The organism is Paenibacillus sp. R-74696, from assembly GCF_055814915.1.
Genome location: NZ_JBPULM010000045.1, coordinates 691,133 through 748,803, shown reverse-complemented (window position 1 = coordinate 748,803; position 57,671 = coordinate 691,133). Strand labels below are relative to the sequence as shown.

General features: G+C 44.1%; 47 protein-coding genes and 1 tRNA gene (2 of these 48 running past the window's edge). 34 read left to right on the top strand and 14 right to left on the bottom strand.

Features of this window, described 5'->3' with window-relative positions:
- From opp1B to ACSR9A_RS23500, 6 genes are all read left to right on the top strand, one after another.
- Positions 1 to 837: the 3' portion of a nickel/cobalt ABC transporter permease gene (opp1B, locus tag ACSR9A_RS23525; RefSeq protein WP_473759861.1), read on the top strand. It extends 96 nt beyond the left edge of the window; only the last 837 of its 933 coding nucleotides appear in the window; its start codon lies off the left edge, out of view; the stop codon is at positions 835 to 837.
- Entirely contained in the window at positions 838 to 1,731 is an 894-nt protein-coding gene (cntC, locus tag ACSR9A_RS23520; protein ID WP_473759859.1) for a staphylopine uptake ABC transporter permease subunit CntC, read from the top strand.
- Positions 1,732 to 1,735: 4 nt separating this feature from the next.
- Entirely contained in the window at positions 1,736 to 2,560 is an 825-nt protein-coding gene (cntD, locus tag ACSR9A_RS23515) for a staphylopine uptake ABC transporter ATP-binding protein CntD (RefSeq protein ID WP_473759858.1), read from the top strand.
- Entirely contained in the window at positions 2,547 to 3,290 is a 744-nt protein-coding gene (locus ACSR9A_RS23510) for an ABC transporter ATP-binding protein (RefSeq protein ID WP_473759856.1), read from the top strand. The genes cntD and ACSR9A_RS23510 overlap by 14 nt, the downstream gene beginning before the upstream one ends.
- Positions 3,291 to 3,352: 62 nt before the next feature.
- Entirely contained in the window at positions 3,353 to 4,546 is a 1,194-nt protein-coding gene (gene cntE, locus ACSR9A_RS23505; RefSeq protein WP_473759855.1) for a staphylopine family metallophore export MFS transporter CntE, read from the top strand.
- 148 nt (positions 4,547 to 4,694) lie between these two features.
- On the top strand, positions 4,695 to 5,003 hold the full coding sequence (locus ACSR9A_RS23500; protein ID WP_473759854.1) for a hypothetical protein: 309 nt from the start codon (positions 4,695 to 4,697) through the stop codon (positions 5,001 to 5,003).
- Positions 5,004 to 5,107: 104 nt separating this feature from the next.
- Here the strand turns inward: ACSR9A_RS23500 and ACSR9A_RS23495 are convergent, their stop codons facing one another.
- Entirely contained in the window at positions 5,108 to 5,770 is a 663-nt protein-coding gene (locus ACSR9A_RS23495) for a helix-turn-helix transcriptional regulator (RefSeq protein WP_473759853.1), read from the bottom strand.
- Between the two features lie 166 nt (positions 5,771 to 5,936).
- Here ACSR9A_RS23495 and ACSR9A_RS23490 point away from each other — a divergent pair, with 166 nt between their 5' ends.
- From ACSR9A_RS23490 to ACSR9A_RS23445, 10 genes are all read left to right on the top strand, one after another.
- Positions 5,937 to 7,337, top strand: coding sequence for an MFS transporter (locus ACSR9A_RS23490; protein WP_473759851.1), 1,401 nt, complete (start codon positions 5,937 to 5,939; stop codon positions 7,335 to 7,337).
- Between the two features lie 19 nt (positions 7,338 to 7,356).
- Positions 7,357 to 8,721, top strand: coding sequence for an FAD-binding oxidoreductase (locus tag ACSR9A_RS23485; RefSeq protein WP_473759850.1), 1,365 nt, complete (start codon positions 7,357 to 7,359; stop codon positions 8,719 to 8,721).
- A gap of 54 nt (positions 8,722 to 8,775) precedes the next feature.
- Positions 8,776 to 9,708: a transposase gene (locus tag ACSR9A_RS23480; protein ID WP_473759848.1), complete on the top strand. Its 933-nt coding sequence runs from the start codon at positions 8,776 to 8,778 to the stop codon at positions 9,706 to 9,708.
- Position 9,709: 1 nt separating this feature from the next.
- Positions 9,710 to 10,066, top strand: coding sequence for a HesB/IscA family protein (locus ACSR9A_RS23475; protein ID WP_473759846.1), 357 nt, complete (start codon positions 9,710 to 9,712; stop codon positions 10,064 to 10,066).
- Positions 10,067 to 10,107: 41 nt separating this feature from the next.
- A complete protein-coding gene (locus ACSR9A_RS23470; RefSeq protein ID WP_473759844.1) occupies positions 10,108 to 10,347 on the top strand; it encodes a ferredoxin family protein in 240 nt (79 codons plus the stop codon).
- Positions 10,348 to 10,610: 263 nt separating this feature from the next.
- Positions 10,611 to 11,429 (top strand): hypothetical protein, encoded by an 819-nt coding sequence (locus tag ACSR9A_RS23465; protein ID WP_473759842.1) that lies wholly within the window; start codon positions 10,611 to 10,613, stop codon positions 11,427 to 11,429.
- 179 nt (positions 11,430 to 11,608) lie between these two features.
- Positions 11,609 to 13,261: a spore germination protein gene (locus ACSR9A_RS23460; RefSeq protein WP_473759840.1), complete on the top strand. Its 1,653-nt coding sequence runs from the start codon at positions 11,609 to 11,611 to the stop codon at positions 13,259 to 13,261.
- Between the two features lie 26 nt (positions 13,262 to 13,287).
- On the top strand, positions 13,288 to 14,391 hold the full coding sequence (locus ACSR9A_RS23455; protein ID WP_473759838.1) for a GerAB/ArcD/ProY family transporter: 1,104 nt from the start codon (positions 13,288 to 13,290) through the stop codon (positions 14,389 to 14,391).
- A complete protein-coding gene (locus ACSR9A_RS23450; protein ID WP_473759836.1) occupies positions 14,384 to 15,574 on the top strand; it encodes a Ger(x)C family spore germination protein in 1,191 nt (396 codons plus the stop codon). Before ACSR9A_RS23455 ends, ACSR9A_RS23450 begins: the two co-directional genes overlap by 8 nt.
- 366 nt (positions 15,575 to 15,940) lie before the next feature.
- Positions 15,941 to 16,258 (top strand): WGxxGxxG family protein, encoded by a 318-nt coding sequence (locus tag ACSR9A_RS23445; RefSeq protein WP_473759834.1) that lies wholly within the window; start codon positions 15,941 to 15,943, stop codon positions 16,256 to 16,258.
- Positions 16,259 to 16,471: 213 nt separating this feature from the next.
- Here the strand turns inward: ACSR9A_RS23445 and ACSR9A_RS23440 are convergent.
- The 3 genes from ACSR9A_RS23440 to ACSR9A_RS23430 all read right to left on the bottom strand — a co-directional run bounded on the left by ACSR9A_RS23440 (position 16,472) and on the right by ACSR9A_RS23430 (position 18,297).
- Positions 16,472 to 16,555 (bottom strand) — tRNA-Leu (locus ACSR9A_RS23440).
- An 80-nt stretch (positions 16,556 to 16,635) separates the two neighbouring features.
- Positions 16,636 to 17,235: a hypothetical protein gene (locus ACSR9A_RS23435; protein WP_473759832.1), complete on the bottom strand. Its 600-nt coding sequence runs from the start codon at positions 17,233 to 17,235 to the stop codon at positions 16,636 to 16,638.
- A 231-nt stretch (positions 17,236 to 17,466) separates the two neighbouring features.
- Entirely contained in the window at positions 17,467 to 18,297 is an 831-nt protein-coding gene (locus ACSR9A_RS23430; protein ID WP_473759830.1) for a hypothetical protein, read from the bottom strand.
- A 260-nt stretch (positions 18,298 to 18,557) separates the two neighbouring features.
- Between ACSR9A_RS23430 and ACSR9A_RS23425 the strand changes: the two genes are divergently transcribed.
- Positions 18,558 to 19,334 carry a divergent polysaccharide deacetylase family protein gene (locus ACSR9A_RS23425; protein WP_473760239.1) on the top strand — a complete coding sequence of 259 codons (777 nt, stop codon included), beginning with the start codon at positions 18,558 to 18,560 and terminating at the stop codon, positions 19,332 to 19,334.
- On the opposite strand, the gene ACSR9A_RS23420 is transcribed toward ACSR9A_RS23425, so the two are convergent.
- Positions 19,299 to 20,036 carry an N-acetylmuramoyl-L-alanine amidase family protein gene (locus ACSR9A_RS23420; protein WP_473759828.1) on the bottom strand — a complete coding sequence of 246 codons (738 nt, stop codon included), beginning with the start codon at positions 20,034 to 20,036 and terminating at the stop codon, positions 19,299 to 19,301. The genes ACSR9A_RS23425 and ACSR9A_RS23420 overlap by 36 nt on opposite strands.
- Before the next feature lie 179 nt (positions 20,037 to 20,215).
- Here ACSR9A_RS23420 and ACSR9A_RS23415 point away from each other — a divergent pair, with 179 nt between their 5' ends.
- Positions 20,216 to 20,410 carry a YqzE family protein gene (locus ACSR9A_RS23415; protein WP_341282066.1) on the top strand — a complete coding sequence of 65 codons (195 nt, stop codon included), beginning with the start codon at positions 20,216 to 20,218 and terminating at the stop codon, positions 20,408 to 20,410.
- On the opposite strand, the gene ACSR9A_RS23410 is transcribed toward ACSR9A_RS23415, so the two are convergent.
- The 3 genes from ACSR9A_RS23410 to ACSR9A_RS23400 form a co-directional block, all read right to left on the bottom strand.
- A complete protein-coding gene (locus ACSR9A_RS23410; protein WP_473759826.1) occupies positions 20,401 to 21,318 on the bottom strand; it encodes a hypothetical protein in 918 nt (305 codons plus the stop codon). The two genes, ACSR9A_RS23415 and ACSR9A_RS23410, sit on opposite strands and share 10 nt — an antisense overlap.
- 256 nt (positions 21,319 to 21,574) lie before the next feature.
- Positions 21,575 to 22,774 carry a YqhG family protein gene (locus ACSR9A_RS23405; RefSeq protein WP_473759824.1) on the bottom strand — a complete coding sequence of 400 codons (1,200 nt, stop codon included), beginning with the start codon at positions 22,772 to 22,774 and terminating at the stop codon, positions 21,575 to 21,577.
- Positions 22,767 to 24,599: a DEAD/DEAH box helicase gene (locus tag ACSR9A_RS23400; RefSeq protein WP_473759822.1), complete on the bottom strand. Its 1,833-nt coding sequence runs from the start codon at positions 24,597 to 24,599 to the stop codon at positions 22,767 to 22,769. The genes ACSR9A_RS23405 and ACSR9A_RS23400 overlap by 8 nt, the downstream gene beginning before the upstream one ends.
- Before the next feature lie 328 nt (positions 24,600 to 24,927).
- Between ACSR9A_RS23400 and ACSR9A_RS23395 the strand changes: the two genes are divergently transcribed.
- From ACSR9A_RS23395 to ACSR9A_RS23375, 5 genes are all read left to right on the top strand, one after another.
- On the top strand, positions 24,928 to 28,806 hold the full coding sequence (locus ACSR9A_RS23395) for an LAGLIDADG family homing endonuclease (protein ID WP_473759820.1): 3,879 nt from the start codon (positions 24,928 to 24,930) through the stop codon (positions 28,804 to 28,806).
- A 1,152-nt stretch (positions 28,807 to 29,958) separates the two neighbouring features.
- Entirely contained in the window at positions 29,959 to 33,543 is a 3,585-nt protein-coding gene (locus ACSR9A_RS23390; protein WP_473759819.1) for a hypothetical protein, read from the top strand.
- Positions 33,524 to 33,967: a hypothetical protein gene (locus ACSR9A_RS23385; protein ID WP_473759817.1), complete on the top strand. Its 444-nt coding sequence runs from the start codon at positions 33,524 to 33,526 to the stop codon at positions 33,965 to 33,967. The genes ACSR9A_RS23390 and ACSR9A_RS23385 overlap by 20 nt, the downstream gene beginning before the upstream one ends.
- 14 nt (positions 33,968 to 33,981) lie before the next feature.
- On the top strand, positions 33,982 to 35,208 hold the full coding sequence (locus ACSR9A_RS23380; RefSeq protein WP_473759815.1) for a phosphorylase family protein: 1,227 nt from the start codon (positions 33,982 to 33,984) through the stop codon (positions 35,206 to 35,208).
- 700 nt (positions 35,209 to 35,908) lie between these two features.
- The gene (locus ACSR9A_RS23375; RefSeq protein ID WP_473759813.1) at positions 35,909 to 36,097 is read left to right on the top strand and encodes a hypothetical protein; all 189 of its coding nucleotides are present in this window, start codon (positions 35,909 to 35,911) and stop codon (positions 36,095 to 36,097) included.
- A 116-nt stretch (positions 36,098 to 36,213) separates the two neighbouring features.
- Here ACSR9A_RS23375 and ACSR9A_RS23370 read toward each other — a convergent pair whose 3' ends face one another.
- Positions 36,214 to 37,701, bottom strand: coding sequence for an alpha-N-arabinofuranosidase (locus ACSR9A_RS23370; RefSeq protein ID WP_473759812.1), 1,488 nt, complete (start codon positions 37,699 to 37,701; stop codon positions 36,214 to 36,216).
- A gap of 393 nt (positions 37,702 to 38,094) precedes the next feature.
- On the opposite strand from ACSR9A_RS23370, the gene ACSR9A_RS23365 reads away from it, so the two are divergent.
- The 5 genes from ACSR9A_RS23365 (at position 38,095) to ACSR9A_RS23345 (ending at position 45,063) form a co-directional block, all read left to right on the top strand.
- Positions 38,095 to 39,681 carry an extracellular solute-binding protein gene (locus ACSR9A_RS23365; RefSeq protein WP_473759811.1) on the top strand — a complete coding sequence of 529 codons (1,587 nt, stop codon included), beginning with the start codon at positions 38,095 to 38,097 and terminating at the stop codon, positions 39,679 to 39,681.
- 95 nt (positions 39,682 to 39,776) lie between these two features.
- The gene (locus tag ACSR9A_RS23360; protein ID WP_341282098.1) at positions 39,777 to 40,679 is read left to right on the top strand and encodes an ABC transporter permease; all 903 of its coding nucleotides are present in this window, start codon (positions 39,777 to 39,779) and stop codon (positions 40,677 to 40,679) included.
- An 11-nt stretch (positions 40,680 to 40,690) separates the two neighbouring features.
- Positions 40,691 to 41,569, top strand: a complete 879-nt coding sequence (locus ACSR9A_RS23355) for a carbohydrate ABC transporter permease (RefSeq protein ID WP_473759809.1) — start codon at positions 40,691 to 40,693, stop codon at positions 41,567 to 41,569.
- A 102-nt stretch (positions 41,570 to 41,671) separates the two neighbouring features.
- Positions 41,672 to 43,342 (top strand): sensor histidine kinase, encoded by a 1,671-nt coding sequence (locus ACSR9A_RS23350; RefSeq protein ID WP_473759807.1) that lies wholly within the window; start codon positions 41,672 to 41,674, stop codon positions 43,340 to 43,342.
- A gap of 2 nt (positions 43,343 to 43,344) precedes the next feature.
- Entirely contained in the window at positions 43,345 to 45,063 is a 1,719-nt protein-coding gene (locus ACSR9A_RS23345) for a response regulator transcription factor (RefSeq protein WP_473759805.1), read from the top strand.
- A 90-nt stretch (positions 45,064 to 45,153) separates the two neighbouring features.
- On the opposite strand, the gene ACSR9A_RS23340 is transcribed toward ACSR9A_RS23345, so the two are convergent.
- Together ACSR9A_RS23340 and ACSR9A_RS23335 are read right to left on the bottom strand one after the other, a co-directional pair.
- Entirely contained in the window at positions 45,154 to 46,758 is a 1,605-nt protein-coding gene (locus tag ACSR9A_RS23340) for a response regulator transcription factor (RefSeq protein ID WP_473759804.1), read from the bottom strand.
- Positions 46,751 to 48,556, bottom strand: coding sequence for a sensor histidine kinase (locus ACSR9A_RS23335; protein WP_473759802.1), 1,806 nt, complete (start codon positions 48,554 to 48,556; stop codon positions 46,751 to 46,753). The genes ACSR9A_RS23340 and ACSR9A_RS23335 overlap by 8 nt, the downstream gene beginning before the upstream one ends.
- A gap of 189 nt (positions 48,557 to 48,745) precedes the next feature.
- Here ACSR9A_RS23335 and ACSR9A_RS23330 point away from each other — a divergent pair, with 189 nt between their 5' ends.
- From ACSR9A_RS23330 to uidA, 4 genes are all read left to right on the top strand, one after another.
- Positions 48,746 to 49,699, top strand: a complete 954-nt coding sequence (locus tag ACSR9A_RS23330) for a carbohydrate ABC transporter permease (RefSeq protein WP_473759801.1) — start codon at positions 48,746 to 48,748, stop codon at positions 49,697 to 49,699.
- 13 nt (positions 49,700 to 49,712) lie between these two features.
- Entirely contained in the window at positions 49,713 to 50,543 is an 831-nt protein-coding gene (locus tag ACSR9A_RS23325) for a carbohydrate ABC transporter permease (protein ID WP_046229276.1), read from the top strand.
- 27 nt (positions 50,544 to 50,570) lie between these two features.
- Positions 50,571 to 51,923, top strand: a complete 1,353-nt coding sequence (locus ACSR9A_RS23320) for an ABC transporter substrate-binding protein (RefSeq protein WP_473759800.1) — start codon at positions 50,571 to 50,573, stop codon at positions 51,921 to 51,923.
- Between the two features lie 68 nt (positions 51,924 to 51,991).
- Complete coding sequence (gene uidA / locus ACSR9A_RS23315; protein WP_473759799.1) at positions 51,992 to 53,791, top strand: beta-glucuronidase; 1,800 nt, start codon at positions 51,992 to 51,994, stop codon at positions 53,789 to 53,791.
- 406 nt (positions 53,792 to 54,197) lie between these two features.
- On the opposite strand, the gene ACSR9A_RS23310 is transcribed toward uidA, so the two are convergent.
- The gene (locus ACSR9A_RS23310) at positions 54,198 to 54,368 is read right to left on the bottom strand and encodes a hypothetical protein (RefSeq protein ID WP_473759798.1); all 171 of its coding nucleotides are present in this window, start codon (positions 54,366 to 54,368) and stop codon (positions 54,198 to 54,200) included.
- A gap of 26 nt (positions 54,369 to 54,394) precedes the next feature.
- Positions 54,395 to 54,703 (bottom strand): hypothetical protein, encoded by a 309-nt coding sequence (locus ACSR9A_RS23305; RefSeq protein ID WP_473759797.1) that lies wholly within the window; start codon positions 54,701 to 54,703, stop codon positions 54,395 to 54,397.
- A gap of 481 nt (positions 54,704 to 55,184) precedes the next feature.
- Here ACSR9A_RS23305 and ACSR9A_RS23300 point away from each other — a divergent pair, with 481 nt between their 5' ends.
- The gene (locus ACSR9A_RS23300; RefSeq protein ID WP_473759795.1) at positions 55,185 to 56,816 is read left to right on the top strand and encodes a hypothetical protein; all 1,632 of its coding nucleotides are present in this window, start codon (positions 55,185 to 55,187) and stop codon (positions 56,814 to 56,816) included.
- Between the two features lie 2 nt (positions 56,817 to 56,818).
- On the opposite strand, the gene ACSR9A_RS23295 is transcribed toward ACSR9A_RS23300, so the two are convergent.
- Complete coding sequence (locus ACSR9A_RS23295) at positions 56,819 to 57,208, bottom strand: VOC family protein (protein WP_473759793.1); 390 nt, start codon at positions 57,206 to 57,208, stop codon at positions 56,819 to 56,821.
- A gap of 297 nt (positions 57,209 to 57,505) precedes the next feature.
- On the opposite strand from ACSR9A_RS23295, the gene ACSR9A_RS23290 reads away from it, so the two are divergent.
- A protein-coding gene (locus ACSR9A_RS23290; protein WP_473760237.1) for an HAD-IIIC family phosphatase crosses the window boundary here: on the top strand, positions 57,506 to 57,671 show its start. It continues 2,000 nt past the right edge of the window; the window shows 166 of its 2,166 coding nt (coding positions 1-166); its start codon is at positions 57,506 to 57,508; its stop codon lies beyond the right edge, outside the window.

Below are 57,671 nucleotides of genomic sequence, written 5' to 3'. Positions count from 1 at the left end.
GATCCGGCCGAGGTTATATTACATGCGCAGGGCGTGCCGACCATTACAGATGAATTAATAGCAGAAACGAAGGCCGCGCTTGGTATGGATAGGCCCTTTCTCATTCGTTATCTGCATTGGCTCGTATCATGCCTGCAGCTCGATTTCGGGAACTCTTATGTGACTGGCAAAACCGTATGGTCCTTGCTGGCTCCCGCTTTTCTAAATACGTTAAAGCTGACGTTGGTTTCAGCGGCTGCCATTATTGTGCTGTCCATTGGCTTAGGAGTAATTAGTGCACGTAGAGAAGGGAAAATGACGGACAAATCAATTAGAGGCGTCTCCTTTTTTCTGACCTCTATGCCACCTTATTGGCTAGCGGCGCTTATGGTTTGGTATTTTTCCGTGCAATTGGATTTGCTGCCGACAAGTGGGATGGACTCGTACGAAAGCTATATTTTGCCGGTCATTGTCATCACGATCAGTTATACCGGCATTTATTTTCGAATGGTTAGAAGCTCCATGTTAAGCAATATGAATGAAGACTACGTGCTGTATGGCAGGGCGAGCGGCTTGCCAGAGCAGAAAATAACGCTGCATATATTGAGAAATTCATTACAGGTGGCTATTTCTGTATTTTGCATGGCGATCCCGATTATTTTAGGCAGTACGGTCGTCGTGGAAAATATATTTGCCTGGCCGGGTTTAGGAACGCTGAGTGTTAAATCTATTCTTAGCAGGGACTTTCCGATCATTCAGGCGTATGTCCTTGTACTCGCAATCGCTTTTGTTCTGTTCAACACCGTTTCTGACATTATGAATGCGGCGATGAACCCTAAATTAAGGAAGGGCCACTAAATGAAGAGATTACAATTTCTATGGAGTGATAAGCTGGCCGCTGCATCTTTAGCTACTCTTGTCGTTACCATTGTTGCTGGAGTATTCGCCCCTTTATTTGCGCCCCATGATCCCGAAGAAGTGCATATGGAGCTGCGATATGCTGCTTCCTCGTGGGAGTATTTGTTAGGAAACGACCATCTGGGGCGCTGCATTTTATCGAGATTAATTTTTGGAATCCGTCCCAGCGTCCTTTGGGTGCTTGCTGCACTTGCCGTATCTGTAGGCATTGGGTCGATTCTTGGCTTTATAGCAGGCTACTTTAGAGGGATAACCGATACGATTGTGATGAGAATTTGTGATGTCATGCTCTCTTTCCCGGGATATGTCATGACACTGGCTGTGATCGGCATTTTGGGGGTAGGTCTTGAAAATATTTTGATCGCTTTCGTATTGATGAAATGGGCCTGGTTTGCTCGAATCATTAGAACGTCTGTGATGCAATATGCCGAATCCGACTATGTGAAGTTTTCCAAGGTGCTCGGTATCAGCGATATCAAAATTATAGCGAAGCATATGGTTCCTGTAGCTCTTCCGGATATTGCGGTCATAGCAAGCAGCTCCTTCGGTTCAATGATACTGCAATTATCAGGATTTTCGTTTCTCGGTTTAGGCATTCAAGCTCCGAACGCGGAGTGGGGCATGATGTTGAATGAGGCAAGGGAAGTCATGTTCTCAAAGCCGGAGTTTATGCTCGCGCCCGGTTTAACCATTATTGTTGTCGTATCGGCGATCAACTTTTTGTCAGATGCGCTCCAGGTTGCTTTAGATCCTAAATTATTGGCCTCCAAATATAAGCTGCAAGGACAGGGACCCGCTGCCGCTGCGAGGCTTCAAGGGAAGGAGGTGGCTTGATTTTATGGCTATTTTGGAAGTGGCGAATTTAAAAATTTGGGACAGTCAGACGGGTCAAGTCCTTGTACCGGGTAGTTCCTTTCACGTCAAGCAGGGCAGCTGCCTCGCCATAGTCGGAGAAAGCGGAAGCGGGAAGTCGCTGACATGCAGAGCCATCATGAGATTAAACAAGCCTGGTATCCGCCAATCGGGGGACATTTTGTTTAACGGAGTCAATCTAAGCGAGCTTCCGGAAAAAGAAATGAGGAAAAAACGAGGAAAGCAGCTAGGCATGATTTTGCAAAATGGCATGCGCGCCTTTGATCCTTCTTGCGTGGTCGGCGTTCATTTAAGGGAAACGCTGGCCTGTCATTTCGGTTGGGGCCGCGAAGAAATAACGGCTAACATGAAACGCGCTATGGAAAGCGTAATGCTTAAAGACCCGGTCGCGGTTATGAATATGTATCCGCACCAGCTGTCTGGCGGCATGCTGCAGCGGATTATGATTGCGCTCACTCTGGTGCTAGAACCAGCTATTGTTATCGCTGATGAGCCGACGACGGCACTAGATACCATCTCGCAATATGAGGTCGTTGAGCAATTTATGCAATTGCGGGAGAACATGGGCTGCTCGATGATTTTTATTTCTCATGATTTGGGCATCGTTCGAAAAATAGCGGATGACGTTCTGGTCATGAAAGAAGGGGAAATAGTGGACCAAGGGACGAAGCAGGCTATTTTCTCGGAATCTGCGCATGAATATACCCGATATTTAGTATCCTCGAAGCAAGCGCTGAATGATCATTTCAAGCGATTAATGATGGGAGGCGTAAGCCTTGCTCAGCGTTGACCGTGTTTATAAATCCTACATAAAAGGCGGATTGTTTTCTAGAGAAACACAGCAGGTGCTGACAAACATGAGCTTTGAATGCGGGCAGGGCGAATGCTTGGGCATAATCGGGGAAAGCGGGAGCGGCAAATCGACATTGGGGCGATTATTATTGGGGCTTGAAAAGCCCGATAGCGGAAGTGTTTTATTTGAGGGAAACAAAGTAGAGGATCGAAAAGCAAGACAAGGGCAGATTAGCGCTGTATTTCAGGACTATTCCTCCTCTATTAATCCCTTTTATACAGTAGAGCAGGCGCTGATGGAGCCTTTGAAGCAGCAAAGCAGAGATCATCAGGAGGCTCAAGGCAAGATTGATTTGCTCTTGCATCAGGTGGGCCTCAGTCCATCCTATCGAAAAAAATATCCGCATGAGTTATCGGGCGGGGAGGCTCAACGAGTGTGCATCGCAAGAGCTGTTGCAATAGAGCCGAAATGTATTTTATTAGACGAAGCGATCAGCTCTTTGGATGGTTCCGTGCAAATGCAGGTGCTGGAATTGTTAAAAAGCTTGAGGGAAATTTACAATATGGCCTATATTTTCATCACCCATGATATTCAGGCTGCCGCTTACATTTGCGATAGAGTATTGATTATTAAAAACGGCGAAATCGAAGAAATGGTCAAAATCGAGCATTTAAAAGACGTCCAGTCTGCTTATGCAAGGAAATTGCTGCAGATGATCATTACGTAACGCTAGCAGCAGGGTGAGTCCCGGAGACGGTCACAAGGAGAATAAAGGAAGGAGCAGGAGAGGTGAGAGGAGCTCTATCATGGCCTTTTATGCGTTTATATATGTTGACCCTGTTGTATTTCAGCGCTAACTCCATACTTAATGTCATTATTCCTTTAAAGGGTGAAGCGCTTGGCGCCACCAATACAACGATCGGTATCATTATGGGGGCGTATTTATTTACAACGATGTTTTTTCGGCCATGGGCGGGCAAAATGATTCAAAAGTACGGCCCTATCCGTGTGCTGCGCACGATTCTTATCATAAATGGCTTTGCTTTAATTCTATACACGTTTACGGGATTAGAGGGTTATTTCGTAGCTCGTATGCTGCAAGGCGTATGTACAGCCTTTTTCTCCATGGCTTTGCAATTGGGCATTATTGATGCACTGCCAGAAAAGGACCGTTCACAGGGGATTTCCATGTATTCCTTATGTGCTTCTATGCCGGGTATAATCGGTCCCTTATTGGCTTTAGGCATTTGGCAAGCAGGAAATATGAACCATTTCACAGTGGCTATGATCGCGATTGCTATCCTTACTGGGATTGTAGGCTATAGCGCCAAAATGGACAAACAAGCGGCCGAGGCTGAGCCTGATACGGGTCAGAAAGGGCAGGGCAGTACGATGTCCGAGTCGTTTGGCCAGTTATTCAAAAACCCGCATTTGTTCAAATGCAGTGTGCTGATGCTGATTGCTTCCCTTGTATTTGGGGCGGTGACCACCTTCATACCGCTATATGCTGCACAAATCGAAGGAGGAAATGCGGCGTTTTATCTCATGCTGCAGGCGGGAGCCGTAGTAGTGGCCCGCTTTGCATTACGAAAAAAAATTCCTTCGGATGGCAAATGGCATTCTGCTTTTGTCATGGTCATTATGCTGATGCTAGCTGCAGCAGCGTTATGTGTCAGCTTTTCTGCAATGGGTGGAGCCGTCTTTTTCTATGCTGGCGCAGGTTTGATGGGAATCGCTCAAGCACTGCTCTATCCAACATTAACGACGTATTTAACTTTTGTTTTGCCGCAATTGAATCGCAATGTACTAATTGGTTTATTTATTGCTACGGCAGATTTGGGCGTTTCGCTCGGTGGTGTCATTATGGGGCCAGTAGCGGATATTTTCTCTTATTCCTTTATGTATATGCTTTGCGCGATTTTAGGCGTGTCGATGATTGTTTTTTCTTATGAGCGCCGTGAAATTTTTGTTAAATTAAAATAAAGCTGCCTCGTAAGGTTTGGGCTGTTCCCCCGCCTTCCAAAGCGCGCTAACTGTGGGGGCCATCGCCTTCCATGTCAAACATACAGGCCACAATTCCTTTCTGCGAATACAATAACGTGTATTCCAAAACCGAAAGGGGATAATTATTTTGAACAGAAATAATTACTATAATATGGGTACTATAGGCAATATGGGTAATGTAGGCGGTATGAATGACATGAACTTTTGTCCCGATTGTCCAACGCAGACGATCTATGATCCTCCGATTGTACAATACGAGAACTACTATCACCCACAGCTCGTGAATGTCGTTCAAAATATTGAAACAGTGAAGCAGCACCATTGTTGTCCAGTTTATAAGCAGCATTTCACTCATACGGAGAAAAATGTTATGGTTTCGAGTGCGAGACGCGCGAAACAAGCTAAAGCAGCTTCCAAGAAACGTTCAAAAAAATAGCTTGAATATGAAATAAAGACCCTTAAGAACGGTCGCTTGGTGAGTGAAGCGGCCCTCTTTAAGGGTCTTATTTTTTTTAGGGATCTAAATGGCAATAGGCAGAACTAGGCTTGTACGCCTTCCCTCACCCTGTAAACACAGTTTCTGCCTCCCACCAAAATATGCTCCACCCGTTCGATGGAAACATGACTCCCGAGAATGGATTGAAATAAATTCAGCTCATACTTACATAACCCAGTACAGACAACAGCAGCCTCACAAATCGGACAATGCTTCTCAATGAACAGGTAGCTTCCATCGTCTTGATCCTGAATCTCAGCCATGTAACCTTCATTTGTTCGAATCTCGGCCATTTTCTCTAGTTTTCCCCGTATGCTTGATGCGTCACCAATGTGCTGAAGATATTGCACTTGCATCTTCTTATCCCGGACAGCAAGCAGCTTGTCTAACCCCTCGTTTCCGAAGGCTTCTCTCATCGAATGGATCAAACTGACGGACAACTCCGAATAACCGCTTGGAAAAAATGTATTAGCTTCGGGAGTTAATCTCCATAGCTTGGTCGGCCGGCCCATGGGGCGGGCTTCTTCTTCATGAGTAACAAATCCTTCTTCTTTCAGGGCATTTAAGTGCTGGCGAATCGCCATTCCAGAGAGCGAAAATTCGGAGGCTAGCGCCATCACGTCCATCCCGCCCTGCTGCTTTAGCAGATCAATGATCGCTCTTCGGGTTCTGGTTGAGGAATCTTTATTGGTTTGATTTCGGCTCATGATGCCCTCCTTATTAAGCAACGGAATCTACATCGCTCCTTACATTTTAAATATAAATGTTGACAAAGTCAAAGGTGAACTGTACCGTAGAGTTTGTAAAGAAAAATGTTTACTAAGTATCCGGATACGGTGTATACATAACAATCTTATTTGGAGGTTCATTTTAATGTCTAATCATCAAAGCATTTTCAGCCCGCGTTATTTTGCATTGTCTATAGGAATTATCCTGTCTGTGATGGCGGTTGGATTCGAAGGCCTTTCGGTAACGACGATTGCTCCTTCCATCGCTGGCGACTTGAATGGCATTGACCTTTTTGGCTGGATATTCAGTACGTATCTGCTTGCGCAGATTATTGGCACCTTGGTCGTTGGTCGTATCATTGATAGAAAAGGGCCGGCAGCACCGTTCACTTACGCCCTTATTTTATTTATCGTCGGGCTGATCGCTGCCGCGACAGCAAGCGATATGTATATGATGATTTTGGCGCGAGCCATGCAGGGCCTAGGTGCCGGTGCAATGATGACTTGTGTTTACACGGCAATATCTTTAAGTTACCCCGATGAATTACGTGCGAAAATACTCGGAGCATTCGGTACTGCCTATGTACTTCCATCTATGCTCGGTCCATACGTTGCAGGCCTTATCGCAGACCAGTGGTCATGGCGGTTTGTTTTCTGGGGTATATTACCGATCCTGATCGTTTCAGCACTGCTTAGCCTGCCTGCTTTTAGGAAGCTAAAGACACAGGGAACACAAGGGGAAAACGGAGCTGCAGCTACATGGATGGCGCTGCTATTGACGGTCGGTACGGGGATTTTATTAGTAGGTCTTAGCAAGCTGCCGACCATTACAGGATTTGTTTTAGCCATTATCGGCTTAGTGCTAATGGTATATCCGCTGCGCAAACTGCTCCCCAAGGGAACGCTTGCTATGAGAAGAGGTATGCCGGCTATTCTCGCAACACGGGGGCTGTTCTTCGCTGCCTATACCAGTACACAGAATTTCTTGGTATTGGCTTTAATAGATGTGAAGGGTATTACGCCTTCTCAGGCTGGATTAATTGTAGCGAGCGCCGCACTGAGTTGGTGCGTCATTGCTTATCTGCAAGGACGTTGGGACTCGGCAGACCAGGGGCGTGGACGTCATACAAGAATTATTCTAGGTGTGCTGCTGCTTGCAATTGGGATTGCCTTCGTATTTTGGGTGCCAGTTGTAACAGTTACCGTAGCGGTTATTGGACAAATCATAGCGGGAATCGGAATTGGATTGGCACATCCGATTAGCGGTGTTGTGGCCTTTTCCCAAACAGGCGCAGAAGGGGTTGGAAAAACCTCGGCCAATCTACAATTTGCGGATTCCTTTACACCGGGCGTCGTTATCGGGATAGGCGGCTCCATCCTTGTCGTGTGTCAAGCTGCCGGGATGTCGATGCAAGCTGCATTAACGGTAACAATGGGTTTTCATCTCTTGTTAATCGTCATGAGTTTATTGGCGAGCACGCGGATTACACCAGCAACTGAAGCAAACAGAGCAAGTCTTCAAACTTTAGGCTTGAAAAACAAATAAACGGTAGGAGAGATGTACAATGTTTAACACCTTAAAAGCTAATATTGATGGACATCTCATTTTACCAGGAGAGCAAGGGTACGACGAAAGAAGAAAGGTATGGAATATGGCCTTTGATAAATATCCGGCAGCCATCTTAGTTTGCAAGACTTCAACCGATGTTGTCGCTGCCGTTCAATTTGCCAAGGAGAAAGACATCCCCGTTTCCATTCGGGGTGGTGGTCATCATGTTGCTGGAACAGCCGTTTGCGATAAAGGTATCATGATTGATTTATCCGATATGCGTAAGGTTACCGTAGACACTGTAAGGCGTATAGCTGTTGTAGAACCAGGGGCAACTTTAGGGGATGTCGATGCGGAGACGCAGAAATACGGTCTAGCTACTCCGACAGGAACGGTTTCAGAAACGGGCATTGCGGGACTCGCTTTATGCGGTGGTCTCGGTTATCTAAAAGGGATGTACGGCATAACAAGCGACAATATGATTTCAGCGCGTATCGTTACTGCTAACGGGGAAGAGATTCAAGTAAGCGAACAGGAAAATCCCGATTTGTATTGGGCCCTTCGCGGTGGCGGAGGCAACTTCGGAGTCGTCACTTCCTTCGAATTTCAGCTTTACCCTATAGGTCCTGAAGTTTTGGCCGTCGATGTCATGTATGACTATAAAGATGCGAAGCAGATTTTGCAAAAAGCGCAGGCTTTCCTGCAACAGGCGCCGGATGAAGTGTCCTTTAATATGGTGGCCTTCCAGCTGCCTTCGCTGCCTAGTGTGCCTGAAGCAATGCATAACAAACGCGTTATAGTGATTGCCGGGTTATATGCAGGTGATAAGGCAGATGGGGAAAAGGCCATTCAACCACTGCGTGAATTGGCTATCCCGATTGCCGATCAAACGGGTATCGTCCTATATACTGAATTACAGAGTAGGTTTGACCTAGCAGCTCCGAAAAATGTTCCCGTTTATGGAACATCACTTTTTGTTAAAGAATTGAACGATGAAATCATTGATACGCTGCTCAGCAAACTAGAGAATCCTCCAAGACCATCTTTACTGGTACAATTCTGGAGCTGTCACGGCCGGATGAATCGCATACCTTCCGATGCTACCGCATTTGCTGTTCGTGATGCATCGTTTCTTCTCAGTTTGGATGTCGACTTTCCCATGGAGGAAGCGGAGAAGTGTACCGATTGGATAGAAGCCGTTTATGAGGCGTTATTGCCCTATTCGCTTCGTAAGTCGTCTTATCTGAATACCGTTCGAGCTGATGACCAAATAACGAAAGATGCCTATGCGGCTAATTACCATAGGCTGCTTGCCATCAAGAAGCAATACGATCCGACAAACCTTTTCCGCAAAAACCATAATATTGACCCGGGAATTTAGATTTCTTTTAGCAGGATTAAAACTGCTGAGCAGTGGGGGTAGAGCTTTTGAGGAGTGTTCGCCTTGCTTTCGAAAAATTGGCATGGAGAAAATCGCAAAATATATTTTCGATCCGAATTTACTTTTTGCCCGCATTGTGAGAAGAAATTACAGCGTGCCCATACGGCTTGGCACAAAGAAATTACGACGTTAATCGGTGTCATTGAAGTATGGAGTATAGCCTACACTTGCAAAAATAGGATTTGCTCACACAAAGGCATCTTCTACAAATCAGCGGAAGCTGAAATGCTCGGTATGAAACAGTCATCCTATGGTGGGGATGCGCTAAGCCTTGCAGGAGAGTTGTGCTTTACGCCACATATGACGGTAATCGAACTCACTGCAGCTCTTCATGTGACAACTGAGCTCAATGGCGGCATTGTTTTGTCGATGCACGGTGTGCAGCAAAAAAAGGGGAACGAAACGCTCTACATCTTATATGAAGTATTTAGCGGCACGGTAATTGCTGCGAAAAATATGGAAAGTGGAACGGTTCTGGAACTTCAAGCTCTCATTTTGCCCATCATTAAACTAGGATTTCCTATTGTAGGTATCGTGTTTGATGGCCAGTATAGTATACGCTTGGCCTTTGAAGGCTTGCTTCCCGGTTTACCTTACCAATACTGCTATTACCGCTATATCTCTACAGCAATAACGGGCGCTGATCGCAAACTAAAAAAGCGACTGAAAAAGAATATGCGAGCTATAAGAGATTTTGAAAGAAAAATCGGGCAAATGGAAAAAAACATCAGCAAGCAATCAGATGAAGCCGCCACTTCAATTGGTGGAATGACTGAAATTAAAATGGCCAAGAAATATATCGCAGCTGGTCGGGCTTTATTGTTGGAAGGCGGGGATCCTCCGCCTAACCTCCCGGGTATGTTGATCTATGAACGAGCGCAAACCATTCAAGCTTCGTTATCGCGATACTTAGTGAGGAGTGACTGAGATGATAGAAATCAGTGAAAAGGCCAAATCGGCTATCCATCAAATGATCTTGGACAAAAATATGGCTGATCTGTTTCTTCGAGTAGGAATTGAAGACGGCGGATGCAGCGGATTATCTTACAATATCAAACTAGACGACCTGTTGACGAAAGAAGATGAGGTATTGCCGACTGAAACCTTCAACATCGTATGGGATAAACGGAGCATCGAATTTTTGGAAGGGATCAAAATTGACTACCAAAATCAAGGTATGACTGGCGGATTTACGATCGACAACCCTAATGCGAAAGCCTCCTGCAGCTGCGGCGCGAGCTTCAGAACAGCAACCTACAAAGGAAGCCGTAAAAAGTGTGACTGAACTGATAATTGAAATTTAGGAATAGAGGGATGTGAAACCGAGTGCCATTTGTAATAACAGAAGCTTGTATTTTTGAAAAAGCAGCTGATTGTGTAGACGTTTGTCCTGTCGATTGCATTGTGGAAGGAGACGATCAGTATTTTATAAATCCTGATATATGTATTGACTGTGGTGCTTGCGAAGCGGCTTGTCCGGTTGGGGCGGTCTACTACGATGAAGACTTGCCTGAGCAACAAATTAAATATGCAGCTAAGGCAAGAGAATTTTTCAAAACGCAATAATTTGCATAATGCATCTATTACAAAAGGTCGAGGCATCACGCCCCGACCTTTCATTTTTTTATTACAGTATTATACATCATTTACTTCAAGACGATTCACTTGCGGATAAGTCGCTCGTTGCATGACTAATAGCAACACTTTAGTTCCTATCCTTTTTTTTACCAACTTTAATGTATACTTGTTACTATCAAACCAATTATTTTTTGTAGGAATGTCTTATTTCTTTATGTTGCATTACAATATGACTTTCGGAGTGAAGGCAAATGAACAAAAAGATGCCGATTATCAGCTTAATAGCAGGGTTGATCCTGCTTATTTGTTCCTGTTCCGCACAGACGGAACAAGTGAAAGGAAATTTAGAGACAAAACTGCCAGCCAACTTTACGATTTCTAATGTTAAAAGCGCGTTGGAACAATACGCGAACTATCGTTTGTGGTTTTATCCTGAGAATGTTTCAGGGAAATTGGCGGATACCAACTTTGATCCTTACATTGGGCAGATGATTGATGTTGAGGTTCGTTTATATACGGACAGCGCTAGTAACAAGAAAGTGTATACGAAAACGAGCATTGGTGAGTGGCTGGCCGTATTTGAAGTGAAAAATGGCATTGTGTATTGTAATGGACAGGTTGGTAAAGATGAATCAATATGGCCACAGGATAATTATGAAGTCATGGGGGAATTTCAAATAAAAGTCCCTCAGCCTCACAAACCAGATTTTGGGTCATCACCTCGTAAAGATAAAATGATTGCAGCTGCGGAGTCTTACATGAAATCATTTTGCGAGGATTTACTCAGTGGTACCGAGCGTGAGAAGTGGGTAGATGCTAAGGTATATATTGCGGACTTTTATGAATATGAAAGCGGGGTTTCAGCATGGCTTGTAAGAGAGGATGGGTATGTATGGAATTCGCCCATGTATTTTGTAGAGGAAAACGATGAATTTAAAGCAGTTGGTGAAAAAGGATTTGGGATAGACAACATTGAGTCTCTGGACAAGCTTGATTTTGGGCGATATATGTTTGAGAAACAAACGGATGATGCTGTATTGCAATTTACATGCAGCAGTAGTGACATGTAGCATTCAAAAGTCTGATTCTTCATTTTTAGCTAAACTTATATTGAATATTAACTCTAGCCCTATTCAGATCGTCAACTGCGATCTAAATCGGGCTTTTTGATTTTCTGATAAATGGTGCATGAAAAGAAAATATTGGGACAAGTTAAAATTGAGCTTTATTGAAGAAAGGATGGACTAGCGTGTGGTCTGTTATAATTTCGCACCTCCCTGATTGGAAAGTTTGTGCACAGGCTATTCTAAGCCTGATTATTGCTCTTGTTCTTTATTATTTGAATAAATATTTTCGGTCATTAGTTGAGAAGAAGAATGCTCCTGCCCAGAAAGCAAGGAAGGGCGAGCATCTTGCCGCTCAATCGAATCTATCTGACGATTATGAAGAAAATTTGCATGCAATCAAACAAGCCATTAGCAGCAATAGCGATGTCCATTTTCGTGAATTTCAAATAACGGAGCTTCATGCTCGGGCAACGCTCATTTATGTAGATGGGATGCAGAATGAGGAAATGATCAGTAAGTATGTAATGAAAATTTTGATGGAAGATGTTAGGCAGGATATGACTGACAGAAGTTTTTTATTTAATCCAGTGGAGTTCTCCTCTTATTTTCAAAATAAAGTACTACCGATTTGCGAGGCCTATGAAGCTGCAGAGCTTCATGGTTTAAATCAATCCATCTTGATAGGTTTTACGGCCTTGCTTATTGAAGGCATGCCTCACGCCCTGCTTATTGGCACGTCAGGCATGAAGACCAGAGCAATTAATGAACCAAGCTCTGAAGCTTTGCTTCGAGGTCCGCGTATCGGATTTACCGAGGTGCTAAGTGAGAATACATCGATGCTGCGCAGACAAGGCTACAGTGAAGATCTGGAAATAAATATGTATGAGGTAGGAACGCGAATTAAAAGGAAACTGGTCATTGCTTACATGAAGGAGATTGTTAATCCAGATCTGCTTCAGGAGGTAAGAGATCGAGTTGCAAAAATCAATATGGATTTCATTGCGGAATCCGGTTATGTGGAGCAGCTCATTGAAGATGATTACCTAAGCCCTTTTCAGCAAGCTCATAATACAGAGCGTCCGGATCGGGTCATTAGCGGATTATTGGAAGGAAGGATAGCCATTCTATTGGATGGCACTCCTTTCGCTCTAATTGTTCCGGTAACGTTCGGCATGCTGCTGCAATCGCCTGAGGATTATTACGATCGCTGGCTGCCAGGAACCCTATTGCGTTTGCTGCGATTTTTCGCCGCGTTCTTGGCCCTTATGGCACCGGCTTTGTATATTTCGTTTATTTCCTTTCATCCGGGCTTAATCCCGACAGAGCTTGCCGTTACGATCATTGAAACCAGGCAGGGTGTCCCCTTTCCTTCATTAATAGAAGTAATGATTCTGGAAATTTCGATTGAAATATTGCGTGAGGCCGGCATTCGATTGCCCAAGCCTATTGGACCGGCAATGGGCATTGTGGGCGGTTTAATTATTGGCGAGGCCGCTGTGCAGGCAGGAATTGTCAGTCCATTTTTGGTAATCGTAGTAGCAGTGACGGCTATATCTTCTTTCTCGATACCCGTATACAGCGCAGGCATTACACTGCGTATATTACGTTTCGCTGGCATGTTATGTGCGGCAGTGCTAGGGATGTTTGGAACCATTTTGTTCATATTGTTAATTTGCGGTCATTTAAGCAAGCTGAAAAGCTTTGGAGTTCCTTATGTGACACCAATCTCGCCGTTTCGCTTCAACGACTGGAAGGATTTATTTCTGCGTGCGCCGCTGCCCTTTATGACTAAACGACCGGACATGATGAAGACGCAAGACAAGAAGCGAAGATAGTAAAGGAATAGAGAGGAGGCGCAAATGTGTTTCTACGCAGCGACGATAAAATCACCACAACCCAAACCTCAATCTTCATAACAGACTCAGTATTGGGGGCCGGTATTTTGACCTTGCCCCGAGGTGTGATCGAAGCTGCAAAAACGCCGGATGTCTGGCTATCTGTGCTATTAGGCGGCTTTCTCGTCATTTTGTTAACGATGGTCATGGTGAAATTAAGCCAGCAATTTCCTAATCATACGGTGTATCAATACGCTAAACGAATTGTCGGCACTATACCTGGTGGAATTTTAGGTGTTTGCTTGATTGGTTATTACATCATTATTGCCGGTTTCGAGGTAAGGATATTTGCAGAGATCACAATGTACTATTTGCTGGAAGGAACCCCTATTTGGGCTATTGTCATTCCCTTTATTTGGGTGGGCACCTATATTTGCTTTGGAGGAATTAATTCCATCGCACGGGTTTTTCAAATTATTTTCCCGATCAGTATTCTGATACTGGTGCTTTCGTATTTCCTGAGTATTCGATTGTTTGATATCAACAATTTACGTCCTGTTTTGGGTGAAGGTGTTCTACCCGTATTTAAGGGGTTGAAATCAACTGTGCTTATATTTACAGGATGTGAAGTGATCATGACTCTCGTTGCACATATGCAGCACCCAGAGCGGGCAGTCAAAGCGACATTTGCAGGAATAGGCGTTCCTTTTGTGCTATATCTGATGACTGTAATCGTCGTTATAGGAGGCATGTCGATGGATTCGGTGATGAATAGTACCTGGCCTACAATCGACCTTCTGCGAAGCTTTGAAATTACGGGATTAATATTTGAGCGTTTTGAGTTTCCGTTTTTGGTCATTTGGATGATGCAGTTGTTTTGCAATTTCACCAGTTTTTACTTCAATGCTTCTTTAGGAATTTCACAGGTTTTTCATCTAAAGATTCACCCGGTGATCTTTGGATTAATCCCCGTTATCTTTATCACTACGATGCTTCCCGAGCGAATAAATGAAGTTTTTAAGCTAGGGGATACGATAGGCAAAATGGGGATCTTTTTATTTTTTCTCGTGCCTGTCCTGCTTACTGTCATATTGCTCTTTAGAAAGAAGGTGTTGAATCATCATGTATAGATTTAAAAACTTGCTTGCCTTACTTCTCTTATCCTCCATTTTCTTAACACAAGGCTGCTGGAGCAGTAAAGAAATTGAGGATTTAAGTGTTTATGCAGGTCTGGCACTAGATGTAGGTGAACGGCCTGAGCTTGAACGCAATCTGGAAAGAGAAGGCGCAACGTACGATAAAAAAAATCTATTGACAGCTACGATACAAATTGTTCCGATAAAATCGTTCGAACGGCAAGAAAAGTCGAGCGAGAAGCAATTGTTGAAGTATTCAAATTTGCGCCTAACAGGGGATTCTGTATTTGAAATTATGCGCCAATACTCAACTAGAAGGGAGCGCCCAGTCATTGGGCATCATCTTAAAGTCATTGTAGTAGCTACAAAATTGGCCGGGCAGCATCAGATGGACCAATTAATGGACTTTGTGCTGCGTGATAATGATATACGTCCAAGCTGTCGGGTGTTTTTTAGCAAGGGGAGGGCTTACGATACCTTTATCAGTAGTCAACCAGAAGAGGTTCCTGCTTTTCGGATAAACTCGATGATCAATAATAGCTTCAGAACCAATAAGGTCATGAAAGAGGTCAATCTAACTCGGATCGATGGATTGCTTCATTCGAAACAAAGCTTTTTGCTGCAAAATATCGTCTCTTCAAAAGGGGAAATAGAATTTTCAGGTGCTGGAATTGTTAAGGGGGCTACTAGCAAGTGGATTGGCGATTTGAATCAAGAAAATGTGGAAAGCCTATCCTGGATTCAAGGGACAGGTCAAGGTGGCGTAATCAAAAGTTATGATTGGAGAAATAAAAGCATTACCTATGAGATTAAATCCATGCACAGTAAAACGACTGCCAAATTACAAGGTGACGCGATTTCCTTTCACGTTGCGATTGAATCAACCGGGAGATTAATTGAAAATTGGGATACGCAAGAAAACCCATCCAAACTTGAATATTTAGAGGGAGCAGAGAAGGTTTTTGAAAAAAGATTAACAACAATGATTGATCATGTCATGCGGAAAATGCAATCGAAATACAAAGTGGATGTAGCTGGATTCGGGAAAGTGCTCTCTATAAAGTATCCCGATAAATGGAAAATGGTGAAGGATAATTGGGATGAAGTGTTTAGCCGGGTTCCCGTAACCTTTGAGGTCAAGTTGACGATTACTGATTTTGGTTCTTCTACGGAATAATCAACTTAGTACCTATAGCAATTCCTAATTTGTGTATATGAACAGGATGTATGGACATCATATTTTTAGCTAACTGTTAAATGCTAAAAAGATTATGTCAGGAGCAACAATCTATCTATAAAATAGGGGAGGCGCTAAATGAATGTCGAATAAAAAAAGTTACTATGCATTTGAGGATCCGTCTGGGACCACGCCAGAGCGCATAGCCTGGCTTTCTATAAACTACCTTACCAGGCAATGATTTATAAAGCTTTTTAGTCGTAGCAGAAATGTTATATTATTGTCTCTACGCTTTCTGTGAATAATCGGTGCGTTCTTGTTAGAAAATAAGCGAGCTAGCATTCTAACTTGAAGAGAGGTATGAAGATGAAGAAGTGGTTAGCGATTTTTAGCCTTGCAGCATGCTTAATGATGTTCTTCACTGTTCCTGCTTTTGCAGACAATATCACAAGGATGGACAATACGCCGGGCGATGAAATGCGTCACGAAGTCAATAAAGGAATTAACGCAACAAACCGCTCGTTAGGTACGGACATGAATCGCATCGACAACGGGAATACAGTAAGCACAAATAATTATCGAGCCAATGCCGCAGACGATGATGGTTTCGATTGGGGATGGCTTGGTCTGCTTGGCTTACTTGGACTTGCAGGCATGAGAAACCGCGGCCGCGATCGCGCATAACCTTATTATTTCAAGGAACAGCACAAATAACTTCCCTTGTTAGAGGAAGGTTACTAAAAAATGAAAAAAGGTACTGCTTCCCGAAATTACGGGAACAGTACCTTTTTATTGGTATAATGAAAAGAATCGCGACGAAAGTTAGCTGTTTCATTATAAACAGGTTCGTTAAATTCTTTGTGAGCAATTCAACGAACCTGTTAGTTGGAAAATTGATGCGGTCGAGAGGACTCGAACCTCCACGGCTGTTACACCACTAGAACCTGAATCTAGCGCGTCTGCCAATTCCGCCACGACCGCACATGCAAAATTTACATTTATAATTTAGCATGTTGTCATGGGGGAAGTCAAGCTGGCTATAAGAAGTTGAAATTATCAGATTAATCGTATGCATCAGGATAGTAGTAGTAGCGTTCATAATCACTAATCTCAATCTCAAACCAAATTCCAGTGTCGGGGTAACTGGCGATGGAGTAGTCTATTCCGGCTTCCTCAATGTTGTTAATTATGTTATACAGATCAACATTAGAATCATCCCATAACAGGGCGTTCATAATATCATTGGCATTCGTATCGATTCTGGATACCGGATTTGCGGCAGCAATTGCCGTATGAATAGATCCCAATAGGTTATCTAAAGTTTCTGGCGTTTCATCGTTTTCTACGGATATCATCAGACCTTGGATGCTAGCGTCTTTTGGATTAATGATGCCGCTCAGCTTATGATTTTCTGAGAATTCATAATTGAAAAAATAAACGCCATCTTTACCCGCTGTTAAAGTCGCTTCCCCCATTTGTAAGGGATACTCCAGTAGTACGGCGGCCTCATTAAACCTTGTTTTCAAGTCCTCCAAGCTATCCCAGATGATAAAAGGAGCGGTCTCTGTTTCTTCTGATAGTAGCAGTTCCTTCTCTTCTGAAGGGGGGGTTGCCGTCTCCTCCTCGTCAAATACATACTCATCATCCAGTTCCTCTTCCATTGTAAAAGCAGGCTCCTCCTCCATAATGGTTGGAGTTGCTTCCGTATTAGCGGTTAGTCCAACCGAAAAAGACCGGCTCGGGTTGAGTGTCTTATTAATGAAATAGCCTAGCGTTATGGAGCCAATTAATAAAAGCATTACCGTCCAAATAATATAAAATGATTTATGCAAATAATCACGCTGCCTTTATGTAGAATGAGGTTGAAGAATGAAGCAAAATAAGCTTTATTTTTAACTATAGAGTGCCAGCAGTTGTTGCCAAATAGGAAATTTCTCGCCGCAGGCAAGGCAATTCGTGTGTCCAGCCAAATAAGGCAGCTGTGCCGAAAGCTGCTCGTCCCCCAAACGCTCAGCCCGGCTATGTACATAACGAAGACTGACTTCCGCTGAGCTTGCAGGATCAGCAGGGGTAATGGTACCAGGCGAATCCTTGTCGTTAAAAACGGGATCTGCCTTGTACGCGACAAGCTTCTCCTCGCTTTCATCCGGCCAAATGAAGGTTTCATGCTCGCAAGCAGGACATGCCGCGACATATTCATCACCGATGCTGTGGGTTTGCAGCATGCTCGCAGCCGCTCGTTCACCGTAAAAAGCAGCATCGGCGATTGCTATATAACGTTTCTCGGAGTCATCTTTATTAGGCTGGGCGTAGTCGGCGATCTGGTCGGACATTTCACGAAACTTTTTAATGGCATCGTAATAAGAAAGATAAATATCAGCCCGTGCCTTTGCATCAATATCAGGTACTAATTCCTCAAATACTGCGGGCATTTCCGACGTTAACTCACAAGTATTGTTTGCTTCAAATAAGCCGCAGGTGATGTAAATATCCAGCTTCACTTCCGGGTCGTTCGAGTGCAAGGCGATTTCCGCCAAATAAGGCACCGCGGCGTAGGTACAAGCGTAAATCGTATTCTGATGATAAAGCTGTTCCCAGTAAAGCTCATCTTTGACCTCTGAATCATAATTTTGGGCTAACTGCTGCAGCATTTCCGGTACGGAATCGGCGATGCCATACGGTCCTTCCAGTTCCGACCAAATCGTGCTATTTAAAGCGAGCATAATGAATCGCCTCCTCATGAATGAATAGTGAACGTCCTTCCTAGCTATTTTACTATGGAATTGGTGATTTTGGCGATATGTGACAAAGGAAGCAGATTAACGGCGAATGAATTTCCAGCATGCAGCATATTTTGCTGCAAGTTCACAAACAATGAAAGGGAATGAGTGATGACGCGTTGATAGCGAATGAGGAGTGTGGAAGTGTGAACGCGAATAGAAGCGATTTATGGAAAAAGAGGATGGTCAGGCTGCTTGGACTAATGCTGCTGGTTTTGTGCACGAGCAATGAAGCAGGAGCAGCTTCTTTATTTGCAGAACCCCAGGCACAGGAGCAGCGCCATATTGCCATCGTCATTGACGATTTCGGCAATGATATGGATGGTACGGAGGAAATGCTGAAGCTGCCGATCAAGTTTACAGCGGCGGTTATGCCATTTATGCCGTCTACGCAAAAAGATGCAGAGGAGGCTCATCGTCTCGGGCACGATGTCATCGTGCATATGCCAATGGAGCCCAACAAGGGATTGAAAAAATGGCTCGGTCCCGGCGCTATTACGGCAGATCTAAGCGACGCCGAAGTCCGTAAGCGGATTAATGCGGCCATTGACAATGTGCCTCATGCGATTGGCATGAACAATCATATGGGGTCCAAGGTGACTGCGGATGAGCGGATTATGCGTATCGTGCTTGACGTATGCAAGCAGCGAGGGTTGTTTTTCCTCGATAGCCGGACGACCTATAGGACTGTTGTGCCGAAGGTATCCAAGGAGGTTGGCGTACCGCTGCTATCCAACGATGTTTTTCTCGATGATGTGTATACGATTCAGCATATTAGCAAGCAAATGAATGAAGTGCAGAAGCATCTGGCTACGCATGTTACCTGCGTTGTGATCGGTCATGTCGGGCCTCCGGGCAAAAAAACAGCGGCTGTTCTAAGACAGTCGATTCTGTCCATGAACGCCGCTGTTTCCTTCGTCAAGCTGTCGGATATGGTGCTGCAATCATTTGGTGATCAGCTTGTATTGCCGAATCCCTGAAGCGATGGCGGATGCAATGTGCAGCTGCTCGCGGGGGTCTGTCAGCATCGTTCGATCATCGCTATTGCTGACGAAGCCCATTTCTACAATAACGGCTGGCTGATATACGCGTCTAAGCAGATAGAAGGGCTTCCCTTCCCTAGGCAAAAACGAGGTGCGCTGCTGGCGATTAAGCGTGTCCTGAATGCAGAAAGCAAGCAGGGCGCTTTCTCCGCTGCTTTGATGCAGCACCAGCGGCCCGCGCTCCGAGCGGTCGGGTGTCGAATTGACATGCAGGCTGACGAGCAGCTGCGTAGGAATTTCCTCGGTGAGCTGCCGCCTTTGGGAAAGGTCACGCCGATGACGGGAGCCGCTAATATGCCAGCGATTATCGTCGCTAAGCGCATAATCGTCGGTGCGATTCAGCACGGCGGTAATGCCTTGGCTATTCAGCAGCAAATACAGCTTTTTGGCGACAGCGAGGTTAATATCTTTTTCCAAAATGCCCCCGGCCGATGCGCCGCCATCAATACCGCCATGACCCGCATCAATGAGTACAACGGATGAAGGCATCGTCCAATGTCCAGCATGGGGGTCGGAATGATGAGAGGGTACGGCGGGTTCATTTGCAGAAGCTTTGCTATTTCCTGTTGCCATAGCTGTAGAATGGGCGGGAAGGCAGAAGAGCAGCGTAATGATCAAACAACGAAAGCAAGCAAGCACATGCCATCCTCCTTTTGAAAGGCTTTTGTCTTAGCTATAGCGTGGCTCACCGGAGGAAATCTCATGCATGTTTATGATTGGAGATGGCAGGGCAAACTGATATCATCAATGGTTGTGAGAGGCAACTGTCCTTAAGAAGCGACTGCTTAGATACTCAAGCAAAAAGGGGAGCGACAGAAATGGCCAGCGGGGATGATTTAATCAAATATGTGACCGTACAGGTTGTGGAGTATATGGAGAAGCCAAAAGGGGAACGCAAGCAAATAAAAGCGTCAGCGAAGGCGATAAGGGAGCCATGGCTGACGCGCTGGTTCGGCTGGGGGCCTGTCAGTCTTATGATGTGGTGGCGGGGAAAAAGCGGGCGTCAGCGATAAAAATCACCCAGCTCTGCAAGCAGCGAAAGTGGAACATAACGCCGGCTTTCGCCCAGCTCGTCTGTTTCAAGAGCGACGTACACAGCGCCGTTGTTCCAGCTGTGATAGCCAGTTGCCGACCACACATAAAGCATGTCGCCATTAAACCTTGCCGCTGTATAGGTAAGGTGTTTCTTTTTGTCCAAAATAAGCAGCGCCTTTAAGGAGCCTTTAGATTCCGCCTTGCCTACAGGTGCATCTGTCAGCCATTGCAGCTTCTCATAAGGGCTGAATGAAGGATTGGAAACGGCTTTGGCAATGCTCGCGGTGGCTGCCATAGGCCCTTCATTATGAATAAGCTTTAGCTCCTGACTTGCCTCGGCGTCCCAGAGCGGAGCAGTCAGCGGCAGCGCTTCACCGCTCATGGCATCGGTATATGCCGTAGCCTTGCCGGTAATTTTCCAGACGGACAGCAGTGGATGGATATATAGCGGCGTACTCGTAATGGCAGAGGGGATAAGTTCAAGCCGCTGGAGCGATTGCTGCAGCGTTGTTAAGCTATATAGGTAGTCGCCAAGCCCGTATTCGCCTAAAATATACCCGCCGCTCTCCGTTGCATGGACAACGAGGTACCCGACGGTTTTTTTGTGCTGAATAACGCTGGCCATCCAGCTGTGTGTGCCGGGGCCGAGTGCGGAAATATTAAGCGTTGCGCCTTGCCAGCTCTTGAAAGCAGGCTGTGCTGCGAGCTGCGCTGTCCATGCTTCTACATGGGCGAGAAGGGATGCATGGTCTGCTTGTTCCAGCTCGGGCATGGCGGCAGCTTGCGGGAGCTGGAGGCTGCTTGTCCATAATATAGCGCTTAACAATAATGCGCCGATCATTAGCTTGCGAATGTGGCTCAGCAATAAATTCACCCTTTTCTTCATGAGGCAGCTCGCTAAAGTGGCGAATGCTGCCTATTATTAAAATATAAGAATTTATAGGTTTCACACTATAAATACGCTTATATTTCTCGGACTGAAACGCGCCGCGCCAACAGAGGATGGCGACAGCTGTTTCACCTTGACTCACAGCTTCATTATAAAAGGCTGAGCGGGAGAAGGCTGTTGGAATGTGTAGGCACTCGGCAGCCTGTCCCGTTCTTTTTTTGCCGCAATGGTGCGGATCGGGTCTGATCTTAGACTATTCAATACCTTCCAGATGGAAAATACCGCAGTTAATGGCGGAAGCCGTCACGCGGGGCTCATATTGCCAGCGGATTTCCGCTTGGCGCTGTTCATACTGCACGCGTACGCTTTGCTTCAGCTCGTCGTCAGCCGCATGCTCGATTAGCGGCTCATAATACAGCCGAATGCGCTCCAGCTCCTCCTCCAGCCGCTCGGTTGCGGCACCTGCCCATTCATAATCGTAGCTTTTCAGCTTGCGCTCCAGCGCTTGCTCCATAATAGACAGCGCCTTGTTGAAAGAAAGGCCGTTTTTCGCCAAATGAATGTTCGCGGGCAGGCGCGGCGTGAGCCTGAGGCGCTGAACTCGATCATGGAAATGCTCGGTGCAATGCCCCGTAGCCAGCGAAATCCCGAAGCTGTGTATTTCCTCGCGCTTGCGGTCGCAGGCGAACTCCACGCGCATATTGATGCCAAGCCAAGCAGTGTAAGGCGTAGAGCTATAAGGCGAGGCGGCACCACGCTCCGGTTCTTGAAAAAGAAAGACGTAGCTGCCCTTTGATTTTGCCGCACCAAACAGCTGATCGAGCTTGCGCGAGCCGAAATACATTTCCTCGCGCGGAATGCGCAGCCCCGTCTGATTGAGGCTGCCGTGTACAAAGCCGAGCGAGCGGCCAAGCGCAGCATCAGCCGCCGCTGCTTGGCTCGTGCCGGCTGCCGCTGCGCCCCCGCTGCTATTGGCGCCTTCTGCCGCAGCGCCAGTTGCCGAACTCGCTGGCGCGGCCGAAGCGGCACCAGCCGCGTTAACTGGCGCGGCTGGACTTGCATTTGCCGCTGCACTTGCTATGCCCGCATCAGGCCTCACGCTGCTTGCGGCACCGTTAAATGCAGCGGCATCTGTGCTTCCTGCAGCCCCGGCTGCGTTTCCTGCCACACCTGCTCCGCCCGAGCCCGATAAGGGTACGCGCTGCTGCGCGGGCAGCGTCCCAGCTTGCCCCGCGTCATACTTTTCACGGTCGGTTACGAGCAGATAGGTCATCGTCTCGGGAGCAGCGTTCGTGCGATCGACAAAGCTCCAGTAGTAGGGACGGTTCGTCAGCTCCCGGTCTGCATCAGGCGACAGCTTAACCGTGAAATGACAGGGCGATTTCTCCAAAACCTGGCACTCGGTCGCCTCCAAATAACGCTGCACAAACTTGTGTACCTGCTTCTCATTCATGTCGTATCTCCACCGTCTGCCCAAGGGCTGTCATTTGTGACACAATTTGCGCACCTGCCTGCAGTTCAGGAGCAAGCTGTACCTCTTCGCGGATTTGCGTAATCGAGGAGGCGAGATCGCTGATCTTATCGCGCAGCTCCGTTTCGCTGCCGCCTGATTCGAGCAGCATGCGGGCAAGCTGCTGCTCCAGCGAGCCATCTTTTTTCTCGAAGCGCTCCAAAATATGATCCAGCTCGCCAATGACAAGCTCAAACATATTAATTTTCTCATGCAGCAAATGGACAATATGCTCCTCTATCGTGCCGAGGGTGCAAAGGTTGTAAATTTTTACGTCCTCGGTTTGTCCGAGCCTGTGGACGCGGCCAATCCGCTGCTCTACGCGCATCGGATTCCATGGCAAATCGAAGTTGATCATATGGTGGCAAAATTGCAAATTGATGCCTTCGCCGCCTGCCTCCGTTGCAATCAATACTTGCGCCCGGCCGCGGAAGAGGTCCATCATCCAATCCTTCTTGCCACGGTTCATCCCGCCCCGGTAAGGGACGGCAATCATGTCGTGGGAGCGGAAATATTGCAGCAAATACTCCTGCGTTGCCCGATATTCCGTGAAAATAATGACTTTATCGTTCATTTCCTTAACGAGCTCAAGCGCCTTCTCAGCCTTCGTATTGGCTTCGATTTTTTTGATGAACTCGACGAGCTCCCATATTTTTGCGCGGACGGGCGAATCCTCGGCCGTCTTTTTGAACATATTGACGAGTGTCAGAAAGACGGCATCGCGGCTGCTGCATACTTCGCGCTGTAGCGTGACTAAGGACAGCATGCTGCTGAGGTCGGGGCCGCTCTCATCGTAGCGTTCATGCACGAAGGCGGTCACTGCGTCGTAAAGCGCCTGCTCATCAGTCGACAGCTGCAGCGGAATATTTTTCACAAAACGTTTCGTAAACGAAATGCCGCCGTCGCCGCGGCGATTGCGAATCATAATGCTGGACAGCGCCGTTTGGAGCTGCTCTTCATTTTTTGGAAGACGCTTGTCAACGACGAAGTTGGCGGCAAACTCGCTTTGGCGGCCGAGCTGGCCAGGCTTGAGCAGCGTGATCAAATTGTACAGCTCGTCCAAATTGTTTTGCACCGGCGTTGCGGTAAGCAGCAGGCAATATTTTTTGCGCAGCTCGGTGACGAACTGGTAGTTGGTCGTTTTTTTGTTTTTGAGCTTATGCGCCTCGTCGATGATGACCATATCGTAGTCGGTGCCGAGAATGACGTCGCGATGGGGATCGCGCTTGGCTGTATCTATCGAAGCGACGACGACGTCGTAATGCCAGGTATGGGCTTTTTTCTGGGCAACGGCGGAAATGCCGAATTTCTGATTCAGCTCGCGCACCCATTGCAGAACGAGCGAGGCGGGAACGAGAATGAGCGTACGGCGCACGAGCCCGCGGACGATGTATTCCTTCAGCACGAGGCCAGCTTCAATCGTTTTGCCAAGTCCAACCTCATCGGCGAGAATGGCGCGTCCGCCCATTTCATGCAGCACCTTGCGCGCGGTCGAAATTTGATGGGGCATCGGTTCGAGCATCGGCAGGCTGCGCAGGCATTGCAGTTGCTCGAAGCTTTCAATTCGTTTCGCTTGCTCCGCTTCCATCGATAGCTGATATAACGTCCAGTCATCCCAGGGGCCGTTTTTGGACATGCGGTTTTGCAGCTCATCTAAAGTGGAACGGTCATATTGAAAATCTACGAGCGGATGAAGCTTGCGGGTGACTAAAGCAGCATCTGGAGCAGCGGATGATCCGTATAGCGGTAGTTTATTATCTAAAGACAAGGGAGCAGCTCCTTTCATCGTTTAAGCGAATATTCATCGTCCATTCAAGCAAAATGAGTAGGTTAAAATCTTTGTTTCTAGTATGACCCTTTCATCGCCTATTCATAAGAAAAGGCTAAAAAAAGCGTGAGAACTAGCAACGGAAAGCGTAGACTTTGGCAGGCGGGGAAATTGGGCGTTTTTGGCTGGGAATGATGAGGAAACCCAATATGTAGTATGTTATAATGATTTTCAGACACAATATATCGGGTTAAGCATGATGTGAAAGGCCTTGTTAGCGGGCAAATAGAAACGTTTTTAGCAAATGTAAGGAGAGGCGGCGTTACTTATGGAGAAGAAACCAACCTTGAGTGAAAATAGGAAAGGCACCAGCAGGCTGGAGGGGCTCAGCGAGAAAATTTTTCTCGATCGTTATGCTTGGAAAAATGCGGATTCCAGCAGTGCTAAGCCTGGAGACCTTGTGCTCGTGCTGACCAAAGATGATCCAAAGTTTCCAACGAAGGAAGTAGGAGAGATTGTGGCCCGTGAAGGTGAGCAGGTGGAGGTGCAGCTCAGAAGCGGTGGCCGTGTAACGACTGCGGTCGAGAAGCTGACGCTGACCATTGAGCAGACGCCTGAGGAAATGTGGGATCGCTTGGCGAAGGCGGTTGCCGGAGTCGAGGGCAGCGAGCAGAAGCGGGCGGAATGGACCGAGCGCTTTCGCTATATTTTGGACGACTGGAAGCTCGTGCCGGGCGGCAGAATTGCAGCGGGGGCAGGGGCTAGTGAGGAGCTTACGCTATTTAACTGTTATGTGCTGCCTTCACCGGCAGATAGCCGTGGCGGCATTATGCAGACGTTGACGGAAATGACGGAAATTATGGCACGCGGGGGCGGTGTAGGCATTAATCTGTCGTCGCTGCGTCCGCGCCGCGCCATTGTGGCAGGGGTAAATGGCGCATCGAGCGGGGCGGTGTCATGGGGCGGGCTGTTCAGCTATACGACGGGGCTGATCGAGCAGGGCGGCAGCCGCCGCGGCGCCTTAATGCTAATGATCAACGACTGGCATCCCGATGTGCTGGATTTCATTACGGTCAAGCAGACGATGGGCCAGGTGACGAACGCGAATTTATCGGTATGCGTGAGCAACGCTTTTATGAAAGCGGTGAAGGAGGATTTAGAGTGGGAGCTGGTATTTCCGGATACGAAGGATACACAGTACAACGAGCTTTGGACAGGAGATTTGGATGCTTGGCGGGCACTCGGCAAAAAGGTGATTTTGTACAAAACGGTCCGCGCCCGCGATATCTGGCACATGATTATTGAATCAGCGTGGAAGTCGGCAGAGCCCGGCGTGGTTTTTATGGAGTATTATAATCAGATGTCGAATAGCTGGTATTTCAATCCCATTATTAGTACGAATCCATGCTTTCATCCGAGCACCAGAATTACGACGGAATACGGGCTAATGACCATAGAGGAATTGTATAAAAAAACAGCTGGAGAAAGCTTTCTTGTTGGCACCGATGCGCGTCTAGTCGAACAAGCAAAGGTTGTCGGCGGGCGTTCTTATGAGGTTCCCGGTGTGAAGATGCGGCAAGCAACGGTTTTTCCTACCGGGGAGAGGGAGACGGTCGTCGTTTCCTTGCAAAATGGGATGGACATCAGCGTGACAAAAGACCATCGCTTATATACGAATGTGGGCTGGAAGGAAGCGCAGAACCTCACCCAAAAAGATTGCGTTTATGTCCAATCCGGTAAAGGTCATTTTGCGGCGAAAGATGAACTAGGCGAACATTGGGGATTGTTTCTTGGTTGGTTGACAGGCGACGGATGGGTATCGAAACGCGGGGATATCGGCATGGTTTTTGGTGGCGGGGATGAAGATGTAGTAAGCCTGCTAGTCGAGGCAGGTGAGAGGATTACCGGAGTAAAGGCGAAGGTGTTTGATCGAACAAATGGGACAAAACAGGTTTATTGGTGGCGCAAAGAGCTGCTTCAAAAGCTGAATGAGCTGGGCGTTAAAGCTGTCAAGGCCCCAGAGAAGGAAGTACCTGAGGCATTATTCACATCGTCAGAAGCTACCGTAACGGCATTTCTGCAAGGACTTTTTAGTGCAGATGGAACGGTTTATGAACGGGATGAAATGCGGCGCACTGTTCGGCTAACTTCAGCTTCACGAAAGCTGCTGCAGGGTGTTCAGCTTTTGCTGCTCAATTACGGTATTCACAGTTCGATCTATGCTCGTCCCAAAAAAGCACAAACGCAGTTTCAATACACGACACAAGCTGGCGAGCACCGTACGTATGAAAGCAGCGGCTTTTATGAGCTCATCATGACCGGAAACAATATTGTTGCCTTTAAAGAACAGATCGGATTTCGTTATGTCACTAGAAAACAAGAGGCGCTTGAGCGAATTGCTCGGCGATCACGTAAAACGGAAAAGTTTCTGTCTAAAGTCACTTCGGTAAAGGCGGGAGAAACCGTCACCGTTTACGATATTACGGAGCCTATTACCCATTCGCTTCTAGCTGGTGGAATGGTTGCACACAACTGTGGCGAACAGGGCCTGCCGGGCTGGGGCGTCTGCAATCTTTCAGCGGTCAATCTGTCGCGTTTCTATAATGATCGGCAGCATGACGTGGACTGGGAGGAGCTGGCGAAAGTTACACGCTGGTCGGTGCGGTTTCTCGATAACGTCATTGACACCACACCGTATCATTTTCCTGAAAATGAAGCGAACCAAAAGCGCGAGCGCCGCGTCGGGCTCGGCACGATGGGGCTTGCGGAGCTGCTGATTAAGCTGCGTATTCGTTATGGCAGCGCGGAATCGCTCGAGTTTCTCGATAAGCTGTATGGGTTTATGGCCCGCGAAGCGTATCTCGCTTCGACGGAAATTGCAGCGGAGAAAGGCGTTTTCCCTGCATTTGAGGCGGATAAATTTTTGCAAAGCGGATTTATGCGAAGCTTGACGTCGCATTATCCCGAGGTGGGGGCTGCGGTAGAGCAGCATGGCATTCGCAACGTCACGGTGCTGACGCAGGCACCGACGGGAAGTACCGGAACGATGGTCGGCACCTCGACTGGCATTGAGCCGTATTTTGCTTTTGAATATTTCCGCCAAAGCAGACTTGGTTATGATAAACAGCTTGTCCCAATCGCCCAGCAGTGGAAGGATGCGCATCCTGACGAGGAGCTGCCGGATTATTTTGTAGCTGCGATGGACTTGTCTGCGAAGGATCATATCCGGGTCCAGGCAGCGATTCAGCGCTGGGTGGACAGCTCGATTTCGAAGACGGCGAATTGCCCGAATGATTTTACGGTGGAAGAGACGAAGGAGCTTTATGAGATGGCATTTGATCTTGGCTGCAAGGGCGTGACCATTTATCGCGACGGCAGCAGGGATGTTCAGGTGCTGTCGACGACGGATGAGAAAGAGAAGAAGCAGGAGACGGAAGAGGAGCTTAAGCTGTCATCAGGAGCAGAAAGCAGGGAGAAAGAAGTTCAAGCTGGAGATCATGGTGCCATAGCTATTGAGGGAGTGGCTTCTCAAGGGGCTTCAAGTGCTGGGAGTGTACCTGATGCAGCAGACCCAAAAACTACTACAGCTACAACCGCTGTGAGTAAGAAAACGCTGGACAAAGCGTATAAAAATCGTCCGCAGGTGCTGCGCGGTGCCACCTACAAGGTTAATACGCCATTCGGCATGGCGTATATTACGATCAATGATCTGTCCGGCTCGCCGGGCGAAATTTTTCTGAATGTCGGCAAGGCTGGCTCCGACGTGTTCGCCATGGCGGAGGCGCTTGGGCGCGTCTGCTCGCTATTCCTTCGTTATGGCGATCATGGTCATAAGGTGGAGCTGTTAATTAAGCATTTGAAAGGAATCGGCGGCACAGGTGCGATTGGGTTTGGCGCAAACCGCGTGGAATCGATTGCCGATGCCGTAGCGAAGGCGTTGGAGCAGCATATAGCGTCTGCTGTGAAAGAGCGGGAGGAGAGCGGTGCAGCAGAGGCAATAAAATCAACTGATACTAGCATGGACTGGGATCTAGGCACATCTGCAAAAACGAGATCAACAGCGACAGCTAATGTCAGCCCAGACCCAGCAAAAAGCCGCAGCAGCGCAAGCTCACTCGATCTTTGTCCTTCTTGTGGTTCAGCGTCACTTATTAATGTGGAAGGATGTAAGCAGTGCAGTAATTGCGGGTACAGCCGATGTAATTAATAGCTCAACTTTTGCAGTTTAAATTGGTTAGGTAAGCCTTCATGTAGCTGGACAAACTAGCAATCCATTGCAGGAACTGTGTTTGAATAAATGTTGAGAACTTCTTGCTGGCTTTCTTGGCGACATCCTCAATCCATTTAAGGAGTTGTTTTAAGGTTATTATCCAATTGAACTGGCTTACTTCAATGCATAGCAAATAAAACAAGCCTCCAAGCGTACGATTGTCTGTGCTTTGTCGATGTTGCCATGCCAGCAAAATTTTACAAGAACAGACAATGGTAGTGTGACTGATGGGTAGGTCATAGGAACGTCCATGAAACTCTTTTTGTAATCGGAGGAGGGATTTGGCACACTTGTAGAACACTTCAATTTCCCCACGAACATCGTAGACCCGGATTATTTCTTCCTCGGAGATTGTGAGATAGGACACAGAATGGCGAGCCGCTCCTTTCAAACGGTGGCGAATGAAAACCATTTTGACTGGAATCCCCAGGGATAGCGCGGTACGAATGGAAACTAAGATCCCCTTACTCTTTACTTGAACCGGGATATTTTTAAAGTCAAGCTCTTGTAGAAATAAGCGGCGCTCACCATCAATTGCTGTACGACCTCACAGGACTGCAACCGAGCGAGGCGACGCTGCTGGATTTTATTCATGGCATGCCCGAAGCAGCGGTCTAGCCGTTGCTGGGGCAGACCCACGAACAACTAATGAATGCCCTGTCGTGCATGCAGATGAAATGGGGTTCTGCGTAGAAGGGGAGGTCACGGAATGTATGTCATTTCGGACGCGTATTGGACCTTATTAAGCGCTCATCCTCATCGTGGAAAACAAGCCATATAAATCACCGGCTTCCTGCCGTTTATTTAGGATTGTCGTCGACGACTGTTTTAGCACGTATTTCAACGCAGGTTATCGATTTAAGTACGCCTTATGAAACGCTCATTTGCTGCGGGAATGTCTCGGTATTGAAGCGTACGACGCACAGAAATAGGCTACGCTTATTCGTGAATTTCAGCAAGGGAGCTGGGACGTCATAAAAGTAGTTGCAAATTATTTAGAATTCATATGGATTTAAATTGAAGGATTTTGCAATCATTTGTCGAATTTAGCACTAGTAAAATATTTCTTATTGGAAGGAGAAGGACTTATTGAAAAAACAGCGTAATTCTCCAATTGAAAAAAAATATATTGATTACATATTTAAGAAAAAGATCCATCCCAAAGAGGTGGTCTATGCATTAAAAAAAGAACCTGATATTAATCAAATTAAGTTAGTAATTAAAAAAATAATAAAATACAAAATAATCAGACCCTATGTTTTAGGGAATATTTTTCCAGATAGTTACAGTGATTTAGGGCAATCGAAAGCACAATTTTTTGTTAACTCATTTAAGGTAAATATAAATTGGATTATGAGCAAAATTGAAATATTCAGCAAGAAAATAAATACTTTTGTTTTTTTGCAAGATAAGTATGAGAAAGAATTATTACGGGGAGATTATCTAACTGCTTGTGAAACCTTGCATGAAATCGATCGTGAGTTAGGAGTGTCTCTTTGGTCTATATCCAATAGGTTCCTTATTGCTGAATTACAAGCCGGTCTAGAAAGTAATAAAGAGATACTTAGTGAGGTTAACAACTGTAATAATAATGTATTTTTAAAAATGTTACTTGATTTCTTAAGTAGAAGAGTTGAAAAGAATATTCCAGCAAACAAATTTGAAGATTCTTTAAGTAGATATCTTGAACAAAACGTAAGTGATTCTAGAATAAAAGAGTATTTCCTATTCAAATTAAATTTATTAGGTCGTTTTGATTACACTGAATTTGCTTCAATTCTTTTTTTAGAAACTAGTTTATCTATAATCGACCAATATTTAAACTTTATATCTGTTTGCCAAACGATTGTTTCGTCTTCAGATAAAGAGCATTTAGGTGTTATTAAGAGTATGATTCCAAGATTGTCAAATATAATTACTGATAGCAGACTAACAAGAATGAATATATTATTTAACTCTAACATTGAATATAATATATCCCTTAATGATAAACTATTTGGTCATGCGCTAGATTGTTATACATTGGGTAATTATGAAGAGTCTTATGTTATATCTAAAGAAAACCTGATAGAAAATGCTAACGTTTTTGAATTTTGTGAACTTTATGTTAAATCTTTAATCAATTTAAATAGACCGGTTGAATTAATTACTGAAAAAGATTCAATTTTAAATAATGTAATAGAACATATGTATAATATTTATATGAGAAATGAAAAAACTAAAGAATCAATTGAATCAGTGAGGAAAATAAACATAAGCTTAGGGATTATGGGATGGAATATCAAACTTAATTTCTATTTAAGTGACAATGTAGAATTTCCGGTTGATACAAATAATAAACTATTATCAGAATTAAATTCAAAATTATTAAATCCTAGGTTTTCTAAAGTTTATAATGAAGCGGGGGAATCATTAAATTACTTACAGACACTTAAAGAACATGATTATTGTAACTTGACAATTACATTTGTCTCAGAAATTATTAAGCAGGCACAATACTATGATAATGCCGTGGATGTTGAAAAATTAAAGAATATTCCTTTAATAAGAATTAATAGGAATTTAGCAGAATTTTATTTTTTGAAGAAAGACAATTATAATGCAATCGAAATATATGAAACACTACTAAATAATGAAGAGTATAAGGATTATGTGAAAATAGGATATATATATGAAGATATTATCTATAATTTATTTAATTGTTATCTTGAAATAGATACGATGGATTCTTTGATCAAAGCGTTACATATAACAATTGATTCATATCTTGAAAATGAAAATTTGATATTACGTTTTGATAAGTATATTTTGTTGGAAAAAATAGAAATGAAGATGGAGCAAAATAATGAATATGGACTATACAAAGATGTCTCACTTACTATCTTAAATTCTATTATTCATTCAACTCATGATATTAATGGTCAACGTAAAATCTATTCGGCTTATGCAAATTTTTTGGCTAACAATAAAATAAAAAAACCTAGTCAATTTAAAGAAGTCTTACATGAAAATCCACAAAGGAAAATGATTTATTTTCTTAGATATATTTGTATTCCTGTTATAATGGATTCCTCACGATTCTTTAAGAATCAGAATGAGATCGATAGCGAGAGAATAGAAATATGTTTACTATTAAAAGAAATGGATATGAAAAATTCAATTAAATATTCTGATGAAGTTAGCAATATAACCAAGAATATTATGATAAAAAAGAGAATACGAGAATTTGAAGAGAGCAAAATATATGTTGACACTAATGGTATTCTAAAGTCAATTGAGACCACATTCAAGCAAGCATTTTTCCGATATAAAGAAATTAGAAGTTTTATTAATAAAGAATATGTATTTGTTGATATAATTTTAGATGAAGGTGAACTGAATTTTGATGATTTATTTGTATTAACTACAGATAATGCAGGGAATAGACGATTGACGAGAGATTATGAATTTGTTGCTTTTAAAGAAATTTTCATTGAAATAAGAGATTTGTTTATATCTAGTAAGGAATATGGTTTAGACTGTTATCTAAGTACAAGGATACGTCATGGAAAATTATTAGCTCAATTGCGTAATGCTTTTGCAATGGAGAAACTTATAACCGAAAAAGATAAAATTACAGGAGATTATATTGAAAATGCTTACTGGACGGAGAAGGTATCAATTTTTTCAGAAGATCAAAAAAACCAAATTAATCTAACATTAAATAGTTTTTCTAAATCTATTGATGAAATAATTACAATGGTGATTTCAAAATGGATTCAAGTTAAAACAGAACATAAAAATAATGAAGGATTATTTGACTTTATTTATTATGAGTCACAAATACTTGCCTTATTTCAAAAATGTAGAAATGTTGATGATTGGGAGGAATTGTTTCAAGAGATCCTAAATGAATTATGGTTAAGAACTGAGAAAAAACTTGAAATTATCAGGGAGAAAATTTCGAAAGACTTAAGTAATTTATTCCTTCAACAAATAAATAAGTTAGAAAGTAATTTAAGGCGATTACTGAATAACATGGATGGTTTAAATGAAGGGCTAAATGAGATTTTTAGGAATATTCCTAGTTGTAGAACGCAAGTCCAATTTCAAGTTGATAAGATTAGTAAGTGGTTTAATCTCCCACAAAACAGGGTGATGATTGATTTTAATAGTGATGAGTTGGTGCAAACTTGTTTGGAAATTATGAATAAATTAAATCCAAACATAGTTTGTGAACCGGAAATATTAATTTGTGATAATTTAAATAATAAAAACGAGTTCATAGGATCTACATTTTCAAGTTTTGTAGATATTTTACTCATTCTTCTGGAGAATATTTATACATATTATAATGACAATAAAGATTTAAAGCGATGGCTCGAAATAAAATTTGAAATAAGCGAAAATCGGGTCAAACTTATAGTGAAAAATAATGTGGCGACTGAGAATGAGAAGTTAACAGCTTTATATGAGGAAGTTAAAGGTATAAATGATAATATTCATCTGAATAACTTAGAAAACATTAGAAGCGAAGGTGGTACAGGTCTTTATAAAGTGAATAAAATCATTAGATTTGATTTGAAACGTAATAATGATTATAAATATTTCATAGAAATTTGTGAGGGTAGATTTATAGTGTTTATTGAGATGAATATCGAGGGGGTTCTTTCAAGTGCGAATTCTTATAGTTGAAGACGATGATGATAAACTATCCCAAGTGAAAAAGTTGTTATTGGAAAAAAATAATGCAATAGAAATAATAGAACGAAAGTCATATAATAGCGGATTGGATGAAATATATAATAATAACTATGATTATATACTTTTAGATATGAGTCTGCCTACATTTGATTTATCTCCGACAGATGATAGTGGTAGATTTCGTTCGTTTGCGGGGATGGATATTCTAGAGGAAATGAAAAGAGATAAGATACTGACAAAGGCAATAGTATTAACACAGTTTGATGTTTTTGGTGAAGGTGGTACATCAACTACACTTAGTGAGTTAATGAATATACTAGATAAGAAATATCAGCCTAATTACCTAGGAACAGTGTATTACAATGCATCACAATCCAATTGGAAAGAAGACTTAGTGCTATATATAAATAAATAGAGGATAGGTGAAACATGATTAAGATACTTATAGTTGATGATGATCAGAATAAAATATCAAAGTATCACGCGGTTTTTTGTGAATATCCTGAAATTAATGTAGACGAAATTGATGTAGCTCCAGATATTATTAATGCTGAACGGCTACTATCAGATAACAATTATGATCTCTTAATATTAGATATACAATTACCTACTAGATTTGGAGGGGAAATATTAAAGAATGGTGGAGTCGAGTTTTTGAAAGAATTGAAGAAAAATCCTGAACTAAATAAACCTTATCACATTATTGGAATTACTTCACACACAGAAGTAATTGAAGAATATAAGATTTTTTTTGAAAATGAAGTTTGGACACTTATTAATTTTGAAGAGCAATATAATGATTGGAAGACGAAGTTATCGAAAAAGATTTCTTATTTAATTCAATCAAAAAAAGCAATAGTTTATAATGTGAAAGAAAATTATAATTATGATATTGCAATAATTACTGCCCTTAAGTCTGAATTGGAACATATCTTAGAATTACCTGGTGGTTGGGAAAAAGAATCATTTAATTCTGATTCTTCTATTACTTACTACAAGGGTACCTTTAAAAATGAACACAAAATTTTAAAAGTTGTGGCAGCAAGTTGCCCACAAATGGGGATGACTGCTGCAGCAACCACTTCAATAAAATTAATAAATAATTATAGACCAAGAAATTTAGTAATGTTAGGAATTGCTGCTGGAATTAGAGGGAAGGTGAACTTTGGTGATATTCTTATTGCCGAGCATTCATGGGATTATGGTAGTGGAAAAACAAGGTATGTGAAGAAGCTAGGCAAGTCAGTATTCTTACCAGATCCAAAACCAATTGTTATGGATCCTGATATAAAAGAAAAATTTGAACAGTTCGGAAATAAAACTGTTTCTGAAATCTATTCTAAATATAAGGGTGTTAAACCTGAAACAGTATTAAAGACTGTTATCGGACCAATAGCATCTGGAGCAGCAGTTATTGAAAACCCACAATTAATAGAAGATCAGATATTACAACAAACTAGAAAACTTATAGGGATAGAAATGGAGATCTATGGTGTGTACTATGCTGGTAGGTATTGTACCGACCCGAAACCTAAAACTTTTGCGATCAAATCAGTTTGTGATTTTGGTGATGAAGAGAAAAATGATGCATTCCAATCTTTTGCTGGCTATACTAGTGCGCAATTTTTTTATAATTTTGCTCTTGAATCGCTTTAAGAATTGAGTTGAAGTAGTGGTATTTAATTCTCTTCTTTTTAATTTGACTCACTAGCGTTGCAGAAAAACTCTGAGTCTCTGAAAAGTGAATATACAAAAAATTAATGTTCGGCATGAAATAAAAAAGGTGGAATAGCTCTCATATAGTAGTTCGTTAATTTGGTTGAATTATACATTTTTGGAGTCTTTAAAATATGATGTATAGTGCGGCCGGGCAAGGTCGTTCATTCTAGTGGGTGGGAGTCCCATCAGGATAAAGCCTAACCAGCAGTCCTGTAGCTAGTTCTTGGAGGCTAATCGGTAACGATTGGTTTTAAGCGTAGAACGGCAATATAACGGGCCGAAAGCGCAAGCTGAAGTGATTGAGCCCCGAAAATACGTGGAGACAGGCCGATGTAGTTACACATGCAGAAGGCAGAATCCGTTCAAGCGATAAGGTGAGTTTGAACGGGCGCTCCGGGTCTTAGAGCTTGGCACGTTACAGATCGAGAATGAACGGCAACCCGGGAGACCCTATCTCTTCCTCAAATCAGTGGGTATGCCGTACAAGCGAAAATCAAGCAAGGAAAGCAAATGAGAGATAGGGAGTCGGATGGCTGAGTAGTATCAAAAAAGCTGCGTAATGGCAGTGGAGAAAAGGCAGCCACATCAGAAGGTCTTGACGAAGGACACAATTGCCACACGCAGAGGTGGAAACGAATTGGAAACGAAACTTGTTAAGATAGCACAATTAGCCAAAGAAGAGCCCAAAGAGACATTCACAAGTTTGATACATTTGCTGGACGAAGAAGCGTTATCTATGTGTCACCGGGAGTTAAACGGGAACAAGGCCGTCGGAGTGGACGAGGTAACGAAAGCGAAGTACGAGGAGAATCTAAGCGTGAATTAAAGAGAAACCCAAATGTCTTGAGAAAGATGTAGGGTTTCCCGACAGCCTGCGCCTGAACCCTTGAAGGCTCAGGCTTGTTTTTAGTTTCTCGCAAATACAATAAATCACATTTGTAGTTAATCAAGGATGATTTCAGCAACACAACAGGCGGGAAGGTCAATAAATAAGCCATTGTTCTTTACGGTAATAGGGTGCATCGTTTTAATCTCTACCTGAGGTGGTTGTCCAAATGGGTTATGGCTATTCATATCGCCGGAGATGTAACGAACTTCGGCAGAAGAAAACATTTTTCCATTAAGCAGAACCTGTGCCTGTTGAGGCTCATCTACGGATAGATTTACAACGGTTACATGAATCCTGCCATCAGCTCGCTCAGAAGCGCTAACGTGCAGTGCAGGCACTGGAGCTTCCTCTGTACCAGTCAAATCTTGCTGCACATAGCTTTCAATAAGTGTGGAGTCTTGATGTCCTTTAAAAAGATCGAATACATGGTAGGTGGGAGTAAGTATCATCTCTTCCCCTTCTGTTAAAATCACCGATTGGAGGACATTTACCATTTGTGCAAGATTGGCCATATGCACCCGATCACTATGGGTATTAAAAATATTTAGCGACACCGCAGCGACAATTGCATCACGCATGGTGTTTTGCTGGAAAAGGTAAGCAGGATTGGTTTCAGGCTCAACCTCATGCCAAGTCCCCCATTCGTCCAAAATAATTGACACTTGGCATTCAGGGTCGTATTGATCCATCACATGTTTATGTCTGCGGATCAGCTCATCCATATACAATGCCCGGCGCAGTGTTCGATAATAGTTAGCTTCGTCAAAGCCCACAGCGGGTCCTTTGCGCTCCCACGGGTATGGTTCCGTTTCGTAATATGCAGGCATGGTGTAATAGTGCAGCGATAGACCGTTCATCCTTTTCCCCGCAAGGCGCATCAAGGTTTCCGTCCATTTATAATCGTTTCCATCAGCGCCGCAAGCAACTCGGAAAATCTTATTGCTGTCATAATTGCGAACGAATGTTTCGAAGCGTTTGTATACATCCGCATAATAATCCGGACTCATATGCCCGCCGCAGGCCCAGTTCTCGTTGCCAATTCCCAAGAACTCGACCTTCCAAGGCTTATCACGACCGTTTTGGCGTCGCCAGTCGGCCATCGGTGATTCACCGCCGAAGGTCATGTATTCTACCCATTCGCTTACTTCCCGCGGAGTACCAGAACCAACGTTTGCGGCAATATAGGCAGATGCCCCAATCTGCTCGCAAAGATCTAAAAACTCATGAGTACCGAAGGAGTTGTCCTCTACCACACCACCCCAACCGGCATTAACCATGCGCTTGCGATCAGTCCCAACGCCGTCTTTCCAATTATAATATTCGGCGAAGCATCCGCCGGGCCAGCGCAATACCGGAACCTTGATATGGCGCAATGCTTCTACAACATCGGTGCGTATTCCACGGATATGGGGAATTGGACTGTTCTCACCTACATACAAGCCGTTATAAATGCCACGGCCTAAATGTTCCGAGAAGTGACCGTATATGTTTTTGTTGATTTTGGAATACTTTCGACCTGCGTTTATGAACAATAAAACCATGAATATCCTCTCCCATTCACTAGATGATGTTCCTTTTATTTTTTCAATATAGCGCTTTCATTCATTCGATTGCAAATTAAAAACAGCATATCGGCATGATTGTAAACAAATGATAAGATAGTTGAAAATGGTTAGGACTATCACAATTAATGAAGTAGACGAATGGTAAACATGTAATAACTAGATAATAGCGAATTCATAAATTTGGAGATATAGTTGAGTTGTTATTTAATGCTTAACTATTAAAAGGGGGCTATGAGTGTGAAAAGTAGAATGTTATCTAGAACAGTTACTATTTTAAGTTGTGTGCTGCTGACAACAGGAGTTTTATCAGCGTGCAATACCAATTCTTCGAGCAATAAACCGACTAACAGTCCAACGGGAAGTAACACAATGAATGAGTCAAATGGAGAAGTTTCAGAAAATAAGGATCCTTTAGGGAAATATAATAAAGCGCTTACAATTAGATTTGCCCGTGATGTGGATAATGATATGCAGGATAACATTATTCCTAAAACACCAGGAGAGACAGTAGATGACAATCGCTGGCTTAAGGCGTATTCGGAAAAGCTGGGGATTGATGTTAAATACGATTGGACGGTAAAGGGCGGAGATGCCTACACCCAAAAAATTAACGTTACATTGGCATCAGGTGAAATCCCTGACATGCTTCGCGTAACGGGCTCTCAGATGAAGCAAATGGCCGATGCTGACATGATAGAGGATCTGAAACCATATTGGGATACGTATGCTTCTGATCTTCTGAAGGAATTGTACACGGTTCAAGGACCTGCTGTACTCAATGCTGCATCAATGGATGGGAAAATGATGGGAATGGGTCCTGCAGAGGTTTACGGCGACGGCACATTCCTATGGATTCGCACCGATTGGCTGGAAAATTTAGGGATAGACGCGCCTAAAACAATGGACGATGTCCTGGCCATAAGTAAAGCATTCACAAGTCAGGATCCGGATAAGAACAATATAAATGATACCTACGGTCTCGCTATTACAAAGGATCTATACGGCGGTGCGATGGGATTAGAAGGGTTCTTTACCGGTTACCATGCTTACCCTAATATGTGGATAGATGATGGTTCAGGAAATTTAGTATGGGGCAGTACCCTTCCAGAAGTAAAGGAAGCTTTGAAAGCGCTCTCTACAATGTATAAGGACGGCCAGATTGATAAGGAATTTGGTGTAAAGGATGGCGGCAAGGTAGCGGAAACGATTGCATCTGGTAAGGTTGGCATGGAGTTCGGCGCGCAATGGAACCCTATGTATCCGCTTATTAGCAACTATCAGAACGATCCAACAGCAAATTGGGAAGGATACGCCTTGGTATCCGTAGATGACAAGCCTGCACTTTCACCTCAGAATTTTGGAGCTTCTGAGTTCTGGGTTGTTAAAAAGGGTTTCTCGAATCCGGAAGCATTGATCAAAATGTTTAATCTTCACGTAGAGCTAAACTGGGGGAAAACAGGCGATTTTGATAACTACTATATGCCTGCCGCAAATGACAGCGTAGGGGTGTGGAAGTATTCGCCGGTTCAACCGTATCCACCATTTAAAAATCTTAATGCGTTTAAAGAGATTCAGGCAGCTCGTTCCAATAATACATTGGATCAGTTGACTGGCGAAGCGCAATCTATTCAAAACAACATCAAAGCGTTTGAAAATGGAGATACCTCTCAATGGGGCTGGCCTAAAATCTATGGTGTGGACGGGGTATATCGACATAGCGTTGAATACGTGGATAAGGATCAATTTATGCTGGAGTCCTTCGCAGGCTCGCCAACCAAAACAATGGCGGAAAAACAGTCCACGCTGAAATCTCTGGAAACGGAAGTATTCGTGAAGCTCATTATGGGTGCTGCCCCAATTGACGATTTCGACAAGTTCGTGGAGAACTGGAATAAGCTTGGTGGTGCCGATATGACTAAAGAAGTCAATGAGTGGTATGCTTCTGTAGAAAAATAATAGCAACAAAGAGAAAGGATGCTAGGCTTTTTAGAGAGTGTCCTTTCTCTTATTATTCCCATTCCCAATCATAGAAAAGAAACAGGGTGAATCGTATGTTACAAAGAAGATGGAAAAGGGAAATACCACTGCATTTAATTATATTGCCTGGGTTTCTTTTTTTGATTGTTTTTAGTTATCTCCCCATAGGAGGTATCATCATTGCGTTCCAGAAGTTTATTCCGGCCAAGGGTTTGTTTGGCGATCAGCAATGGGTGGGACTGAGCAATTTTCAGTATGTCATGAACATGCCCAATTTCAACAGTATCATGTGGAATACGCTTTACATTGCGGTATTGAAAATCATTTTGGGACTTTTTGTACCTATCGTGATTGCGATTCTTTTAAACGAAGTCAAGCATGCCGGTATGAAACGAGGAGTTCAGACCGCCATTTATTTGCCCCACTTTTTATCCTGGGTTGTATTAGGCGGCATCTTTATAGAAATTTTATCGCCTACTGACGGCTTGGTAAATCAAGTCATTCAACTGTTTGGCTTTGAACCTATCTTTTTCCTTGGGGATAACAAATGGTTCCCTATAACCATGATATTGACTGATTCATGGAAGGAGTTTGGTTATGGTACGATCATCTATCTGGCGGCGATTACGGGCATTAACCCGGATTTATATGAAGCAGCACAGATTGATGGAGCTAATCGTTGGAAGCAGACCCTGAATGTGACCCTTCCGGGTATGAAGATGGTTATCGTTTTACTTATGGTTCTTAATTTAGGCAATTTGCTAAATGCCGGTTTTGATCAGATTTTCAATATGTACAGCCCAATGGTATACGAAAGCGGGGATATCCTTGATACCTTTGTATACCGCATCGGTTTATTGGATGCCCAATTCGGTATAGCAACAGCAGTAGGATTATTTAAGTCTGTTGTCGCACTTATACTCGTATCTGTGTCATATTTCATCGCCTATAAGGTTGCGGATTATAGGATTTTCTAGGGGGAGCTATTATGCATGTACAAAAGAAGATCGACTGGTTTGCCATATTTAATTCTTGCTTTCTCGCGTTAGTTGCATTGTTTTGTTTGATTCCGATGATTCACATACTGGCCGTTTCATTCAGCTCCAGCGCCGTTGCGGCAACTGGTACGGTAACTTTGTGGCCCAAGGATTTTACATTAGCCTCCTACGAATTTGTGGCGCAGCGGGCAGCCTTCTGGCAATCGATGTTTATATCTTTGCAGCGTATCCTTTTTGGCGGCGCTATTAATCTCTTACTCACAATAATGGTAGCCTATCCGCTCTCTAAGGAAAATGGCGAATTCCGCTTTCGCAGCTTTTACTCATGGAGCTTCTTCATTACAATGATATTTGGCGCTGGACTAATTCCTACCTATATGGTCATCAGACAGCTTGGATTGATGGATACCATTTGGGCGCTGGTTCTGCCGACCGCAGTACCTGTGTTTAGTGTTATTCTGCTGTTGAATTTTTTTCGGATGATTCCAAAGGAATTAAGCGAGTCAGCCTATATGGACGGCGCTGGACACTGGATAACTTTATGGCGCATTTATGTTCCGGTTTCCTTGCCGGCCTTAGCGACCATTCTTTTGTTTTCACTCGTTGGTCACTGGAACAGCTGGTTTGATGGCTTGATCTATATGAATGATCCCAGTCATTATCCTATCCAAAGCTACATTCAGACCATTGTAGTTCAACGCTCCTTCAGCACCATGACACCGGAGGAGGCCAAGCTAATGGCAACTATATCAGACAAAACAATGCGATCCGCCCAAATTTTTCTAGGGGCGCTTCCTATTATTTGCGTATATCCGTTCCTTCAACGATTTTTTGTAAAAGGGATGGTGTTGGGAAGTGTTAAAGGGTAGTATGGAAGATATTATAGTTTAAATAGGATTAACTTTAAACAAATAAGGGAGGAGGTGCATATCAGAGGCAGTATTTTCGCAAGATTGGTTGCGACATTTCTAATGGCAATTCTACTTATCATCCTTTTGGGAATTTACATGTATAATTGGAGCCTAAACACAGTAAAGAATGAAATTATAAATTCCTCGACTGCACAAGTATCGTTTTACCTTGAAAGTCTGGAAGATGAGATAGAACGCATAAAAATATTGCAATACGATAGTCTCAACGATGAATATCTTGCTAAGCTTGCCATCCGCCATTCCATTATGAATGAATATGAGACAGTGGAAAGCATGAGAAAACTGCAACAGCGACTCGTTACAATCCATAACAGCAGTTCCTATATTGCTAATGTAAGCGTGCATATTCTCTCTATTCAAAAAACCATATCCTCCACCACCTCCGTAAGTCCTATTGATATGGATAAATTCGAGCACCTCCGGGTGCCGGAAGGGGAGAGGGGGGCGCAGCTGGTGCAGTATGAAGACAAACTCTACTTGACCACACTTCACGCTGGAAACGCTGGTCTATCTCAAATGTACTTGATTGAGGTTGAGATCAATACGACCGCATTGCAAGAAGCACTAGGGCAGTTCCGCACGTATGCCGATAGCGGCACCTTTTTAATCGATTTGACCCACAATATGGTGATACCTGGAAAAGGAAATAATGATGCGGTGCTGCTGGAGGAGCTTGCAGAAAGCCATCTTAAAGTTGAAAGCGGAAACATTGGCTACAACAAGATTAATGGACAAACGATTTATGTTGTTTCCGTGAAGTCAAAATATTTGAACATGCTTTTGCTGCGTTATATCCCGCAGAATTTGATCTTTGTTCCCGTTCAAAGTTTTTATATTTGGTTATGGATATTTACAGGTGTGGGCTTGATGATTATTATTCTCTACTGCGTGTACACTTATAATTTGATTCATAAGCCAATGAGAAAGCTTGTGGGGTCTTTTCGGCAAGTAGAGAGTGGCAACTTCAATGTTCATATTCAAGTAAATAAAAAAAACGAGTTTGGTTATTTGTACAAAGGCTTTAATTCTATGGTTCAGAATGTATCGGCCCTGATCGATCAGGTATATAAGCAGAAGATTCTCAATCAGAAGGCAGAGCTAAAGCAATTGCAGTCTCAGATCAGCCCGCATCTTCTATATAACAGCTTGTTTTTAATTAATACAATGGCAAGAGTAGGGGATGAGAATTTAATTGCTTTTACTAAGCTTTTGGGTGATTATTTTCAGTTTATTACAAGAAATGCTTCGGATTATTTGCCCTTATATGAGGAAGTTGAACATGCACGGACGTATACCGAAATTCAGCTCATGCGTTTTCCTAGCAGATTGTCGATCCATTTTGAAGACTGTCCGGATGCGGTCAGGGATATACAGGTACCTAGACTGATTCTTCAGCCAATAATTGAAAATGCCTTTAAGTACGCTGTGGAAAAAACGAAAGAAAAGGGAAGAATTTCGATAAGCTTTCGTCTCGATGATCGCGCATTGCGTATTATTGTTGAAGATAATGGAGCTCATTTATCGGATCAAACACTGGTATCCGTGCCTAAGCTTTTTTACGATAACACCAATATTGAGACTTCAGGTCTAATCAACATTCATAGACGAATCCGGTTGATTTACGGCGAAGAGAACGGATTGAGTTTAGAGCGAAGCTCTATGGGTGGTTTAAAGGTGACGTTGCGACTTAACCCGAAGGCGAGGGTTTAAGCATGTACAGACTCTTAATTGTAGACAATGAAGAAATGATTGTGAATCATCTTTACGAAATTTTTCGAGGTATGATTCATTTGGATCTTGATGTTTATAAGGCATATAGTGGAGAAGAAGCTATAGAGTGGCTCAATAGAACCAGAATTGATATTGTTCTGACCGATATTGATATGCCCATTTTAAACGGTATGCAGCTAATGGAGGAAATTTTTCGAAGCTGGCCCCAATGCAAAGTTATTTTTTTGACAGGCCACAGTGAATTTGAATACGTTTACAAAGCCATTCAGCATCGGGACGTCAGCTTTATTCTTAAGGCAGAAGATATTGATAAAGTTATTCAAGTTATAGAAGAAACCGTATCAAAAATTCGTAAAGAAATTAAAACGGAAGATTTAATTCGAAATGCAAAAGAACAAATCCACATGGCGTTGAATTTGTTTCAAGAAAATTATTTACTGTGTATTCTAAAGGGGAATCAAGCGGTACAAATTAGCCAAGAACAGTTTGAACAGCTATCGATTCCGATTAATGTGCAATGGCCTGTTACTTTGGTATTGGGCAAGATAGATAAGTTACCTGAGGTCAGTGACTACATGCAGCAGATGCAGCAGGTCTATTCGGTTCGTCAAATTATTCAAAGGTATTTGGCCGCCCATGTGAATATTGCAATTGTTTTAGACGAAAATCATCGGTTTGTCATTTTTGTCCAGCCAAAGGAATCATTATCCATCACATTTCCGGCGAATTCGGATATGATCGAGCATTATTTCAATAAAACGGTTTCTTTCCTTAAAGGCATTTTAGAGGTCATACAGACAGCTTGTCAGGAAAACATCGGTATGCCTGTCAGCTTTACTGTCGGCAGTAAAGCCAGCTGGTGGGATTCTGTTTTCAATCAGTATCATTCGCTGCACCATTTGCTAAATTATCGGATAGGCATTGAAAATACAATACTTTTAGTTGACAGTGAGATAAATGACAATATGGGCAATGAGGTTGGCCCAGTTAATAGCTATGAAGAAGAATTCGATGAAGGAGAGAAGCTGGTAACGGCGCTCAAACTAAAAAATCTTTCTGTTATTGAGCAGCATCTGGAGTCAGGGCATAAGGAGAAGTATTTTGAAGCCTTGGAGCAGCTGCTTGTTCCTTTAAGAGGCATTCGCAGTAAAAATAATGTCAATGCGCAGGAAGCCTATTACACCGTGGCTCTCTATCTTATGTCATATATAAACAGATGGGGACTGAATGTGAAGGTAGCCGGTCAAATTAGTCAGACGCAACTGATGCGTACCGATTTTTTCGAAACATGGAACGCTGCGGCCTTGTACCTGACGGAATTATCTTCTGTTCTTTTTAATATGCAAAAAGTGGATCAGAAGAAGCGGGCGGACCATATGATCGACTACTTACAGGGATTTATTAGGAGTCATTTAGACGAGGATTTGTCACTGGTCAGATTGGCAGAACAAGTACATCTCAATCCATCGTATTTGTCACGCATCTACAAACAGGAAACGGGAAGAAATCTGACTGAGTTTATTGATTCAACTCGGTTAATCAAAGCAAAGGATTTACTTAAGAGTGAAAATTTAAAAATAAGCGACATTGCCCGGCGTGTAGGCTACGAATCGGCTACTTCATTTACTCGCTTTTTTAAAAAAGCAACCGGACATTCGCCACAGGAATACAGAGAAAAGCATATTTTACGGATGCCGTAAATGTCAAAAGCAGATCTGCGATTGCCCCTATGAAGGGGCTTTTTTTATGATAAGAGTAAAGGGCTGCAACTCGTTCACCAGCCCATGTGCTCACATAGATTTACGAAACTCGTTCGGAGACATGCCAGAGGCGTTGCGGAACAGCTTAATAAAGTAACTGGTATGCTCGTAGCCGAGCTGCTCCGCGATTTCTACCACGGTCATGTCGGACTGATTCAATAGCTCCTTGGCTTTCTCCATCTTCGTCCGCGTGACGAATTCGACGAAGGTTTCACCGGTTTCCTGCTTGAAAATACGACTGAAGTGCGATGGATTCAGATTTAACCGATGGGCCATCTCATCCATGGCGATTTTCTCTCCAATATGGGTTTGAATATAGCGCTGGGCTTCCGCGATTTCCCTCCGTACCGTATGGTCGCGCAGCATCTGAATATCGGTAGCCTTCTCTTCGAGAAAAATTTGCAGCCATTCCAAAAGATGCTTCAGCGTTTCAATAGAAGCAATTTGCTGCTGCTGCAGCTCACTGTTGAAGTTGATCACGAAGTTTTGCATCACCGTATACTTGAGCTCTAGCTCTAACGCCATTTTTAGTATCCAGCTTTTCACAGATTCAACTGGATATACGCGATCTTGAATGAATGCTCCCCATCGATTCACCGTAGTATGAATGAGCTCCCTTTCTCCCCCAAGCATACTATCCTTCAGCTCCTGAAAGGCCTTGGCATAATGCAGGAACAAATCTTCTTTCGTCGTTTGGAGCGGCTGCAGCTCCGCATAGACGAGCTCTCCTGCATAGAAACGGAACATCTTCACATTCATTAAATCTTGTAATTGCTTCTTCAATTGCAGGAAATCTCGAGCCACATCACCGCGATAGAATGATATCCCAATACTGAGATGTCGGTGCACTAATTGTTGAACACGCTTCAGCTCCGCCCGGATGTCCTCATGAAGATTGCGTTTCAACGTGGCCGGGAAAGGAAACAGAAGGAAGTATTGGCGTTCGTTCGGTACAAGCAAGATAACACCTTCGTATTGGACTAATTCCTGCAAGGCGTTGTCGATGACAAATTGCATATTCATGGCTCCGCCAAACCGGCTTTCAAGCTCGAATGAGCGCTCCGGTAGCACCGCAACAGGCAGATATGGCATGCCATCACGGAGGTGAATGCCCATTCTATCGGCTTCGTCATTCCACTCCGCTTCGTTCCATATCGGCTGCTCCAGCAGCTTGCGAATAAATCGGGTATGAATGACGGACAGATTTTGCTGCACGACGTTCTGCAGCTGGAGACGGTTGTTCTCGGCTTGTTTCTCTTCGGCTAACGTGCAAGCAAGCTGCTGCAGAACCGTAACGACATGCTCCATGCGAAGGCTTTCCTTTAAGATATAATCGTTGACGTTAAGCTTAACGGCTCTTTGGGCATATTGAAAATCCTCGTGACAGGATAAAATAATGGTTTTCAAACGAGGATTCGCTTCGCGCGCCTTCTCGATGAGATCAAGACCGTCCATCACGGGCATGCCAATATCCGTAATGAGAATGTCCGGTTGTTGGTTTTGACAGGCTTCCCATGCTTCACCTCCATTGGAGCAGAGCGCGGAAAGCTCAAAGCCAAGCTTGGTCCAAGGAATGATATTGCTTAAATAATCAAGCACGGGGTAATGATCGTCTGCAATAACGACTTTAAACATGGTGTTCACCTACCTCTACAAATTCGGCTGGCTCAGCAGCAGGGAATATTAATACGATTGTCGTTTGTTTGCCATACACGCTATCAATGTCCATCTCAAAGCGGTCACTGTAAAGGAGCTTCAATCGGCTGTACACATTAAATAATCCGATTCCTGAGGCGGCTGTACGCTCCTCCGCAATCATCTGCTCAATGACGTCCCGCTTCTGAACATTGAATCGATTCTTCAAATTCTGAAGCGTCTCGGGTGTCATGCCTAGACCATTGTCTTCGATTGTGATACGCAGCATATGGGCATCCGTTACTACCTTAATCGTAATGATACCACCGCTCTGCGTAAATCCATGCTTATAAGCATTTTCGATGATTGGCTGCAAGATAAACCTCGGTACGGTGATGGTTAGCGGGTCTGGCTGAATGTCCAGGTGGCACTCAGTCGGGAACCTCATCGTAAATTTCATTAAATCAATATACTGCATCGTCGTTTCAATCTCGGCATAAAGCGTTACGAATTCATTTTGCCTCATCAAGCTTGCCCGCAGCAGCGAGGCTAAAGAACCGACAACATGGGCGGTGTCTTCATCATGCTTCAATAATAATTTCAAACGTATGGAGCTTAGGACATTGAACAAAAAGTGCGGATGTACTTGCGCCTGCAGCATCGCCATTTCCGCTTGCCTCTTTAATTGTTGCTCGATCTCTACCTGCTGGAGCATCTGCTGAATCCGATCCAGCATCATGTCGAATGAGCGTCCCAAACGTCCAATCTCGTCACGCCCGCGAATATTGGAGCGATATTGCAAATCCCCGGCTTCCACCTTCTTGACCGCCTCGCCCAGCAATCGAACCGGTTTCGTGAATCTACCCAATAGATAGGTCAAAGCAAATAAGAAAAAAATGGCAAACAGTGATTGAAGCAATAAGGCGGACTGATAGAAGGTATTTAATTTACCGGTAAGCTGCTCGTAAGGCGCCAGACTTACGAGTCTCCAGTCCGCATAGCGAAGAGGAAGCGAGAGATGAATTTGATTCTCTCCTCGCAGGTGAATAAAGCTTGGTGAAGAGCTTGTCTCCTCGTTCATAATCGTGTCGAAGGGCTGACCAATGACGTCAGCGTTTCGATTGGATAAAATGATATTCTCGTCACTCAGCAGGTAAACATCCTCTTCTAGGCCAGCGAACAGATCCCGAATGGAGTCTTCCGTTCGACTGACAATCAGATAGGCGAAGGGGGCTTTGTCAATAGCCTCCGTCAATGCCCGAGCGGTTAAATAGACATATCCTTGATCATGATCTAGCGGCGGCAAGTAGTTCCGCAATCCACCCAAAAACAACGTTTCGTATGCCGTCAGTCGGGATGCCTTGTCAAACCAGTCTTGCTGAGCAAATTGCTGAGGCTCGAAATCGTAAAAGGAATAATCGGAATAAGCGCGGCCATCCCTTGTCAGCAAAGTTAGCCGTAAGTCCGGCTTCTCTCCCGCAATCTGCTCTAGCCGGGTCGTTAGTTGTCTAGCAGCAATCGGATGATCCTGGGCTTCCTCCAGTAAGGTTTTAATCTCGGGATCGAATTGGACGAAATTTGAGATGGACACAAGCTCCTCCATAATCGCATTGGCTTGAGATTGTACAATGGCAAGGGATTGCGTTGCTTTCTCAAGGGTGTGCTCTCGAATAATTAACTTGGAGTAGTAGCTGCTAATATACAGCATAGCTACCGTAGGCAATACCAGACAGGCAATCGATGTCAGAATCAGCTTTTGCCGCAAGGATAAATGTTTTAGCTTTAATATAACACGCATGATGTTGTGCCACCCCTCGTTGCCATTCTTCTTTATAAAGCAATACTACAGCATGCTGATGAACGATTCATTCAACATTTTTTGCAATGAGGGAAAAAATATCGCAAAACTTTTTTACTATAGAAAAAATCGTTGCATGTTTGTATGGAACGCGGCACCTATAATGAGGAAGACATAGAGGATAGTGAGGTGGCAAATTTGGAGCAGACAACGAGAAATGGTTTGGATCAGGAGGTGAAAACAGGCAAGGCTCTCCGAATCCGCAAGCAAGGATTTTACGACATGATTAATGGTTATCTATTTATTTTGCCCATGCTGTTGTTGACTATGACGCTGGTCGTTATCCCGATCATTTTGTCAGGGTTGATAAGTTTTACCGAGTGGAACTTCATTGCAGGGCTCGATGGGCTAAATTTTATCGGATTTGAGAATTATAATAATTTGCTGCATGATGAAGGATTCCATCGAGCACTTCGGAACAATGTCATCATGATCGCGGTTGTTCCCGTATCCATGCTTTTCGCGCTGGTGCTCGCGGCTTTGATTAACCAAGCAACCTACTTTAAAGATTTCTTCAAAGTCATCTACTTTATGCCTTTCATTTCAAGTTTCGTGGCCATCGCTTTATTATGGAGAGTTTTGTTCCATCCCAACAGCGGACCAATTAACGGATTTTTACGGGGGATAGGCATTGAGAATCCGCCACTTTGGCTGGCGGACCCGCAATTCGCACTGATTGCAGTCATGATTATTATGGTTTGGACTTCGCTTGGTTTTAATATGGTCATTTATTTGGCAGGCTTGCAGGGGATTCCAAAGGATATTTATGAGGCGGCCGATGTAGATGGTGCTTCTCCTCTGAGGCAGTTTTTCACTATTACCTTGCCCATGCTTTCTCCGACAACCTTCTTTTTGCTCATAACAGGGGTGGTTGGCTCGTTCAAGGTATTCGATCTCATTATGGTGTTGACTAGCGGCGGCCCTGCTGGCTCTACATCGGTTATCGTTTATTACCTTTACGAAGCGGCGTTTGTTAACCTGCAATCCGGCTATGCGTCTGCGATGGGGATCGTGCTGCTGCTGCTGATCTTATTCGTGACACTTATCCAATGGGTGGGTCAGAAGAAATGGGTAAATTACTAGGGGGAATACACATATGCAATCCGTCAGCGCGAGCCGTCTGATCGTCACGGCTCTAATGGGAATCGTCGGGATATTTTTTATCCTGCCATTCATTTGGATGTTATCGGCCTCGTTCAAGCCTGAATTGGAGGTTATGACATACCCCATACAATGGATTCCGAAAACATGGTACATGATAGAAAATTACACACAAGTCTGGTCAGGTGCTGTTCCCTTCACTCTTTATTACTTGAATAGCATTAAAGTGACACTGATGGCTACCGCATTGTCGCTAATCATCTCGGCTATGGCCGCTTATGGATTTTCCAAGGTGATCTTCAAAGGCCGGGAAGCTATGTTTATCTTAGTGCTGGCTACTTACATGATTCCTTCTCAGGCCATCCTGGTTCCGCAATTTATGATGTTTCGCTGGCTTGGTCTATTCGATAGCCATTTCGGTCTTGTATTGCTTGCAGCATCGGGAGTATTAGGCACGTTCTTGCTGCGCCAGTTCTTCATGAGCGTCCATAATGAGATTATCGAATCTGCGCGAATCGACGGCGCGAATCATTGGATTATTTTCTTTCGGATCGGGCTGCCGTTAGTCAAGCCGGCGCTTGCGACTTATATGATTCTGCGTTTCATTTGGACATGGAACGATTATCAGAATCCTCTTATTTTCCTACGCTCTGAAGCGTTGTTCACGCTTCAGCTGGGGATTCGGAAGTTTGCCGATTTTAATGGAGAGTTTTATTCGCTTATGATGGCGGGAGCTGTTTCTGCGATCTTGCCACTGTTGATCATCTTCATTGTAGGCCAGAAGCAAGTGATTGAAGGCGTGGCCTCGGGAAGTGTCAAAGGATAGAAAACTATTATTCAAGGGGGAATTTCGATGTTAAAGAAAAAATGGATTCAGGCGACTGTCGTTTCAGTTTTGGTTGCGCTTGCAACATCAGCATGCTCGGGGGCAGGTGGCAATAGTACGGCGGAGGAGACGGGAAGCAAGGGCTCTTCAGACGGGGCAGTCACAATTAAATTGCATACTTGGTATCCGAAGAAAGCTGATAATTGGGATATCGTAATCGAGGAGTTCGAGAAGAAACATCCTGAGATCAAGGTGGAGTTCAACTCCGCAGAAGACAACAACTCGAATGAATATTATAAAAAGCTGGATTTAGCCGCGGCTTCTGGCGACGATTTGGATGTTATTATGTTTAGTAATATGTCGTTTCTCAGCCAGCGCGCCGAGCTCGGTTTGTTAGAGCCAGTTGATACGTATATAGAGAAGGAAGGTTTCTCTCTGGCGGACGAGTACTCCTCGGACACACGAATCAAAGATGTAACCTATGGCTTGCCAGGCAAGCTTTCTACACCTATGGTTTTCATTAATGAGAGCCGACTCCAGGAAGCGGGACTGGAGCTTCCTAAGGAATGGACCTGGGACCAGTATATGGAGTATGCCAAGGCGATGACGACGACGGCAAACGGCAAAACACAATACGGCACCTATTTCCACAGCTGGATTCAATTCGGTTATTTCATTCAGAATATGGGGCAATCGACTACCGGAGCTAATCTCACGACGGACGATGGCTTGAAAGCAAACATCGATACTCCTGCAATCAGGAAGTCGCTGGAAGTTCGCCTGCAAGGGGAACGAGAAGGCTCGGCAACGCCTTACTCAGAAATTGTGAGCCAGAAGCTAAATTACCGTCCACAATACTTTAACCAGGATACGAGCATGATTACGATGGCATCCTTCTTGGTGCCGGAAGCAGGGGGAACGGAGCAAGTACCTGCAACGTTCAAAACCGTGTTCGCACCACTTCCGACGATGAACGCAGGGGATCCGCTCACAGGCAATGTCAGTGGCGACGTATTTGGCGTATACAGCAAGTCCAAGCATAAAGAAGCTGCTTACACCTTTATCCGCTGGTTCACAACGGAAGGAATCGTCCTGCAGGGCAAGAACTTCCCATCGTGGAAAAAAGCCGATCTGAACAAGGTTGTAGACAACATTATTGCGGGTACGAAAACACCTGAAAAAATCGATAAGGAATCCTTAATGTACGTTCTCGAAAACACGAAGCAGGCCACCCCAGCTGTCGCAGTTCCTTACCATGCAGAGTTAGAAAAGGTGTTCCTGGAGGAATTCGACAAAATGATGTTATCCGGCATCGACATTGATACGACGATTCGCAATACACAAGAAAAGGTTCAGAAAATTATTGATTCCAAGCAGTAAAAAGTTCTGTGCAGCGCGGATGGGTATTCGCGCTGCACAGCTATTATCCATTATGAGGAGTGATAAGGATGCTATACCCTATTAATACGTCTTCTCGCAGCGTTATCGATTTGTCCGGCATTTGGAATTTCAAGACAGATCCCGGAATCGGTTTACTGGAAGGATGGCAGATGCAGTCGCTAAGCGACACGATTGCGATGGCTGTTCCGTCTTCCTATAACGATATCGGCGTTAATGCCGAAATACGAAATCATGTAGGATGGGTTTGGTACGAACGGGAAATCATTATTCCGAAGACGCTGGCCTCGCAGCGAATCGTTCTTCGATTCAGCTCGGCCACCCATGAAGCGAAGGTGTATATCAATGGAACGCTGGCCGTAGAGCATACGGGCGGCTTTACACCGTTCGAAGTCGAACTGAACGGTCATCTGCTGCCGCATAAAAATAGGCTCACAGTTGCCGTCAATAATATTTTGGACGAATCGACGCTGCCCGTGGGACATTTCATGGAGCGAGATATTGAAGGAGTGGGCAAAATCGCTCGAAATAATCCCAATTTCGATTTCTTTAACTATGCGGGGCTGCATCGTCCTGTGAAGATCTATACGACGCCTCACAGCTATATACAAGATGTACAGATTACATCAAGCGTAAAGGCTGACGGCTCCGCGGAAGTGAGCTGCAAGATTGACAGCACCGGAGAATCCGACGTGCGTATCCATATCCTAGATGAAGTGGGAAGCATCGTTGCCCAAGGAGAAGGGGTGCAAGGAAGCTTCTTACTGCCGGATGCTAAGCTTTGGGAGCCTATGAATGCTTATTTGTACACGTTAAAGGTAGAGCTAGTTCAAGGAGGAGAAATCATCGATGAGTATGATCAACCCTTTGGCATCCGGACTGTGGAAGTGGCGAGCGGCAAATTCCTAATCAATGGCAAACCGTTCTACTTCAAGGGCTTCGGCAAACACGAGGATTCGCCGATTCATGGACGTGGCATTAACGAGGCGGCCAATGTCATGGATTTTCGATTAATGAAGTGGATGGGTGCCAATTCGTTCCGTACATCCCATTATCCATATTCGGAAGAAATCATGAGACTGGCTGACAGGGAAGGGTTTGTCGTTATCGACGAGGTGGCTGCCGTCGGTCTGCATTTGAACTTCATTCCAACGCTGACGGGTGGGAAGAGACGGGACACGTGGAAAGAGCTGAGAACCTATGAAGCGCATCGGGAAGCCATTCGCGAGCTGATTGCGAGAGACAAGAATCATGCATGCGTTGTGATGTGGTCCATCGCCAATGAGCCTGCGACTTCCGAGGAAGGGGCGCGCGAGTACTTCGAGCCGCTACTCCGATATGCGAAGGAATGCGACCCGCAAGGACGCCCTGTCACAGTGGTAACGCTTCAGGAAGGGAGCCCGGAGCATTGCAAGGTATCGGATCTGGTAGATGTTCTCTGCTTGAATCGGTATTACGGCTGGTACGTTGAAGGCGGGGAATGGGAGATTGCTAAATCGAGACTCCGCCAGGAGCTCCAAGGCTGGGGGAAGCGTTGCCCAGAGAAGCCAATCATCATGACGGAATATGGCGCGGATACGATCGCAGGCTTCCATGATGTTGATCCCGTCATGTTTACCGAGGAATTTCAGACTGAATTTTTACGAGCAAATCATGAGATGTTCGACGAGTGCAGCAATTTTGTCGGCGAGCATGTATGGAACTTTGCCGATTTCAACACCAGTCAAGGCATCTTCCGCGTTCAAGGCAATAAAAAAGGGGTATTTACGCGTGACCGCAAGCCAAAATTAGCGGCGCACGAGCTGAAGAAACGGTGGGAAGCCATTCCGGACTATTATTATAAGAGCTAGCCCGTTTTCCAGTCTTGATTTTTAATACTTTGATGATTCATCACACCATATATATGGTGAAGCCGCGTCTATCATTTTGTGGATGTCCGCTTTACTCTCGAAGATATGTTCGCCAAGCTTGCCTTGACATATGGCAGCTAGAAGAAAGGTAAGGGTCCATATCTTGTTTCTTCGTGAGTCTCCGCGCACCGATAGGGTCGATGCGCGGAGGCTCTTTGTCGTGGGGCGGCGAGGGAAGCGATTGTTGTGACATGTGTACAAGGAAATTGTATTCAACCCAAATCCAAGGGGGAAAATTGCACGTCTCTTTTTGGTAAGTATTGAAAAATAAAATTTACAAACGAAAAAATATGATATTTTCAGGAACACTATTAATTTAAAAACATTTAGTTATTTCGAAAAATGTTTAAGGTCGAATTAGAATTTGAGTAATGGAACTTATAATACCGATAGTTCCTGCTATTATCAGGATAATAGATGTTTTCTTTTGTGAGGTATCTGTAATTAATTTAAAGATACCTAATCCCACAAGAACAACAGCGATAAATAAATTAATGTATACAAGCCAGATGCTCATTTTATTACCTCCAAGCTTCAACGAACTTATGAACGTGCCCAAACATAGTAGACAGGAGGGTTATAATTATCTGCATGTACAGTGTTTCCGTTAAAAGAAAGTGAATAATTTGTTTCTCCTATCTCAACGGATATTCCTTGATCCTTGTTATTGACATCTTCAAAAAAGATATCATATTCTACATAATCAGTTTTGTTAGTTTCCAGGTTGCCCTTTTGATATTCAATATCTCCTTTAACAGATGGGTCTATTGGGGTGGCTGCAAAGCTAAAACTGTTAAGGAAGAGGGTAAGAAACAGAACCAAAGATAGCATTAAACTAATTCTTTTTTTCAAAATGATTAACCTTTCTTTAAATTGGTATTAATAGTTTCGATTTACTTATTGTAACTAAAAATATAAAAATGTAAATAAAAATGTAATTTTATAAGTTTTTATGAGAACTACATTCGGTTATGAGTAAGTGACGTGCAAAATGAATGAGAAAACTCGATAATATCCCCCCTCCTCACGGAGAGGAGGGGGGCATTCCCAAGACTAATTTTGAAATTAATTTTCATTCCAATAATCTATTTTGAAAAGAAAGGTTAGTTGAATAAATCGACGGATGTCTAGGGCTTTATTGTCTTTACCTGCCACGGTGTAATCCGTAATGCGATTTTTCTTTATCGTATTTTAAACACTCTATTCCATAACAGATTCTGGATAAAGTGTGGTATATTAGCTATGAATCTGCTAAACAAGCTGTTGACCATAGAGAGAATTTATGTGGAGATCGAAGCTTTATACCGGAAATCCAAGAGGATGGTGTATATCGGTGGTAAAGAGTACGAGGGATCAGCAGCGATTGAACACGGTCATAACATTTGCAGACCATGTGCTTAAGGAGGGAAGGGGCCGCAGTGGATGGGAGGCTAGCCCGTTGTTCGCAGACGGAATTGACGTCAGGACGAAGGAGCCTGTCACATGGCGGTTTCCCGGAGGGCGCGAGGCGGTCATGTCCAATTTGGCGAGCCAGCAAAACCTTTTTCGCACCTTTGTTGGGCTGTCGAGGCTTACAGGCGATGAGCAGTATGAAAATGCTGCTAAATTAGCGATCAAATTTCACTTTGACCATCTTCAAAGCCAGTGCGGCCTGCTGCAATGGGGCGGGCACCGGCTGATTGATTTGAAAACGCTGCAGGTTGCCGGAGCAGAGGAAAAAAACGGAATGGTGCATGAGCTGAAAAACCATTTTCCGTATTATGAACTCATGTACGAGGTTGACCCTGCAGCTACCATTCACTACATTAGAGCGTTATGGAATGCACATGTTTTCAATTGGAGCACCCTCGAAATTAGCAGGCACGGCAGCTTTGGCTTGAAAAGCAGCAGGCTGTGGGCACACGAATTCCGTGATGCGGAGCCTTTTTCAGAGGTTAGTGGGCTGTCTTTTCTGAACGCGGGAAATGATCTAATCTATGCGGCAGGGATGCTGTACAAGCTGGCGGGCGAGAAGGGAGCCCTGCTCTGGCTGAAGAGGCTTGCCCGCCAATATAACAAGGCGAGAAATATGGATACAGGCTTAGGTGCCTACCAATTTAATCAAGCGAGAAAAGTGTATCATACGAATGACGACAGCAATACGCATTCCCGCTTCGGGGACAGGGCTGGGCGGCAATTCGGTCCCGAGTTTGGAGGCGCAGCTCTAGAAGGCAAAATGCTGTTGGAAGCGCAGGCCTCTACCGTCTATTATGAAAATACATTGATGCAGCTTCAGCTTGTGAGCACGATTGGGGAAGTCGTAAAGGAGCTGGCACAATGGTCAAGGCAAGGGCTCGGCGCTTTTTTGAAATACGGCTACCTTTCTGAAAAGAATGCGTTTAAGCCGATGCTCACCGACGGTACGGATTTATCGGGATACGTCCTTAAACGGGACGGCTATTATGGAGATAAAGGCGCCATCATCGGCCAGTTTCCCGCTACTAGCAAATTTTTGCTTTCTTATGTAAGGACATTTATACAGACGGGCGACGAAAGCCTATGGGAAGCGGCAAGAAGCATCGCCAAAGGGAATGGACTCGGCGATATAGGCCGCGAGCCTGGCGTGGATGCTGATCTGGATATCAAGGCGCCATGCGACGATGCAAGAGCGCTTTATGCGATGCTTGATGTTTATTCGAAATTCGGACATTCGCAATACTTGGAGATGGCTAGAAGAATAGGCGATAATATCGTCAGCAGAAAATTTCATTTCGGCTATTTCCTGCCGGCAAGCAACTGCAAGTATGCGAATTTTGATACAGCTGAGCCGCTTGCCCTTCTTGCACTGCATGCTGCAATTGAGGCAAAGCAGCACTGTGTTCCAGCATTTATCGACGGGAAGGGATTTTTTCATGCCAATATGCAAGCCGTGGATGGCACCATCAAGACATGGAAGTCCCCCCAGCTGTACAAGGAAACGATCTGAGCTTATTCCTCGACCAATTCTATAATGCCTACATTATTTTTGAACAAAAATACGACCTTCTTATTGCCGATAGCCGGAGCCTCCAAAGCCTCGGCTATGACTATGTAGCCCAGCTTCTTCAATTGATCGGTCTTCTCCGAGAGATTCGCCGTTTCATAACAGAAATGATAAGGTGTGCTGCCAACTTTTTTTAACAGATTTTTAACCGGGGAACTGTCATTAAGCGGACAAACCAGCTCCACTAAATAGGTACCGCTTTTAATAAATTGGATGACTATATTCCGTTGTTCATCCTGACATTTTTCACCATCCACTTCGTATCCAAGGGCAATAAACTCCTGTAATGCCTTATCTATATCCTCTACGACGTACCCTACATGATGGACCTTCATATGATTCCACTCCTACTTCCGTTTATTTTCCATATTCATCCTATTCATCAATATACAAAGGCTTATGGGTCTCATAGCCCACTTCACAAATATAATATAATCCTCTAGTGTCAAATAAACAAGATAATTGACATCATCGACAAGAAAAGGGAATTCATTGACAACGATTCGACGATAGTCTACGATAAAATTGACTTTGTTGTAAAAAATTATAAACTCCCAGATGTAGCGGCTAAAAGCTAGAGAAGGCTGTAAAAATGCTATCCTATTCTAAGCAAGGGGAGAAGTTTCGTGAATATGACCAGTCGTGATTTAAATCTCGTATTTTCGGCAACGTTTACAGCAGAACCAGTTAGAAGGTCTCTAGTATTTTGGTTGGAGAAGCTAGGAATAAACGCTGCCATTCAATATGAGAATCAGGTGTTCAAACAGCTGCTCGATCCTTACAGCGCTATGCGCCAAA

What these genes read in the sequence shown, in the direction of transcription:
- ACSR9A_RS23425 (WP_473760239.1), top strand. Translation starts at nt 18,558, where the DNA reads ATGCTGCTGGTTTTGTGCACGAGCAATGAAGCAGGAGCAGCTTCTTTA.
- ACSR9A_RS23445 (WP_473759834.1), top strand. Translation starts at nt 15,941, where the DNA reads ATGAAGAAGTGGTTAGCGATTTTTAGCCTTGCAGCATGCTTAATGATG.
- ACSR9A_RS23310 (WP_473759798.1), bottom strand. Translation starts at nt 54,368, where the DNA reads ATGAGCATCTGGCTTGTATACATTAATTTATTTATCGCTGTTGTTCTT.
- ACSR9A_RS23350 (WP_473759807.1), top strand. Translation starts at nt 41,672, where the DNA reads ATGGCAATTCTACTTATCATCCTTTTGGGAATTTACATGTATAATTGG.
- uidA (WP_473759799.1), top strand. Translation starts at nt 51,992, where the DNA reads ATGCTATACCCTATTAATACGTCTTCTCGCAGCGTTATCGATTTGTCC.
- ACSR9A_RS23415 (WP_341282066.1), top strand. Translation starts at nt 20,216, where the DNA reads ATGGCCAGCGGGGATGATTTAATCAAATATGTGACCGTACAGGTTGTG.
- ACSR9A_RS23495 (WP_473759853.1), bottom strand. Translation starts at nt 5,770, where the DNA reads ATGAGCCGAAATCAAACCAATAAAGATTCCTCAACCAGAACCCGAAGA.
- ACSR9A_RS23430 (WP_473759830.1), bottom strand. Translation starts at nt 18,297, where the DNA reads ATGCTCGCTTTAAATAGCACGATTTGGTCGGAACTGGAAGGACCGTAT.
- ACSR9A_RS23475 (WP_473759846.1), top strand. Translation starts at nt 9,710, where the DNA reads ATGATAGAAATCAGTGAAAAGGCCAAATCGGCTATCCATCAAATGATC.
- ACSR9A_RS23450 (WP_473759836.1), top strand. Translation starts at nt 14,384, where the DNA reads ATGTATAGATTTAAAAACTTGCTTGCCTTACTTCTCTTATCCTCCATT.
- ACSR9A_RS23345 (WP_473759805.1), top strand. Translation starts at nt 43,345, where the DNA reads ATGTACAGACTCTTAATTGTAGACAATGAAGAAATGATTGTGAATCAT.
- ACSR9A_RS23395 (WP_473759820.1), top strand. Translation starts at nt 24,928, where the DNA reads ATGGAGAAGAAACCAACCTTGAGTGAAAATAGGAAAGGCACCAGCAGG.
- ACSR9A_RS23365 (WP_473759811.1), top strand. Translation starts at nt 38,095, where the DNA reads ATGAATGAGTCAAATGGAGAAGTTTCAGAAAATAAGGATCCTTTAGGG.
- ACSR9A_RS23355 (WP_473759809.1), top strand. Translation starts at nt 40,691, where the DNA reads ATGCATGTACAAAAGAAGATCGACTGGTTTGCCATATTTAATTCTTGC.
- ACSR9A_RS23295 (WP_473759793.1), bottom strand. Translation starts at nt 57,208, where the DNA reads ATGAAGGTCCATCATGTAGGGTACGTCGTAGAGGATATAGATAAGGCA.
- ACSR9A_RS23360 (WP_341282098.1), top strand. Translation starts at nt 39,777, where the DNA reads ATGTTACAAAGAAGATGGAAAAGGGAAATACCACTGCATTTAATTATA.
- cntD (WP_473759858.1), top strand. Translation starts at nt 1,736, where the DNA reads ATGGCTATTTTGGAAGTGGCGAATTTAAAAATTTGGGACAGTCAGACG.
- ACSR9A_RS23485 (WP_473759850.1), top strand. Translation starts at nt 7,357, where the DNA reads ATGTTTAACACCTTAAAAGCTAATATTGATGGACATCTCATTTTACCA.
- ACSR9A_RS23370 (WP_473759812.1), bottom strand. Translation starts at nt 37,701, where the DNA reads ATGGTTTTATTGTTCATAAACGCAGGTCGAAAGTATTCCAAAATCAAC.
- ACSR9A_RS23335 (WP_473759802.1), bottom strand. Translation starts at nt 48,556, where the DNA reads ATGCGTGTTATATTAAAGCTAAAACATTTATCCTTGCGGCAAAAGCTG.
- ACSR9A_RS23340 (WP_473759804.1), bottom strand. Translation starts at nt 46,758, where the DNA reads ATGTTTAAAGTCGTTATTGCAGACGATCATTACCCCGTGCTTGATTAT.
- ACSR9A_RS23410 (WP_473759826.1), bottom strand. Translation starts at nt 21,318, where the DNA reads ATGAAGAAAAGGGTGAATTTATTGCTGAGCCACATTCGCAAGCTAATG.
- ACSR9A_RS23320 (WP_473759800.1), top strand. Translation starts at nt 50,571, where the DNA reads ATGTTAAAGAAAAAATGGATTCAGGCGACTGTCGTTTCAGTTTTGGTT.
- ACSR9A_RS23465 (WP_473759842.1), top strand. Translation starts at nt 10,611, where the DNA reads ATGAACAAAAAGATGCCGATTATCAGCTTAATAGCAGGGTTGATCCTG.
- ACSR9A_RS23435 (WP_473759832.1), bottom strand. Translation starts at nt 17,235, where the DNA reads ATGGAAGAGGAACTGGATGATGAGTATGTATTTGACGAGGAGGAGACG.
- ACSR9A_RS23325 (WP_046229276.1), top strand. Translation starts at nt 49,713, where the DNA reads ATGCAATCCGTCAGCGCGAGCCGTCTGATCGTCACGGCTCTAATGGGA.
- ACSR9A_RS23380 (WP_473759815.1), top strand. Translation starts at nt 33,982, where the DNA reads ATGATTAAGATACTTATAGTTGATGATGATCAGAATAAAATATCAAAG.
- ACSR9A_RS23490 (WP_473759851.1), top strand. Translation starts at nt 5,937, where the DNA reads ATGTCTAATCATCAAAGCATTTTCAGCCCGCGTTATTTTGCATTGTCT.
- ACSR9A_RS23405 (WP_473759824.1), bottom strand. Translation starts at nt 22,774, where the DNA reads ATGAATGAGAAGCAGGTACACAAGTTTGTGCAGCGTTATTTGGAGGCG.
- cntC (WP_473759859.1), top strand. Translation starts at nt 838, where the DNA reads ATGAAGAGATTACAATTTCTATGGAGTGATAAGCTGGCCGCTGCATCT.